Annotated in this window: 51 protein-coding genes (2 of these 51 only partly in view); 35 read left to right on the top strand and 16 right to left on the bottom strand. The window is 66.0% G+C overall.

All coding sequences use genetic code 11. The annotated features are described in order from the left end of the window. The 6 genes from betB to trxC all read left to right on the top strand — a co-directional run. Window positions 1-50, top strand: partial view of a betaine-aldehyde dehydrogenase gene (betB, locus tag CHB99_RS07645; protein ID WP_042121333.1) — the end only. Its footprint begins 1,423 nt before the window's first position; only the last 50 of its 1,473 coding nucleotides appear in the window; the start codon falls outside the window, past its left edge; it ends in the stop codon at window positions 48-50. Window positions 51-133: 83 nt separating this feature from the next. Then, the gene (gene betA / locus CHB99_RS07640) at window positions 134-1,834 is read left to right on the top strand and encodes a choline dehydrogenase (protein WP_042121331.1); all 1,701 of its coding nucleotides are present in this window, start codon (window positions 134-136) and stop codon (window positions 1,832-1,834) included. Window positions 1,835-2,144: 310 nt separating this feature from the next. Then, window positions 2,145-3,887 (top strand): potassium/proton antiporter, encoded by a 1,743-nt coding sequence (locus tag CHB99_RS07635; protein WP_042121330.1) that lies wholly within the window; start codon window positions 2,145-2,147, stop codon window positions 3,885-3,887. Window positions 3,888-3,940: 53 nt separating this feature from the next. Further along, window positions 3,941-7,255 carry a mechanosensitive channel MscK gene (gene mscK / locus CHB99_RS07630; protein ID WP_042121328.1) on the top strand — a complete coding sequence of 1,105 codons (3,315 nt, stop codon included), beginning with the start codon at window positions 3,941-3,943 and terminating at the stop codon, window positions 7,253-7,255. Next, window positions 7,252-8,712, top strand: coding sequence for a protein adenylyltransferase SelO (selO, locus tag CHB99_RS07625; protein ID WP_089266460.1), 1,461 nt, complete (start codon window positions 7,252-7,254; stop codon window positions 8,710-8,712). The genes mscK and selO overlap by 4 nt, the downstream gene beginning before the upstream one ends. A 247-nt stretch (window positions 8,713-8,959) precedes the next feature. Then, on the top strand, window positions 8,960-9,394 hold the full coding sequence (gene trxC, locus CHB99_RS07620; protein ID WP_042121280.1) for a thioredoxin TrxC: 435 nt from the start codon (window positions 8,960-8,962) through the stop codon (window positions 9,392-9,394). Here the strand turns inward: trxC and CHB99_RS07615 are convergent. Further along, complete coding sequence (locus CHB99_RS07615; RefSeq protein WP_042121278.1) at window positions 9,391-10,164, bottom strand: ParA family protein; 774 nt, start codon at window positions 10,162-10,164, stop codon at window positions 9,391-9,393. The two genes, trxC and CHB99_RS07615, sit on opposite strands and share 4 nt — an antisense overlap. A 285-nt stretch (window positions 10,165-10,449) precedes the next feature. Between CHB99_RS07615 and CHB99_RS07610 the strand changes: the two genes are divergently transcribed. Genes CHB99_RS07610 through CHB99_RS07505 form a run of 22 tightly spaced genes read left to right on the top strand, consistent with a single transcriptional unit; the run spans window position 10,450 to window position 29,523 of the window. Then, window positions 10,450-11,193 carry a beta-ketoacyl synthase chain length factor gene (locus CHB99_RS07610; protein ID WP_042121275.1) on the top strand — a complete coding sequence of 248 codons (744 nt, stop codon included), beginning with the start codon at window positions 10,450-10,452 and terminating at the stop codon, window positions 11,191-11,193. Beyond that, window positions 11,169-11,981: a lysophospholipid acyltransferase family protein gene (locus CHB99_RS07605; protein WP_042121273.1), complete on the top strand. Its 813-nt coding sequence runs from the start codon at window positions 11,169-11,171 to the stop codon at window positions 11,979-11,981. Before CHB99_RS07610 ends, CHB99_RS07605 begins: the two co-directional genes overlap by 25 nt. Further along, window positions 11,956-12,222, top strand: coding sequence for a phosphopantetheine-binding protein (locus CHB99_RS07600; protein ID WP_042121270.1), 267 nt, complete (start codon window positions 11,956-11,958; stop codon window positions 12,220-12,222). Before CHB99_RS07605 ends, CHB99_RS07600 begins: the two co-directional genes overlap by 26 nt. A 9-nt stretch (window positions 12,223-12,231) precedes the next feature. Further along, window positions 12,232-12,486 (top strand): acyl carrier protein, encoded by a 255-nt coding sequence (locus CHB99_RS07595; RefSeq protein WP_042121268.1) that lies wholly within the window; start codon window positions 12,232-12,234, stop codon window positions 12,484-12,486. After that, window positions 12,483-13,028 (top strand): COG4648 family protein, encoded by a 546-nt coding sequence (locus tag CHB99_RS07590; protein ID WP_042121266.1) that lies wholly within the window; start codon window positions 12,483-12,485, stop codon window positions 13,026-13,028. Before CHB99_RS07595 ends, CHB99_RS07590 begins: the two co-directional genes overlap by 4 nt. Further along, entirely contained in the window at window positions 13,025-14,695 is a 1,671-nt protein-coding gene (locus CHB99_RS07585) for an acyl-CoA synthetase family protein (RefSeq protein ID WP_042121264.1), read from the top strand. The genes CHB99_RS07590 and CHB99_RS07585 overlap by 4 nt, the downstream gene beginning before the upstream one ends. After that, window positions 14,692-15,426, top strand: coding sequence for a glycosyltransferase family 2 protein (locus tag CHB99_RS07580; RefSeq protein ID WP_042121262.1), 735 nt, complete (start codon window positions 14,692-14,694; stop codon window positions 15,424-15,426). Before CHB99_RS07585 ends, CHB99_RS07580 begins: the two co-directional genes overlap by 4 nt. Beyond that, window positions 15,423-16,361 carry a lysophospholipid acyltransferase family protein gene (locus CHB99_RS07575; protein ID WP_042121259.1) on the top strand — a complete coding sequence of 313 codons (939 nt, stop codon included), beginning with the start codon at window positions 15,423-15,425 and terminating at the stop codon, window positions 16,359-16,361. The genes CHB99_RS07580 and CHB99_RS07575 overlap by 4 nt, the downstream gene beginning before the upstream one ends. Further along, complete coding sequence (locus tag CHB99_RS07570; RefSeq protein ID WP_042121257.1) at window positions 16,342-17,886, top strand: HAL/PAL/TAL family ammonia-lyase; 1,545 nt, start codon at window positions 16,342-16,344, stop codon at window positions 17,884-17,886. The genes CHB99_RS07575 and CHB99_RS07570 overlap by 20 nt, the downstream gene beginning before the upstream one ends. Next, entirely contained in the window at window positions 17,879-18,304 is a 426-nt protein-coding gene (locus tag CHB99_RS07565; RefSeq protein ID WP_042121255.1) for an acyl-CoA thioesterase, read from the top strand. The genes CHB99_RS07570 and CHB99_RS07565 overlap by 8 nt, the downstream gene beginning before the upstream one ends. 11 nt (window positions 18,305-18,315) lie before the next feature. Continuing rightward, window positions 18,316-18,906: an outer membrane lipoprotein carrier protein LolA gene (locus tag CHB99_RS07560; protein WP_042121253.1), complete on the top strand. Its 591-nt coding sequence runs from the start codon at window positions 18,316-18,318 to the stop codon at window positions 18,904-18,906. Continuing rightward, window positions 18,896-21,388 carry an MMPL family transporter gene (locus CHB99_RS07555; protein WP_042121250.1) on the top strand — a complete coding sequence of 831 codons (2,493 nt, stop codon included), beginning with the start codon at window positions 18,896-18,898 and terminating at the stop codon, window positions 21,386-21,388. The genes CHB99_RS07560 and CHB99_RS07555 overlap by 11 nt, the downstream gene beginning before the upstream one ends. Further along, window positions 21,385-22,545, top strand: coding sequence for a cation:proton antiporter (locus tag CHB99_RS07550; protein ID WP_042121249.1), 1,161 nt, complete (start codon window positions 21,385-21,387; stop codon window positions 22,543-22,545). Before CHB99_RS07555 ends, CHB99_RS07550 begins: the two co-directional genes overlap by 4 nt. Beyond that, entirely contained in the window at window positions 22,532-23,779 is a 1,248-nt protein-coding gene (locus CHB99_RS07545) for an NAD(P)/FAD-dependent oxidoreductase (protein WP_042121247.1), read from the top strand. The genes CHB99_RS07550 and CHB99_RS07545 overlap by 14 nt, the downstream gene beginning before the upstream one ends. Continuing rightward, window positions 23,776-24,507 (top strand): class I SAM-dependent methyltransferase, encoded by a 732-nt coding sequence (locus CHB99_RS07540; RefSeq protein ID WP_042121245.1) that lies wholly within the window; start codon window positions 23,776-23,778, stop codon window positions 24,505-24,507. Before CHB99_RS07545 ends, CHB99_RS07540 begins: the two co-directional genes overlap by 4 nt. Beyond that, complete coding sequence (locus CHB99_RS07535; protein WP_042121244.1) at window positions 24,504-24,989, top strand: hypothetical protein; 486 nt, start codon at window positions 24,504-24,506, stop codon at window positions 24,987-24,989. Before CHB99_RS07540 ends, CHB99_RS07535 begins: the two co-directional genes overlap by 4 nt. After that, the gene (locus CHB99_RS07530; protein ID WP_042121242.1) at window positions 24,986-26,185 is read left to right on the top strand and encodes a beta-ketoacyl-[acyl-carrier-protein] synthase family protein; all 1,200 of its coding nucleotides are present in this window, start codon (window positions 24,986-24,988) and stop codon (window positions 26,183-26,185) included. The genes CHB99_RS07535 and CHB99_RS07530 overlap by 4 nt, the downstream gene beginning before the upstream one ends. Beyond that, window positions 26,182-26,649 (top strand): hotdog family protein, encoded by a 468-nt coding sequence (locus CHB99_RS07525; RefSeq protein ID WP_042121240.1) that lies wholly within the window; start codon window positions 26,182-26,184, stop codon window positions 26,647-26,649. Before CHB99_RS07530 ends, CHB99_RS07525 begins: the two co-directional genes overlap by 4 nt. After that, on the top strand, window positions 26,646-27,374 hold the full coding sequence (gene fabG, locus CHB99_RS07520) for a 3-oxoacyl-ACP reductase FabG (RefSeq protein WP_042121238.1): 729 nt from the start codon (window positions 26,646-26,648) through the stop codon (window positions 27,372-27,374). Before CHB99_RS07525 ends, fabG begins: the two co-directional genes overlap by 4 nt. Then, window positions 27,374-28,600 carry a beta-ketoacyl-ACP synthase gene (locus CHB99_RS07515; RefSeq protein ID WP_042121236.1) on the top strand — a complete coding sequence of 409 codons (1,227 nt, stop codon included), beginning with the start codon at window positions 27,374-27,376 and terminating at the stop codon, window positions 28,598-28,600. The genes fabG and CHB99_RS07515 overlap by 1 nt, the downstream gene beginning before the upstream one ends. A 20-nt stretch (window positions 28,601-28,620) precedes the next feature. Beyond that, window positions 28,621-29,061 carry a hypothetical protein gene (locus CHB99_RS07510; RefSeq protein ID WP_042121234.1) on the top strand — a complete coding sequence of 147 codons (441 nt, stop codon included), beginning with the start codon at window positions 28,621-28,623 and terminating at the stop codon, window positions 29,059-29,061. A gap of 15 nt (window positions 29,062-29,076) precedes the next feature. Further along, window positions 29,077-29,523, top strand: coding sequence for a hypothetical protein (locus CHB99_RS07505; RefSeq protein ID WP_042121233.1), 447 nt, complete (start codon window positions 29,077-29,079; stop codon window positions 29,521-29,523). A 1-nt stretch (window position 29,524) separates the two neighbouring features. Here CHB99_RS07505 and CHB99_RS07500 read toward each other — a convergent pair whose 3' ends face one another. Beyond that, window positions 29,525-30,412 (bottom strand): LysR family transcriptional regulator, encoded by an 888-nt coding sequence (locus CHB99_RS07500; RefSeq protein ID WP_042121231.1) that lies wholly within the window; start codon window positions 30,410-30,412, stop codon window positions 29,525-29,527. A gap of 167 nt (window positions 30,413-30,579) precedes the next feature. Here CHB99_RS07500 and CHB99_RS07495 point away from each other — a divergent pair, with 167 nt between their 5' ends. Beyond that, complete coding sequence (locus CHB99_RS07495; RefSeq protein WP_428977838.1) at window positions 30,580-31,797, top strand: MFS transporter; 1,218 nt, start codon at window positions 30,580-30,582, stop codon at window positions 31,795-31,797. 432 nt (window positions 31,798-32,229) lie between these two features. Next, entirely contained in the window at window positions 32,230-32,529 is a 300-nt protein-coding gene (locus tag CHB99_RS07490; protein ID WP_042121227.1) for a DUF3077 domain-containing protein, read from the top strand. A 71-nt stretch (window positions 32,530-32,600) separates the two neighbouring features. Here the strand turns inward: CHB99_RS07490 and CHB99_RS07485 are convergent, their stop codons facing one another. Continuing rightward, a complete protein-coding gene (locus CHB99_RS07485) occupies window positions 32,601-32,954 on the bottom strand; it encodes a YgiW/YdeI family stress tolerance OB fold protein (protein WP_042121226.1) in 354 nt (117 codons plus the stop codon). A gap of 163 nt (window positions 32,955-33,117) precedes the next feature. Here CHB99_RS07485 and CHB99_RS07480 point away from each other — a divergent pair, with 163 nt between their 5' ends. Then, entirely contained in the window at window positions 33,118-33,963 is an 846-nt protein-coding gene (locus CHB99_RS07480) for a hypothetical protein (protein WP_052419365.1), read from the top strand. 104 nt (window positions 33,964-34,067) lie between these two features. Further along, on the top strand, window positions 34,068-34,943 hold the full coding sequence (locus CHB99_RS07475) for a hypothetical protein (RefSeq protein WP_052419364.1): 876 nt from the start codon (window positions 34,068-34,070) through the stop codon (window positions 34,941-34,943). A 43-nt stretch (window positions 34,944-34,986) separates the two neighbouring features. On the opposite strand, the gene hemE is transcribed toward CHB99_RS07475, so the two are convergent. The 10 genes from hemE to pilM all read right to left on the bottom strand — a co-directional run bounded on the left by hemE (window position 34,987) and on the right by pilM (window position 49,540). Next, window positions 34,987-36,051, bottom strand: coding sequence for a uroporphyrinogen decarboxylase (gene hemE, locus CHB99_RS07470; RefSeq protein WP_042121224.1), 1,065 nt, complete (start codon window positions 36,049-36,051; stop codon window positions 34,987-34,989). A gap of 129 nt (window positions 36,052-36,180) precedes the next feature. Then, entirely contained in the window at window positions 36,181-37,599 is a 1,419-nt protein-coding gene (locus CHB99_RS07465; protein WP_042121222.1) for an FAD-dependent oxidoreductase, read from the bottom strand. A 108-nt stretch (window positions 37,600-37,707) separates the two neighbouring features. Then, a complete protein-coding gene (gene gltB / locus CHB99_RS07460) occupies window positions 37,708-42,153 on the bottom strand; it encodes a glutamate synthase large subunit (RefSeq protein ID WP_042121220.1) in 4,446 nt (1,481 codons plus the stop codon). 371 nt (window positions 42,154-42,524) lie between these two features. Further along, window positions 42,525-44,174: an SPOR domain-containing protein gene (locus tag CHB99_RS07450; RefSeq protein WP_042121219.1), complete on the bottom strand. Its 1,650-nt coding sequence runs from the start codon at window positions 44,172-44,174 to the stop codon at window positions 42,525-42,527. Between the two features lie 16 nt (window positions 44,175-44,190). Then, window positions 44,191-45,288, bottom strand: coding sequence for a 3-dehydroquinate synthase (gene aroB / locus CHB99_RS07445; RefSeq protein WP_042121218.1), 1,098 nt, complete (start codon window positions 45,286-45,288; stop codon window positions 44,191-44,193). 100 nt (window positions 45,289-45,388) lie between these two features. Beyond that, complete coding sequence (gene aroK, locus CHB99_RS07440; RefSeq protein ID WP_042121217.1) at window positions 45,389-45,907, bottom strand: shikimate kinase AroK; 519 nt, start codon at window positions 45,905-45,907, stop codon at window positions 45,389-45,391. A gap of 4 nt (window positions 45,908-45,911) precedes the next feature. Beyond that, on the bottom strand, window positions 45,912-47,171 hold the full coding sequence (locus CHB99_RS07435) for a type IV pilus secretin PilQ (RefSeq protein WP_089266466.1): 1,260 nt from the start codon (window positions 47,169-47,171) through the stop codon (window positions 45,912-45,914). 31 nt (window positions 47,172-47,202) lie between these two features. Then, window positions 47,203-48,096, bottom strand: coding sequence for a type 4a pilus biogenesis protein PilO (pilO, locus tag CHB99_RS07430; RefSeq protein WP_042121214.1), 894 nt, complete (start codon window positions 48,094-48,096; stop codon window positions 47,203-47,205). Further along, window positions 48,093-48,545 carry a PilN domain-containing protein gene (locus tag CHB99_RS07425; protein WP_167335835.1) on the bottom strand — a complete coding sequence of 151 codons (453 nt, stop codon included), beginning with the start codon at window positions 48,543-48,545 and terminating at the stop codon, window positions 48,093-48,095. The genes pilO and CHB99_RS07425 overlap by 4 nt, the downstream gene beginning before the upstream one ends. Window positions 48,546-48,631: 86 nt before the next feature. Next, window positions 48,632-49,540 (bottom strand): type IV pilus biogenesis protein PilM, encoded by a 909-nt coding sequence (gene pilM, locus CHB99_RS07420; protein ID WP_042121212.1) that lies wholly within the window; start codon window positions 49,538-49,540, stop codon window positions 48,632-48,634. Window positions 49,541-49,730: 190 nt separating this feature from the next. Here pilM and CHB99_RS07415 point away from each other — a divergent pair, with 190 nt between their 5' ends. Then, window positions 49,731-52,160 (top strand): penicillin-binding protein 1A, encoded by a 2,430-nt coding sequence (locus CHB99_RS07415; RefSeq protein WP_377696938.1) that lies wholly within the window; start codon window positions 49,731-49,733, stop codon window positions 52,158-52,160. A gap of 183 nt (window positions 52,161-52,343) precedes the next feature. On the opposite strand, the gene CHB99_RS07410 is transcribed toward CHB99_RS07415, so the two are convergent. The 3 genes from CHB99_RS07410 to rpmE all read right to left on the bottom strand — a co-directional run bounded on the left by CHB99_RS07410 (window position 52,344) and on the right by rpmE (window position 54,820). After that, a complete protein-coding gene (locus tag CHB99_RS07410; RefSeq protein ID WP_042121210.1) occupies window positions 52,344-53,612 on the bottom strand; it encodes a malic enzyme-like NAD(P)-binding protein in 1,269 nt (422 codons plus the stop codon). 180 nt (window positions 53,613-53,792) lie between these two features. Continuing rightward, window positions 53,793-54,596: a thermonuclease family protein gene (locus tag CHB99_RS07405; protein ID WP_439646585.1), complete on the bottom strand. Its 804-nt coding sequence runs from the start codon at window positions 54,594-54,596 to the stop codon at window positions 53,793-53,795. A gap of 8 nt (window positions 54,597-54,604) precedes the next feature. After that, complete coding sequence (gene rpmE, locus CHB99_RS07400) at window positions 54,605-54,820, bottom strand: 50S ribosomal protein L31 (protein WP_042121208.1); 216 nt, start codon at window positions 54,818-54,820, stop codon at window positions 54,605-54,607. Window positions 54,821-54,989: 169 nt separating this feature from the next. Here rpmE and CHB99_RS07395 point away from each other — a divergent pair, with 169 nt between their 5' ends. Further along, window positions 54,990-57,209, top strand: a complete 2,220-nt coding sequence (locus tag CHB99_RS07395; protein WP_042121207.1) for a primosomal protein N' — start codon at window positions 54,990-54,992, stop codon at window positions 57,207-57,209. 104 nt (window positions 57,210-57,313) lie between these two features. Further along, on the top strand, window positions 57,314-57,671 hold the start of the coding sequence (gene argS / locus CHB99_RS07390) for an arginine--tRNA ligase (protein ID WP_042121206.1). It continues 1,379 nt past the right edge of the window; 358 of the gene's 1,737 nt are visible here — the first part of the coding sequence; the start codon lies at window positions 57,314-57,316; its stop codon lies off the right edge, out of view.

Here is a 57,671-nt window from a genome sequence, read left to right as displayed (position 1 = left end):
GCATCAAGTCGGTCCAGGTCGAGCTGGGCAACTACAACTCGGTGTTCTAAGCGCCCCTTTGTAGCCGCGCCCGGTCCCGCCGACCGGGCGCCTCCCCGCTCTCCCACCTGCTTGCTCAAAGAGGGAACAGAACATGTCCTCCCATATTTTCGACTACATCATCGTCGGTGCCGGCTCGGCCGGTAACACCCTGGCCACGCGCCTGACCGAAGACGAAGGCGTCACCGTCCTGCTGCTGGAAGCCGGCGGCCCGGACTACCGCGCCGACTTCCGCACGCAGATGCCGGCCGCGCTGGCCTTCCCGCTGCAGGGCCGCCGCTACAACTGGGCCTACGAGACCGATCCGGAGCCGTACATGGACGGCCGCCGCATGGAATGCGGTCGCGGCAAGGGCCTGGGCGGCTCCTCGCTGATCAACGGCATGTGCTACATCCGCGGCAACGCCATGGACTTCGACGGCTGGGCGCAGCTGCCAGGTCTGGAAGACTGGACCTACCTGGACTGCCTGCCGTATTTCCGCAAGGCGGAAACCCGTGACATCGGCCCCAACGACTACCACGGCGGCGAAGGCCCGGTCAGCGTGGCCACGCCCAAGGCCGGCAACAACCCGCTGTTCCACGCCATGGTCGAAGCCGGCGTGCAGGCCGGTTACCCGCGCACCGAAGACCTCAACGGCTACCAGCAGGAAGGCTTCGGCCCGATGGACCGCAGCGTGACCAAGAACGGCCGCCGTTCCAGCACCGCCCGCGGCTACCTGGACACCGCCAAGAAGCGTCCGACCCTGACCATCGTCACCCACGCCCTGAGCGACCGCGTGCTGTTCGAAGGCAAGCGCGCCGTCGGCGTGACCTACCTGGTCGGTTCCAGCGAAGAGCGCGTGGAAGCCCGCGCGCGCAAGGAAGTCATCGTCTGCAGCGGCGCCATCGCTTCGCCGCAACTGCTGCAACGCTCCGGCGTCGGCTCGCGCGAGCTGATGGACAGCCTGGGCATCCCGCTGGTCCACGAACTGCCGGGCGTCGGCGAGAACCTGCAGGATCACCTGGAGCTGTACCTGCAGTACGCCTGCACCCAGCCGGTGTCGCTGTATCCGTCGCTGCTGTGGTGGAACCAGCCGGCCATCGGTGCCGAATGGCTGTTCAACGGCACCGGCATCGGCGCCAGCAACCAGTTCGAAGCCGGCGGATTCATCCGGACCCGTCCGGAGTTCGAATGGCCGAACATCCAGTACCACTTCCTGCCGGTGGCGATTAACTACAACGGCTCCAACGGCGTGAAGGAACACGGCTTCCAGGCGCACATGGGGTCGATGCGTTCGCCGAGCCGCGGCCGGATCAAGCTGAAGTCCCGCGATCCACGCCAGCACCCGAGCATCCTGTTCAACTACATGGCCACCGAGCAGGACTGGCAGGAATTCCGCGACGGCATCCGCCTGACCCGCGAAATCATGGCCCAGCCGGCGCTGGACGCCTACCGCGGCCGCGAGATCAGCCCGGGCGAGCACGTGCAGACCGACGAGGAGCTGGACAAGTTCATCCGCGAGCACGCCGAGACCGCGTTCCACCCGTCCTGCTCGTGCAAGATGGGCGAGGACGACATGGCGGTGGTCGATGGCCAGGGCCGTGTGCATGGCATGCAAGGCCTGCGGGTGGTGGATGCGTCGATCATGCCGATCATCATCACCGGCAACCTGAACGCCACCACGATCATGATCGCCGAGAAAATCGCCGACAAGATCCGCAACCGCAAGCCGCTGGCGCGCAGCACTGCCAAGTACTACGTGGCCAATGGTGCGCCAGTGAAAGGCAAGGCGATGCGGGAAGTGAAGCAGGCCTGACCGCCTCTCCTGTAGGGGCTGGCTTGCCCTTGTAGGAGCTGCTTGCCTGCGAAGGACCTGTAGGAGCTGGCTTGCCTGCGAAGGACCGCACAGCGGTCCCCTATAGCGGCGAGGTCCGGGACCGCTACGCGGTCCTTCGCGGGCAAGCCTCGCTCCTACAAGGCTAACGCCCGCCGCGCGTCCTGAAAGGCCTTTTCTACATCTGCGGAAACGCTTTACAGCCCGCCAATTCATCAGGTTAGAATCGGTTGGCACGCGACCTGCTTATCAGTCAGGTCCTCTTTCCCGCGATGTCCCCGGAGTACTGCCTTTGGATGCGAGCACCATCAACAGCCTGTTCCTCATCGGCGCATTGCTGGTGGGGGCAAGTATCCTGGTCAGCTCGCTCTCTTCGCGCCTGGGCATCCCGATTCTCGTCATCATCCTCGCGGTCGGCATGGTCGCCGGGGTCGATGGCGGCGGCATCATCTTCAACAACTATCCGGTCGCCTACCTGGTCGGCAACCTCGCCCTCGCCGTGATCCTCCTCGACGGCGGCCTGCGCACGCGGGTCGCGAGCTTCCGCGTGGCGCTGTGGCCGGCCTTGTCGCTGGCCACGGTGGGCGTGCTGATCACCACCGGCCTCACCGGCATGGCCGCGGCCTGGCTGTTCGACCTCAACCTGATGCAGGGCCTGCTGATCGGCGCCATCGTCGGCTCCACCGACGCCGCCGCGGTGTTCTCCCTGCTCGGCGGCAAGGGCCTCAACGAGCGGGTCACCGCCAGCCTGGAAATCGAATCCGGCAGCAACGACCCGATGGCCGTGTTCCTCACCGTGACCCTGATCGACATGATCGCCAGCGGCCAGACCGGCCTGCACTGGAGCCTGCTGCTGCACCTGGTCCAGGAGTTCGGCATCGGCGGCGTGCTGGGCCTGGGTGGCGGCTGGCTGATGCTGCAACTGGTCAACCGCATCAACCTGGCCGGCGGCCTCTACCCGATCCTGGTGATCGCCGGCGGTCTGGTGATCTTCGCCCTGACCAACGCCCTGCACGGCAGCGGCTTCCTCGCCGTCTACCTGTTCGGCCTGGTCCTCGGCAACCGCCCGATCCGCAGCCGCCACGGTATCCTGCACATGCTCGACGGCATGGCCTGGCTGGCGCAGATCGGCATGTTCCTGGTCCTCGGCCTGCTGGTCACGCCCCACGACCTGCTGCCGATCGCCCTGCCGGCTCTGGCCCTGGCGCTGTGGATGATCCTGGTGGCGCGACCGCTGTCGGTGGTCGCCGGCCTGCTGCCGTTCAAGGCCTTCCACGGCCGCGAGAAAGCCTTCATTTCCTGGGTCGGCCTGCGCGGCGCGGTGCCGATCATTCTCGCCGTGTTCCCGCTGATGGCCGGCCTGCCCCAGGCCCAGCTGTACTTCAACCTGGCGTTCTTCATCGTCCTGGTCTCGCTGCTGGTGCAGGGCACCAGCCTGCCGTGGGTCGCGCGCCTGCTGAAAGTCACCGTACCGCCGGACCCGGCGCCGATCTCCCGTTCGGCCCTGGAAGTCCACATCACCAGCGAGTGGGAGCTGTTCGTCTACCGCCTCGGCGCGGAAAAGTGGTGCATCGGCGCCGCCCTGCGCGAACTGAAGATGCCCGAAGGCACCCGCATCGCCGCGCTGTTCCGCGGCCAGCAACTGCTCCATCCGTCGGGAAGTACCACCCTGGAAGTGGGTGACCTGCTCTGCGTGATCGGCCACGAACACAACCTGCCGGCCCTCGGCAAACTGTTCAGCCAGGCGCCGCAGCGCGGCCTGGATCTGCGCTTCTTCGGTGACTTCGTCCTCGAAGGCGATGCCGAGCTGGGCGCGGTCGCGGCGCTCTACGGCCTGCAACTGGACGGTCAGGATCCGCACATGCCGCTGGCCCGCTTCATCCAGCAGAAAGTCGGTGGCGCACCGGTGGTCGGCGACCAGATCGAGTGGAACAACACGACATGGACTGTTGCACTTATGGACGGGAACAAGATCCAGAAAGTGGGGATCAGATTCCCCGAAGGCAGCCGCCCAGGCCCCGGTCTGTTCCTGTAAAAGCGGCTCCTTTACACTGCCTCTTCCAGTTCGACTGTACGAATTTTCTGCCTATGTCCCTGCGCACGCTTGTCGGCGCAGCCCTGATCGGGCTGTGCCTGTCCCTGTCCACCGCCTTCGCCGCGGATCCGCCCACCACCGAGAGCGTCCAGCAGAGTCTCGACAAGATCGCCGAGCGCAAGCTGCCGGAGGCCGATCAGAAGGCCCTGCAGCAGGTACTCGAACAGACCCTGGCGTTTCTGGCCAACAAGGCTGACTACGAAAAACGCCTGACCGCGCTCAAGCAGCAGTTGCTCGACGCGCCCAAGCAGACCACCGAGAGCCAGCGCGAACTGGCGCGCCTGCTGGCCAGCAAGCAGACGCCGACGCCACAGCGCTACGCGGCGATGAGCGTGCCGCAGCTGGAGCAACTGCTGTCCGAACGGACCAATGAACAGGGCGAGCTGCAGAAGGCCCTGTCCGAAGCCAACAGCCTGACCATCAACGCGCAGACCCGGCCCGAACGGGCCCAGGCCGAGATCAGCAACAACCAGACCCGCAGCCAGCAGATCAACAGCATCCTCAAGGCCGGCAAGGACGGCGGCAAACCGCTGTCCACCGACCAGCGCAACCAACTCAACGCCGAACTGGCCTCGCTCAATGCCCTGACCCTGCTGCGCCGCCAGGAACTGGCCGGCAACAGCCTGCTGCAGGACCTCGGCAACGCCCAGCACGACCTGCTGATCGAGCGCGTCGCGCGCATGGAACAGGAAATCCAGGACCTGCAGACGCTGATCAACGAAAAGCGCCTGGCGCAGTCGCAGCAGACCGTCACCCAGCAGTCCATCGAAGCGCAGAAGGCCGGCGGCAGCACCGTCCTGGCCACCGAGAGCGCGGCCAACCTGAAGCTCTCCGACTACCTGCTGCGCAGCACCGACCGCCTCAACGAAGTGACCCAGCAGAACCTCAAGGCCAAGCAGCAACTGGACAGCCTGAGCCAGGCCGACCAGGCGCTGGACGAGCAGATCAACGTGCTCAAGGGCAGCCTGCTGCTGTCGAAGATCCTCTACAAGCAGAAGCAGGCCTTGCCGCACCTCAAGCTGGACCGCGACCTGGCCGACCAGATCGCCGATATCCGCCTGTACCAGTTCGAGGTCAACCAGCAGCGCGAGCTGATCGCCAGCCCCAGCCAGTACGTCGACAAGCTGCTGGAGAACCAGCCCGCCGAGCAGATCACCCCGGCGCTGCGCAAGGCCCTGCTGGACGTGGCGATCACCCGCTCCGACCTGCTGGAACGCCTGAACCGCGAGCTGAGCGCCCTGCTCAACGAATCCATCACCCTGCAACTGAACCAGAAACAACTGCTGAGCACCGCGCAGAACCTGCGCGCGACCCTCGACGAGCAGATGTTCTGGATCCCCAGCAACAAGCCGCTGGACCTGGAGTGGCTGCGCTACATCCCCGACCGCCTGCCAAAGCAGGTGGTGAGCCTGCCCTGGGGCGCGGGCGTCAGCGAGCTGGCCGACGGTCTGCTGGAGCGGCCGCTGCTGTTCCTGCCGCTGCTGCTGTTGATCGGTGCCCTGCTGTGGCGACGCAAGTACCTGTACGCGCGACTGAGCAAGGTGCACAGCGACATCGGCCACTTCAAGCGTGACAGCCAGTGGCACACGCCGCAGGCGATCCTGATCAACATCCTCCTGGCCCTGCCGCTGAGCCTGTTCCTCGCCTTGTGCGGCTACGCCCTGGAGATCGACGCCCGTGGCCAGAACGCCAACCTCGGCGCCGCGCTCTGGCAGGTCTCCCAGGCCTGGCTGGTGTTCTACACCGCCTACCGGATCCTCGCCCCGGGCGGCGTGGCCGAACTGCACTTCCGTTGGGAAAAGCCCCAGGTCGAGTTCCTGCGCCGCTGGATCCGTCGCCTCGGCGCGGTGGTCATGGCCCTGGTCGGCGTGGTCGCGGTGGCCGAACACCAGCCGTCGGCACTGGCCGAGGACGTGCTGGGCATCGGCGTGGTCCTGACCTGCTACGCCCTGATGGCCTGGCTGCTCAGCCGCCTGCTGCTGAGCAGCCCGACCCACCGCAACACCTCGCTGTTCCGCAAGGCCGTGGGCGTGGCCTTCACCGCCCTGCCCATCGCCCTGTTCGTCGCGGTGTGCTTCGGCTACTACTACACCGCGCTGAAACTCAGCGACCGGCTGATCTACACCCTCTACCTGCTGATGTTCTGGCTGGTGATCGAGGCCACCTTCGTCCGCGGCCTGGCCGTGGCGGCGCGGCGCCTGGCCTACCAGCGCGCCCTGACCAAGCGCCAGCAGGCCAAGGAAGGCCTGGACGGCGAAGTGCCGGTGGAAGAACCGAACCTGGACATCGAGCAGGTCAACCAGCAGTCCCTGCGCCTGATCCGCCTGGCCCTGCTCGGCGCGTTCATCAGCGGCCTGTACTTCGTCTGGGCCGACCTGATCACGGTGTTCGCCTACCTGAACAACTTCACCCTCTACGAGTACACCAGCGGCGCCGGCGCCACCGCCAGCATGGTGCCGATCAGCCTCGGCGACCTGCTCGGCGCCCTGGTCATCGTCGGCATCACCCTGGCCCTGGCGCGCAACCTGCCCGGTCTGCTGGAGGTGCTGGTGCTGTCCAAGCTCGACCTGGCCCAGGGCAGCGCCTACGCCACCACCACCCTGCTCTCCTATGTCATCGTCGGCGTCGGCTTCGTCTCGACCCTGTCGACCCTCGGCGTCAGCTGGGACAAGCTGCAGTGGCTGGTGGCCGCGCTGTCGGTCGGCCTCGGTTTCGGCATGCAGGAGATCTTCGCCAACTTCATCTCCGGCATCATGATCCTGTTCGAGCGTCCGGTGCGGATCGGCGACACCATCACCATCGGCAACCTGTCCGGCACGGTGAGCAAGATCCGCATCCGCGCCACCACCATCACCGACTTCGACCGCAAGGACATCATCGTCCCGAACAAGACCTTCATCACCGGCCAGCTGATCAACTGGTCGCTGACCGACACGGTCACCCGGGTCACCCTCAAGCTCGGCATCGACTACGGCTCGGACCTCGACCTGGTGCGCGACCTGCTGCTCAAGGGCGCCCGGGAGAACCCGCGGGTGCTGAAGGATCCGGAACCGATCGTGTACTTCCTCAACTTCGGCGAAAGCTCGCTGGACCACGAACTGCGCATGCACGTGCGTGACCTCGGCGACCGCAACCCGACCCTCGACGAACTGAACCGCTACATCAACCGCGAGTTCAAGGCGCACAACATCAAAATTTCCGTGCGCCAGGTGGAGGTGTTCATCATGGACACCCAGGGCAACAAGAAGCAGTTGATTCCCATGGGCGACACGCTCAAACCCGATGGCACGCCAGGAGCCCCCGCGTGAAAGCCCTCGATGAACTGACCTTCGACAACCGCTTCGCCCGCCTGGGCGATGCCTTCTCCACCGAGGTACTGCCGGAGCCGATCGACGCTCCGCAACTGGTGGTGGCCAGCGCGGAAGCCATGGCCCTGCTCGACCTGGAGCCCACCGAGGCGTATTCGCCGGTGTTCGCCGAGCTGTTTTCCGGGCACAAGCTGTGGTCCGAGGCCGAGCCGCGGGCCATGGTCTACTCCGGGCATCAGTTCGGCTCCTACAACCCGCGCCTGGGGGATGGTCGCGGCCTGTTGCTGGGCGAAGTGCGCAACGACGCCGGCGAATCCTGGGACCTGCACCTGAAAGGCGCGGGGCAGACGCCCTACTCGCGCATGGGCGATGGCCGCGCGGTGCTGCGCTCGTCGATCCGTGAGTTCCTCGCCTCCGAGGCCCTGCAGGCCCTGGGCATTCCCAGCAGCCGGGCGCTGTGCGTGATCGGTTCCAGCACCCCGGTGTGGCGCGAAACCCGCGAGACCGCGGCCATGCTCCTGCGCCTGGCGCCGAGCCATATTCGCTTCGGTCATTTCGAATATTTCTACTACACCCGCCAGCCGGAGCAGCAGCGCATCCTCGTCGACCATGTGCTCGACCAGCACTACCCCGAGTGCCGCGCGGCGGACGAGCCGTACCTGGCGATGTTCCGCACCATCGTCGAACGCAATGCCGAACTGATCGGCAAATGGCAGGCCTATGGTTTCTGCCATGGGGTGATGAACACCGACAACATGTCGATCCTCGGCATCACCTTCGACTTCGGGCCCTATGCCTTCCTCGACGACTTCGACGCCGGGTTCATCTGCAACCACTCCGACGACCAGGGGCGCTACAGCTACAGCAACCAGGTGCCGATCGCCCACTGGAACCTCAGCGCCCTGGCCCAGGCGCTGACGCCGTTCATCAGCGTCGAAGCGCTGCAGGAAGCGCTGGCGATGTTCCTGCCGTTGTACGAAGCGCACTACCTCGACCTGATGCGCCGCCGCCTCGGCCTGACCACCGCTGAAGAGGGCGACAAGGTGTTGATCCAGCGCCTGCTCAGCCTGATGCAGCCGGGGGCGGTGGATTACAGCCTGTTCTTCCGCAAGCTCGGCGAGCAGCCGGTGGAGCAGGCCTTGCGGGTGGTGCGCGACGACTTCGTCGAGTTGAACGGCTTCGACCAGTGGAGCGCGGACTACCTGGAGCGGGTACGGCGCGAGCCGGGCAATGCCGACGGGCGGCGTGAGCGGATGCATGCGGTGAACCCGCTGTACGTGCTGCGCAACTACCTGGCGCAGCGGGCCATCGAGGCGGCGCAGGGCGGTGATTTCTCCGAGGTGCGGCGCCTGCATGAAGTGCTGCGCCGGCCGTTCGGCGAGCAGCCGGGGATGGAGGCCTATGCCGAGCGACCGCCGGAGTGGGGCAAGCATCTGGAGATCAGCTGTTCCTCATAGCCACACCAGCGCCGCCTCCCCGTAACCGCCGCCGCTGCCCCGTAGGAGCGTGGCTTGCCCGCGAAGGACCGCATGGCGGTCCCGATGTCGGCTTGCTCCTTTATCGGGCCGCGGCATCTGGGACCGCTATGCGGTCCTTCGCGGGCAAGCCACGCTCCTACGGCGGCGGACGAAGGCGCCATAGCCATTGAAAACCCCGGGAAACACCGCCACATACCCAGCAACGACTTGCCTTCCGGAATCGTCCATGACCGACCCACTGCTGATCCCCTGCCCCCACTGCAACGGCCTCAATCGCATCCCCGCCGACCGCCTCGGCGATACGCCCAAGTGCGGCCGCTGCAAGAGCCCCGTGCTGCTGGCCCAACCCTTCGAACTGAAACAGGCCGACTACGCCAGCCAGATCAAGGGCGACCTGCCGCTGCTGATCGATGTCTGGGCCGACTGGTGCGGGCCGTGCAAGTCCTTCGCGCCGGTCTTCGAACAGGCCGCGCGGCAACTGGCCGGGCGTTGCCGGCTGGCGAAACTGGACAGTGAAGCCAACCGCGAACTGGCTGGCCAATTGGGCATCCGCTCGATCCCCAGCCTGATCCTGTTCCGGAACGGCCGGGAAGTCTCGCGCCAGAGCGGTGCATTTCCACTCCAGCAATTGCTGGAGTGGCTGCGCTCCCAGGGAATCTAGGCGTTTTCTTCGAGGAACGAATGCAGTTCGACGAACTGCTGGGTCAGCTTGTGCCGCGGTTCCAGGTGAATCAGCGGCAGGCTGGCTTCATGCGACTCACGCATCTTCACCGAACTGTTGAGGTACACCGGCAGCACCGGTAGCCCCTCGGCCAGCAACTCATCGAGCATCTGCTGCGGCAGGCTGGCGCGAGGCTGGAACTGGTTGACCACGATGCCCTCGACCTTGAGGTCTTCGTTGTGGTCGTCCTTCAACTCCTCGATCTCGGAAAGCAGGCCATACAGCGCCTGGCGCGAGAAGCTGTCGCAATCGAAGGGGATCAACACGCGATCAGCGGCGATCAATGCGGAAACCGCATAGAAGTTCAGCGCTGGCGGCGTATCCAGGTAGATCCGGTCGTATTCCTCGTCCAGCTCGTCGAGCAGTTTGCGCAGCTTGTTGATCTTGTGCTTGGCCTCGAGCTTGGGCTGCAGGTCGGCCAGCTCCGGCGTGGCGGTCACCACATGCAGGTTGTCGAACGGGGTCTCGTAGATATCCACCTTGTTCTTCTTGGCGAACGGCCCCGAGGACAGGGTCTGCTTGAAGAAGTCGGCGATGCCCATGGGAATGTCCTCGCCGGTCAGGCCGGTGAGGTACTGGGTGGAGTTGGCCTGTGCATCGAGGTCGATGAGCAGGGTCCGATAGCCTTCACTGGCACTCACCGCCGCGAGATTGCAGGCGATGCTGGACTTGCCGACGCCGCCTTTCTGATTGAACACCACGCGCCGCATGGAAAGACCTCCGTGTTTCAAAGAATGACCGAGTATGTGTTCAGCCCAAGGGATTGACCAGCACAGAAAGGCTCAAGAGATCGCAAAAACGACCGACAACACGTCTGAGCCGCCTGTCGGGAAAGTGCGGCCGGATGCAATACGCGAAGCCCGCAGTGGTCTCTGTTGAGTCACCGACTTCGCAATCAATGGCAATACATTGTTTGCTACAGGCCCCTTGCACCGGGATAATGCCCGGCACTCGGCGATTTCGCCCGCAGGCCGTTGCTCCGAGTCCCCCTCGGCATGGAAGTCCCTCAGGGCGAGATACACACCGTGATCACATTCAATATCAGTCAGTGGCGCGCCTGGTCGCCCGGCCTCCAGACGACTGCGCACTGGCGCCAGTGGAGTCGCGGCGAGTGTGCGATCGACAGCGCCGACGCGGCGCCGGACGTATCGTTCCTGCCCGCCATGCAGCGCCGCCGCCTCAGCCGCCTGGCGCGCATGGCGTTCGCCGTGGGCTGGCCGCTGGCCGAGGGTCTGGAACGCCTGCCGCTGGTGTTCGTCTCGCGTCACGGCGAAACCCCGCGCACCTTCGAGATCCTCAGCGACCTCAGCCACGACCAGCCACTGTCGCCGACCCAGTTCAGCCTGTCCGTGCACAACGCGGTGATCGGCCTGTGGTCGATCCTGCGCGGCGAAACCAGCGAGATGACCGCCATCGCCGCCGAGGGCGACGGCTTCGAACAGGGCGTGCTGGAAGCCGCCGGCCTGCTGCACGACGGCGCCCCGGCGGTGCTGCTGATCGTCGCCGAGGAACAGCCGCCCGCCGTCTATCGCCCGTGGATCAGCGATGTACCCTGCGACTATGCCCTTGGCCTGCTGCTGACCCCCGGCGAGGAGTGGAGCCTGTCCCTGGAGGGCGAGCCCGCCGCCGTCGCCGTCGAACCCCATGCCCTGAGCTGGCTGCGCAGCCTGCTCGACGAGCGCACGACCTGCACCCATACCCTCAAGGACCGTACATGGAACTGGCAACGCAAGGCCTGAACCGGCCGCGCGACGCCTGGCTCTGGCGTCTGCTGGCCACCGCGCTGAGCTTTCTGCTGTTCGGCCTGGGCGGCCTGTGCCTGCGCCTGCTGGTCTTTCCCCTGCTGGCCTGCCTGCCCGGCGACCGCCAGCGCCAGCGCGAACGGGCGCGACACACCATCAGTTGGCTGTTCTGGCGCTTCATCCGCTTCATGGCCGCCTGCGGCGTGCTCACCTACGACGTCCAGGGCGCCGAGCGCCTGGGCCGCCCGGGGCAGATGATCATCGCCAACCACCCTTCGCTGATCGACGTGGTGTTCCTCATCGGCCTGGTGCGCAAGAGCAACTGCGTGGTCAAGCAGAGCCTGTTCAGCAATCCGTTCACCCGCGGCCCGGTGAGCTCGGCGCAGTACATCGGCAACGACGGCAGCATGGACATGCTCGACCGCGCCGTCGCCTCGCTGCAGGACGGCCAGACCCTGGTGATCTTTCCCGAAGGCACGCGCACCGAACCCGGCCAGGCGCCGTCCTTCCATCGCGGCGCGGCGGCCATCGCCCTGCGCGGCGCGCGGGTGATCACCCCGGTGACCATCAAGGTCGACCCCACCACCCTGACCAAGTGCGAACCCTGGTACCGCATCCCGGACCGCCGCGTGCACTTCAGCCTGCGCGTCGGCGCCGACATCGATCCACAGGCCTTCGCCAGCCAGGGCCCGGCCCCGCGCGCGTCGCGCCAACTCAACGACCATTTGCACCAGTACTTCATCAAGGAGCTCGCAGAAGATGAGCAACCCCCAACTGAACCATGACATCAAGGACCTGATCATCGAGGCCCTGGGCCTGGAAGACATCAGCGCGGACGACATCGGCGACGAGCAGACCCTGTTCGGCGAAGGCCTGGGCCTGGACTCGGTGGACGCCCTCGAACTCGGCCTGGCGATCCAGAAGCGCTACGGCATCAAGATCGACGCCGACGCCAAGGACACCCGCTCCCACTTCACCAACGTGGCCAGCCTGGCTGCGTTCGTTACCGCCAAACAGGCCGCCTGAGACCGCACCATGCAAACCCGCGAAGACATCTTCAACACCCTGCGCGACGCGCTGGTGGAACTGTTCGAACTGGACGCCGAGCGCGTCACCCTCGACGCCAACCTCTACGAGGACCTGGAGATCGACAGCATCGACGCGGTCGACCTGATCGATCACATCAAGCGCCAGACCGGCAAGAAGATCGCCGCCGAGGAATTCAAGGCCGTGCGTACCGTCAACGATGTGGTCGAAGCGGTGTACCGCCTGGTCGCCCCGGCGGCATGAAACGCCTGATCGGGCTCGGGCTGGTCCTGGCCGGCCTGCTGTACCCGTTCGCGGTGCACTTCGGCATGGCGCACTTCGCGCCCTGGCAGTTCGGCCTGCTGCTCGGCGGGCTGTGGCTGGCGCGCGCCATGACCCAGCCGCACAACCCCGGCGGACGCTGGATGGCCCTGGTGGCGATCCTCTTCTGCGCCCTGCTGGCGCTGTTCGACGACCCGGCGCTGCTGCGCTGGTACCCGGTGCTGATCAGCGCCTTCATGCTGGCCCTGTTCGGTTCCAGCCTGAAGTTCGGCATGCCCATGGCCGAGCGCCTGGCGCGCCTGAGCGACCCAGAACTGCCCGACCGAGCGGTGCGCTACACGCGGCGGGTGACCGAGGTGTGGAGCGCCTTCTTCCTAGCCAACGGCCTGGTCGCCGCGGCGCTGACCCTGTGGGCGCCGCTGGCCTGGTGGACCCTTTACAACGGCCTGATCGCCTACGGGCTGATGGGCCTGCTGTTCGCCATCGAATGGCTGGTACGACAACGCGTGCGAGGACGCTCATGAAATGGATCAACCTTGAGCAGTTGCTGTGGCCGACCGCGGCGCCGCGCCAGGTCAGCCACGCCCCGGCGCTGAGCCATGCGCAGCTCAGCGAGCAGGCCCTGTGCCTGGCCGCCGGCCTGCAACAACGCGGCGTGCGGCGCCTGGCGATCTACCTGGAAGACGCCGCCGAGCTGGCGGTGGCCCTGCTTGGCGCCTGGCGCGCCGGGGTCGAGGTGCTGCTGCCCGCCGACCTGCAGGCGCAGACCCGCCAGCGCTGGGACAGCGAAGTCGACCTGTGGCTGAGCGAGCAGGACCAGCGTCCCCACGCGCTGTTCGCCGAGCCGCTGGCCGCCGCCGACCTGGACCTCGACGCCTGCCGCCTGAGCCTGTGCACGTCCGGTTCCACCGGCCAGCCCAAGCGCATCGACAAATGCCTGCGCCAACTGGCCAACGAAGTGAACAACCTCGAAGCGCTGTGGGGTGCCGGACTGGGCGAGGCCTGCATCATCGGCAGCGTGTCCACCCAGCATATCTACGGCCTGCTGTTCCGCGTGCTGTGGCCGCTGTGCGCCGGGCGCAGCTTCGTCCGCCGCCAGTTGCCGTTCCCCGAGGACCTGCAGCGGGCCAGCCGTGAACACCCGGCCTTCGCCTGGGTCGCCAGCCCGGCGCTGCTCAAGCGCATGGGCGACAACCTCGACTGGCCGGCCCTGCGCGCGGTCAGCCGGGTGTTTTCCTCCGGCGGCGAATTGCCCGCCGACGCCGCCCAGACCCTGCACCAGCGCCTCGGCCAGTGGCCGACGGAAATCCTCGGCAGCTCGGAAACCGGAGGTATCGCCTGGCGCCAGGGCGACAGCCTGTGGCAGCCGTTCGCCGGCATCCGCCTGAGTCAGAACGATGACGGCGCGCTGTGCATCGAGTCGCCCTACCTGCCCGCCGGGCAGGTCGAGCAGAGCGCCGATGCGGTGAGCTTCGACGCCAATGGCCATTTCCGCCTGCTCGGGCGCCTCGACCGCATCGTCAAGCTGGAAGAAAAGCGCATCGCCCTGCCCATGCTGGAACAGGCGCTGCTCCAGCACCCGTGGGTCGAGGACGCGCGCCTGGGCGTCATCCACGGCGGCCGCGCCGCCCTCGGCGCCCTCCTGCAGCTCAACGCCAGAGGCCTGCATGCCCTGCGCAACCAGGGCCGTCGCGCGGTCACCGAAGCCCTGCGCGCGCACCTCGTTCCGCATTGCGAGGCCCTGGCCCTGCCGCGCCGCTGGCGCCTGCTGCGGCAACTGCCGTACACCGCCCAGGGCAAGCTGCCGCAGTCGCTGGTGGAGACCCTGCTGACGGCGCCACGGCCGACCGGACCGGACGTACTGGGTGAAGAACACCACGGCGACGAACTGCACCTGACCCTGGCCATCTCCGGCGACCTCGCCTATTTCAACGGCCACTTCCCGCAGACCCCGGTGCTGCCCGGTGTGGTCCAGGTGGATTGGGCCATCGCCCTCGGCCAGGCCCTGCTCGACCAGCCACGCCGCTTCGCCGGCATGGAAGTGCTGAAATTCCAGCAACTGGTGCGCCCTGGCGACCAGTTGCTGCTGACCCTGCGTTTCGACGTCGAGCGCGGCAAGCTGTACTTCGCCTACACCTGCGACGGCAAGCCGTGCTCCAGCGGCCGCATCCTCCTGGAGGCCGGCCAGTGAACAAGCCCTGCGCGGTGATTCCCGTGTACAACCACGAGCTCGCGGTGCCGGCGGTGGTCGCCGACCTGCGCGCCGCCGGCCTGCCCTGCGTGCTGGTGGACGACGCCAGCAGCCCGGCCTGCGCCGCGGTGCTGCGCCAGCTGGCGAGCGAGCCGAACACCTTCCTCGTGCAACTGCCGGCCAACCAGGGCAAGGGCGGCGCGGTCATGGCCGGCCTGCGCGAAGCGGCGCGCCTGGGCTTCAGTCATGCCCTGCAGGTGGATGCCGACGGCCAGCACGACCTGGCCGACGTCAGCCGTTTCCTCGACCAGTCCCGGGCCCATCCCGAGTCGCTGATCTGCGGTTATCCCCAGTACGACGCCAGCGTACCCAAGGGCCGCCTGTACGCGCGCTACCTGACCCACGTGTGGGTGTGGATCAACAGCCTGTCGCTGAAGATTCCCGACTCCATGTGCGGCTTCCGCGTCTACCCGCTGCCGCCGGTACTGGCCTTGATCGACAAGGTCGAACTGGGCCGGCGCATGGACTTCGACCCCGAAGTGCTGGTGCGCCTGGCCTGGCGCAACCAGCCGATGCAATGGCTGCCGACGAAAGTGCATTACCCGCAGGACGGCCTCTCGCACTTCCGCCTGTTCCACGACAACGCGCTGATCTCGAAGATGCACACCAAGCTGTTCTTCGGCATGTTGCTGCGCGCACCGGTGATCCTCTGGCGGCGGTGGACGGCATGAGCAGCCAGCAACGCCACTGGGCGGACCACGAGGAACGCGGCAGCTTCCTGCTGATGAAGCTCACCGCGTTGGGCGTGCGCCTGCTCGGCCGACGCCTGCTGAGCCCGGTGCTGTACGGCATCGTCCTGTACTTCTTCCTCTTCGGCCGCCGCGCCCGCCATGCCGCCTGGGCCTACCAGCGCCACCTCGCCGAGTGGAGCGGCCAGCCCGAACTGCGCCCCACCACCCGGCGGGTGTTCGGCCAGTTCATGGCCTTCGCCGACGCCCTGCTGGACAAGCTCGACGTGTGGAACGGCAAGCTCGGCCTGGAGCAGATCGAGATCGTCGACCCCGGCCAGTTGCACAGCCAGTTGCGCGCCGAACGCGGGCAGATGCTGGTGGGCGCGCATCTGGGCAACCTGGAGGTCTGCCGCGCCCTGGCCGAAATGGGCCAGCAGGTGACCATGAACGTGCTGGTCCACACCCGCCATGCCGAGCGTTTCAACCGCCTGCTGGGCGAGGCCGGGGCAACCCACCTGCGCCTGATCCAGGTCAGCGAGCTGGACCCGGCGACCATGCTGCAACTGAGCCAGCGCCTGGAGCGCGGCGAATGGCTGGCGATCGCCGGCGACCGCGTGCCGCTGCATGGCGCGCGCACCGTGACGGTGGACTTCCTCGGCCGGCCGGCCGCCTTCCCGCAAGGCCCCTGGCTGCTCGCCGGGCTGCTCAAGTGCCCGGTCAACCTGCTGTTCTGCCTCAAGCGCCAGGGCCGCTATCAGGTCACCCTCGAACCCTTCGCCGAGGCCGTGCAATGGCGCCGCAGCCAGCGCGACCAGGTGATCGCCGAGCACGCCGCGCGCTATGCCGAACGGCTCGGCCACTACTGCCTGCAGGCCCCGCGGCAGTGGTTCAATTTCTACCCTTTCTGGAAGAACGATGACGATGCATCCGCGTGAGCCCGTAACCTTCGGCGAGTCGCCGCTTTCGATCGAAGACATCCAGGCCCTGGCCCAGCGCCAGGCCGAATCGCGCCTGCAGGACGACGCCGAGTACCGCGCGCGCATCGCCCGCGGCGCGCAGTTCCTCGACACCCTGCTGGACAAGGAAGGGGTGATCTACGGCGTGACCACCGGCTACGGCGATTCCTGCGTGGTGGCGGTGCCGCTGGAGCATGTCGAGGCGCTGCCGAAACACCTGTTCACCTTCCACGGCTGCGGCCTGGGCCGGGTGTTCGACGAACCCTCCACCCGCGCACTGCTGGCCGCGCGGCTGCAGTCGCTGTGCCACGGCGTGTCCGGGGTACGCGTGGAACTGCTGGAGCGCCTGCAGGCCTTCATCGCCCACGACATCCTGCCGGTGGTCCCGGAAGAAGGCTCGGTGGGCGCCAGCGGCGACCTGACGCCGCTGTCCTACGTGGCCGCGACCCTCTCCGGCGAGCGCGAAGTGCTGTACCGCGGCGAGCGCCGCCTGTCCGCCGACGTGCACCGTGAGCTGGGCTGGCAGCCACTGGTCCTGCGCCCCAAGGAAGCCCTGGCGCTGATGAACGGCACCGCCGTGATGACCGGCCTGGCCTGCCTGGCCTGGACCCGCGCCGACTACCTGCTCAAGCTCGCCACGCGGATCACCGCGCTCAACGTGGTGGCCCTGCAGGGCAATCCGGAACACTTCGACGAGCGCCTGTTCGCCGCCAAGCCGCACCCGGGGCAGACCCAGGTGGCCGCCTGGCTGCGCCAGGACCTCGCCATCGACGCCCCGACCGCGCCGCTGCACCGCCTGCAGGACCGCTACTCGCTGCGCTGCGCGCCGCATGTGCTGGGCGTGCTGGCCGACAGCCTGGGCTGGCTGCGTGGCTTCATCGAGACCGAGCTGAACAGCGCCAACGACAACCCGATCATCGACGGCGACGCCGAGCGCGTCCTGCATGGCGGGCACTTCTACGGCGGGCATATCGCCTTCGCCATGGACAGCCTGAAGAACCTCGTCGCCAACGTCGCAGACCTGCTCGACCGGCAACTCGCCCTGCTGGTGGACGTGCGCTACAACCACGGCCTGCCGAGCAACCTGTCCGGCGCCCCGGCCGACCGCGCGATGATCAACCACGGCTTCAAGGCCGTGCAGATCGGCGCCAGCGCCTGGACCGCCGAAGCCCTGAAGAACACCATGCCGGCCAGCGTGTTCTCGCGCTCCACCGAATGCCACAACCAGGACAAGGTGAGCATGGGCACCATCGCCGCCCGTGACGCCCTGCGCGTGCTGGAACTGACCGAACAGGTCGCCGCCGCGACCCTGCTGGCGGCCAACCAGGGTGTCTGGCTGCGCGCGCGCGAGGCCGATGCCCGCCCGCTGCCGCCGGCGCTGGACGCGATGCACCGCGCCCTGCTCGACGACTTCGCCCCGGTGATCGAGGACCGCGCCCTGGAAAGCGACCTGCGCCGCTGCCTGCAACGTATCGTTGCGCAGCACTGGAGGCTCCATGCGTAGTCAGGGCGTGCTGCATGTCGATACCGAAGTGCTGGTGCCGTTCTTCGATGTCGACAGCATGCTGGTGGTCTGGCACGGCCACTACGTCAAATACCTGGAAGTGGCGCGCTGCGCGCTGCTCGACCACCTCGACCACAACTACCTGCAGATGCAGGCGTCCGGTTATGCGTGGCCGGTGATCGACCTGCAACTGCGCTACATGCGCGGCGCCACCTTCGGCCAGCGTCTGAAGGTGCGCGCCAGCCTGGTGGAGTGGGAGAACCGCCTGAAGATCCACTACCTGATCAGCGACGCCGCCACCGGCGAGCGCATGACCCGCGCCAGCTCCGTGCAGGTCGCGGTGCATATCGCCAGCGGCGAGATGCAACTGGCGTCGCCGCAGGTGATGCTCGACGCCGTCGCCAGAGCGCTGCCATGAGGAGCGCTGCCATGAAGCGCCTGCTGCTCGGCCTTGGCCTGCTGCTCACCTGCGGCCTGGCCCAGGCGTTCGGCCTCGACGACCTGCGCAAGCAACTGAGCGCGCCCGAGGTGATCAAGGGCCCGTTCGTCCAGGAGAAACACCTGCGCGCCCTGCCCCAGCCGCTGGTCAGCAACGGCCAGTTCGTCCTCGCCCGCGACCACGGCCTGCTGTGGCTGCTGCAGACCCCGCTGAAGCAGGACTACCGCCTCAACGGCCAGGGCATCTCGCGCCGTGACGCCAGCGGCTGGCAGACGTTGCCGACGCGCACCGCCGGCAGCGAGCAGAACAAGCTGTTCTTCGCTGTGCTGCAAGGCGACAGCAGCGGCCTGGAGCGCGACTTCGAGCTGGCCCTGGAGGGCGACGCCAAGGCCTGGAAACTCGACCTGACCCCGCGTTCGCTGGTGCTCAAGCAGATCTTCACGCGCATCGAGATCCACGGCGGCCAGTTCGTCGAGCGCATCGAACTGCTGGAAACCCAGGGTGACAGCACCGTGCTGCGCATGCCGTCCAGCGTCAGCGCCAGCCTGAACGACGCGGAGCGCCACGACCTTGTCGATTGAGCGCCTGCTGCCGCGCCTGTTCCTCGTGTTGCTGCTCGCGGTCCTGGCCCTGGCCGGCTGGCAGTGGCAGCGCGGGCCGACGCTGTCCGCCGACCTGATGACCCTGGTCCCCGGGGCGACCCAGGACCCACTGGTCAAGCGCGCCGAACAGCGCATGCAGGAACCGCTCAACCGCGAGATGCTGGTGCTGGTCGGCCACGCCGAGCGCGACCAGGCCATCGACCTGGCCCGTGAACTGGCCACGCAATGGCAGGCCAGCGGCCTGTTCGAGAAGGTCCAGTGGAGCCTGCAGACCGACCTGCAGGCCCTGCGCGAGCAATTGCTGCAGGGCCGCCTGGCCATGCTCTCGCGGGCTGACCGCGCAACGCTCGCCGACTCGCCGGACACCTTCGTCCAGCAACGCCTGCAAAGCCTGTTCGACCCCTTCGCCGGCTTCAGCCTGGTGTCCAGCCAGGACGACTGGCTGGGGCTCACCGGCCGCATCCAGAACAGCCAGCCACGCCCGGCCAACATCGAGCTGGACACCGCCAGCGGCGCCCTGCTGGCGAAAGCCGACGACCGCTACTGGGTGCTGCTGCGCGCCCGCACCGAGGGCAATGCCTTCGACATGAAACTGCCGCTGCGGGTCGCCGACCTGCTGGACAGCAGCCGCACCCTCGCCGGGCAGCGCGACGCCCGCCTGCTCGCCGCCAGCGGCCTGCTCTACGCCGCCAACGGCCAGCGCCAGGCCAGCCATGAAATGACCTGGATCGGCGGCGGCGCGACGCTGGGCATCCTGGCGATCCTGCTCCTGGCCTTCCGCCGCCTGCGCGTGCTGCTGGCCTTCATCCCGGTGCTGATCGGCATGCTGTTCGGCGCCACCGCGTGCATCGCCCTGTTCGGCCAGATGCACGTCATGACCCTGGTCCTCGGCTCCAGCCTGATCGGCGTGGCCGTGGATTACCCGCTGCACTTCCTATCGAAAAGCTGGAGCCTGCGCCCGTGGAACACCTGGCAGGCGGTGCGCAGGACCCTGCCCGGCCTGAGCCTGAGCCTGGCCACCAGTTGCATCGGCTACCTGGCCCTGGGCTTCACGCCCTTCCCGGCCCTGACCCAGATCGCCGCGTTCTCCGCCGCCGGGCTGGTGGGCGCCTACCTGAGTTCGGTGTGCCTGCTGCCGGCGCTGCTGAAGCACATCGACCTGCAACCGGCGCAGTGGCCGCTGCGGATCGCCGAAACCCTGGTGAGCCTGCGCCTGCGCTTGCTGGAGCGTCTGCCGGCGGTGGTCCTGCCGGGCCTGCTGGTGCTGTTCTGCGTCGGTGGCCTGTGGCACCTGCAGAACCGCAACGACGTGCGCCAGTGGGTCGCCAGCCCGCCGCAACTGCAGGAAGAGGCCATGGCCGTGGCGCGGATCACCGGCTACCAGCCCACCAGCCAGTTCTACCTGGTGCGCGCCGCCGACCAGAGCCAGTTGCTCGACCGCCTGCGCAGCCTGGGCGAGCGTCTCGACCGGCAGGTCGCGGCGGGCCACCTGAAGGGCTACATGGCCCTCGATCAGTTGCTCGCCAGCCCCGCCGAACAGGAAAAGACCCGCGCCGCGCTCGGCAGCCTGCCCGCCCACTGGCAACCACTGCTGGCCGGGGGTATACCGCAAGCTGCGCTGGAGGCTGAACTGGCGCAACTACAGGCGCTGCCGACGCTGGATATCGACCAGGTCCTCGCCGGCCCCCTCGGCGAGGCCTTCCGCCCCCTGTGGCTGGGCTGCCTGCGCGCTCTTGTAGGAGCTGGCTTGCCTGCGAAGGACCGCGACGCGGTCCCGGTTCCTGATCTACAGCCAGGCCAATGGTCTCTACCCGGCTTCGAACCTGGAACCGGGACCGCTTCGCGGTCCTTCGCAGGCAAGCCAGCTCCTACAAATCAATTGGTTACCTGTGCCTCTGATGAACAGGGCGTCGCCGCCATCGTCAGCCTGCAGGGCCTGAACGATCCGGCTGCCCTGCGTCAACAGGCCGAGGGCCTGGACGGTGTACAACTGGTCGACCGCCTCGGCGAGCTGAACCAGTTGTTCGCCGCCACCCAGGTCAGCGCGGCGGAACTCAAGCTGCTGTCCTGCGTGCTGATCGTCGCCCTGCTGATCGTGCCCTTCGGCTTCGGCGGTGCGCTGCGCATCGTCGCCCTGCCACTGTTGGCGGCGCTGTGCAGCCTGGCCAGCCTGGGCTGGCTGGGGCAGCCGCTGACCCTGTTCAGCCTGTTCGGCCTGCTGCTGGTGACGGCGATCAGCGTCGACTACGCGATCCTCATGCACGAGCAGATCGGCGGCGCCGCGGTGAGCCTGCTCGGCACCCTGCTGGCGGCCGTCACCACCTGGCTGTCGTTCGGCCTGCTGGCGGTGTCGAGCACACCGGCGGTGAGCAATTTCGGTCTGGCCGTCAGTCTCGGCCTGGTCTTCAGTTTCATCCTGGCCCCATGGGCCGCGCCGCGCCACAGGGAGAAGTCGGCTTGAGCATCGTGCTGTTCTGGGCCCTGGCCCTGTCGCTGTTCCTGATCGCCGGGGAAATCGGCCGGCGCCTGGGCCTGATCAGCATCGTCAGCCACCTGCTGCTGGCGACCCTCGGCCTGCCCCTGCTGATGCTGCTGTGGGTCGGGCCGCACTGGCAACTGACCGGCGCCGAGCTGATCGCGCCCGCCTGGCTGAAGACCCTGTACGGCCTGAGCTTCGCCCTGCTGCTGGGGCATATCCTCTCCGACGTGGTCGAGCTCAAGGTCGACCGCCAGAGCCTGAAGATCGCCCTGCCCAGCTTCCTCGTGCCCTTCGTCTGCGGCCTGGCCTGCGGCGCCCTGCTGCTGCCGGAACAACCGTGGCTGACCGCGCTGGCCCTCGGCCTGGTGTTCGCCATCACCGCGGTGCCGGTGCTCTACCTGTACCTGCGCAATATCGACTACCCGCCCGCCGCCACGCGCCGGCTGATGCAGGTGGCGATCGGCATCGACCTGGTCTGCTGGCTGCTGTTCGGCCTGGGCCAGGGCAGCCTCGACCCGCTGAGCCTGGCCTGGCCGCTGCTGGCCGCCTGCGCGCCGCTGCCCCTGTACCTGCTGGGCCTGCGCAGACCCTGGGTGTTCGGCCTGAGCTTTCTCGCCCTGCTGTTCGTCGCCGAGCACTACAAGCTCAACGCGCTGATCTTCGGCATCGCCTACCTGGCCTGCCTGGCCTGGCTCAAGGTACCGCTGCGCCTGCCGATATCGGCGCAGTGGATCAAGCACCTGCAGAACGGCGTGGCCATCCCGCTGATCCTGACCTTCGGCATCATCCAGATCGACTTCCAGCACCTGCTGCGGCACCTCGACCTGCTGCAACTGGGCGCCCTGGTCGTGCTGCCGATCGCCAGCAAGATGCTCGGCAACTGGCTGGGCCTGAAGTGGGCCGAGCCGTCGTTCCCCGGCGCCAGCCGCTGGCGCGAGAACCTGTTGCTGAACATTCGCGGCCTGAGCGAGATCGTCTTCCTCAATCTGCTCCTGCAACAGCAGTTGATCAGCCCGGCGCTGTATTTCGCCCTGATGCTGATGAGCCTGGTCGCCACCTTGATGCCCGCGCTGGCCGGGCTGCACCGGATTCCGCTCAACACCCTTACCACGGCAAGGAGGCCTCATGCCGAACACTGAATTGCAACAACGGCAGGTACTGGTCATCGGCGCCGGCCCGTCCGGCGCCATCGCCGCGGCGCTGCTCAAGCGCCAGGGTCACGATGTGCTGATCATCGAACGCCAGCGCTTCCCGCGCTTCTCCATCGGCGAAAGCCTGCTGTCGCACTGCATCGACTTCGTCGAGGAAGCCGGCATGCTCGACGCCCTGCTGGCAGCCGGTTTCCAGCTGAAGAACGGCGCCGCCTTCGCCTGGGGCGATGAGTACAGCGCCTTCGATTTCGGCGATACCTTCAGCAAGGGCCGGCCGACCACCTTCCAGGTCCAGCGCGCGCGCTTCGACCAATTGCTGGCCGACCAGGCTGCCCTGCAGGGTGTGGAGATCCGCTACGAAGAGGAAATCGTCGCCGCCGATTTCGAGCGCGAGCGACCCCAGGTGCGGGTGCGCCGCCTGGATGGCAGCGAGTACCGCGTCGAAGCACAGTTCGTGCTGGATGCCAGCGGCTACGGCCGCGTGCTGCCACGCCTGCTCGACCTGGAAGCACCGTCGAGCTTCCCGGTGCGCCAGGCCGTGTTCACCCATATCGAGGACCGCATCGACCACCCGGACTTCGACCGCGACAAGATCCTCATCACCACCCACCCGGAACACCGCGACATCTGGTTCTGGACCATCCCCTTCAGCGATGGCCGCTGCTCCCTCGGCGTGGTCGCCGCCGCCGGGCACTACGACAACGCCCCGGACGACCTGGATGCCTGCCTGAAGGGCTTCGTCGCGCAGACCCCAAGCCTGTCGAAGGTGCTGAAGAACGCCGTCTGGGATACCCCGGCGCGGACCATCGGCGGCTACTCGGCCAACGTCAAGACCCTGCACGGCCCGGGCTTCGCCCTGCTCGGCAACGCCGCGGAATTCCTCGACCCGGTGTTCTCCTCCGGCGTCACCATCGCCATGCGTTCGGCGAGCATGGCGGCGGGCGTCCTGCACCGGCAGTTGCAGGGTGAGGCGGTGGACTGGGAAAGCGAGTTCGCCACCCCGCTCAAGCGCGGCGTCGACACCTTCCGCTGCTATGTCGAGGGTTGGTACAACGGCAGCTTCCAGGACGTCATCTACCACCCCGGCAGCTCGCCGGAAATCCGCGCCATGATCAGCTCGATCCTCGCCGGCTACGCCTGGGACGAGCGCAACCCCTTCGTCAGCGAACCCAAACGGCGCCTGCGCATGCTCGCCGAGATCTGCGCGAGGGAGGAGGCATGAGCGAACAGCGCTTCTTCAGCGACACCTACGTCGAGGAAACCCGCTTCGGTTTCTGGTTCCTGCGCAGCCACACCTGGCAGCACCATGTGCTGCGGGTGGCGATCAACGACCTGCGCCGCCTGTTCGACGAAGAGCCGCCGCAGGCACCCGTGCTGCTCGATGTCGGCTGCGGCCAGGGACGCTCGTTCCGCCACCTGCACCAGGTGTTCAAGCCGGGCCGCCTGCTCGGCACCGACGCCGACCCGCACAGCCTGGCGTGCAGCGGCGCCGAAGCGGTGAACCAGAGCCTCAAGGTCGAGCTCAAGGGCAGCGACTGCGCCAACCTGCAATTTGCCGATGCCAGCGTCGACCTGCTGTTCTGTCACCAGACCTTCCACCACCTGGTGGAACAGGAAAAGGCCCTGGCCGAATTCTGGCGCGTGCTCAAACCTGGCGGTTACCTGCTGTTCGCCGAGTCCACCGAGGCCTATATCGACACCTGGGTGATCCGCTGGCTGTTCCGTCACCCGATGCATGTGCAGAAGAGCGCCGAGGGTTACCTGCAGATGCTGCGTGACCAGGGCTTCGAATTCGGCGAGCGCAATGTCTCCTACCCCTACCTGTGGTGGAGCCGCTCGAAGGACTTCGGCCTGCTCGAACGCTTCGGCCTGCGCCAGCCGCCACCGCCGGGGCAGCGCGAGGAAACCCTGGTCAACGTGGTCGCGCGCAAGCCCGTGGACGCCGCATGAAGCACCTGCTGTCGCTGTTCGTCTGCCTGCTGCTCGCGGCCTGCGCCAGCAGCCCGCCATTGCCCGCGCAGGTACCAGCGCTGGCCCTGCCGATGACCCTGCATGTGCAGCGCGAACAGGCCGGGCAACGCCAGGACTGGCTGCTGGTGATCCAGCGCGAAGACCAGCGCCTGCGCTGGTCGCTGCTCGACCTGCTGGGCATCCCCCAGGCCCGCCAGTTGCTCGGCGACGGCACCTGGCAGGCCGACGGCCTGTTGCCGCCCAACCCGGCGGCCCGCGAACTGTTCGCCGCCCTGCTCTTCGCCCTGACCCCGGCCGAGCGCCTGACGGCGCTTTATCCCGCGGCGCGACAGCAGGATAATCGGCGCTGGCTCGGCGAGCGCTGGCAGGTCACCTACCGCCAGGCCGACGACTTCACCTTGAATCTGCAGCAAGGCCTGCGTTATCAAGTCACTCCCCTGCCCGGCGAGAGTCCACCATGACCGCTTACCTCAACGCCCTGGGTCTGGTCTGCGCCCTGGGGCGTGACCCGGCCGAAGTCGCCCGTCGCCTGTTCGCCGGCGACAGTTCCGGCATGCGCGCCGAAGCGGGCTGGGTACCCGGGAAGCAGGTGATCGTTGGCGCGGTGCCAGGCGCATTGCCGCCCCTGCCAAGCGCGGTCGAGGACCAACGGAGCCGCAACAACCAGTTGCTGTACGCGGCCTGCGCGCAGATCGAAGCGCCGCTGCGCGAAGCCATCGCCCGCTTCGGCGCGCGGCGCATCGGCGTAGTCCTCGGCACCAGCACCTCGGGGATCGAGGAAGCCAGCCAGGGCATCGCTCACTACCTGCGCGAAGGCCAGCTGCCGCCGAGCTACGACTACGCGCAACAGGAACTCGGCGCGCCGGCGGCCTTCCTCGCCCGCTGGCTGGGCCTCGGCGGCCCGGCCTACGTGATCTCTACCGCCTGCACCTCCGGCGCCCGCGCCCTGATCAGCGCCCGCCGCCTGCTCGACCTGAACCTCTGCGACGCGGTCATCTGCGGCGGCGTCGACAGCCTGTGCAAGCTGACCCTCAATGGCTTCACCGCCCTGGAGGCAGTCAGCACCGCGCGCTGCAATCCGTTCTCGGTCAATCGCGACGGGATCAATATCGGCGAGGCCGCCGCGGTGTTCCTGATGACCCGCCAGGCCAATGCCGAAGGCCGCGGCGTGGCCCTGCTCGGCGCCGGCGCCAGCTCCGACGCCCACCATATTTCCGCCCCGGACCCGACGGGCGCCGGCGCCCTGCGCGCCATGGCCGATGCCCTGGCCCATGCCGGCCTCACGCCGGAACAGATCGACTACCTGAACCTCCACGGCACCGCCACCCGGCACAACGACGCCATGGAGAGCATCGCCGTGAACCGTCTGTTCGGCCCCGGCCTGGCCTGTTCCTCGACCAAGCCCATGACCGGTCACACCCTCGGCGCCGCCGGCGCCCTGGAAGCCGCGTTCTGCTGGCTGGCCCTGACCCGGGACACGTCCGACGGCCTGCTGCCGCCGCACCTCTGGGACGGCCAGGCCGACCCGCAACTGGCCACGCTCGACCTGATCGAGCCCGGCCGCCGCCTGCCCGCCAACGGCGCGCGGCACCTGATGAGCAACTCGTTCGCCTTCGGTGGCAACAACGTCAGCCTGATTCTCGGAGACACCCCATGATTGCCTGGCCACTGGCCGAACTCCTGCCCCATGCCGGCGACATGATCCTCATCGACGGGATCGAGTCGTTCGACGAGGAGCAGATCCACACCCACCTCACCGTGCGCCCCGGTGGCCTGTTCAACCGGCCCGACGGCAGCCTGCCGGCCTGGGTCGGCATCGAGCTGATGGCGCAGACCGTGGCCGCCTATGCCGGCTGCCGCGCGCGCCAGCAGGGCAAGCCGGTGGAGCTGGGTTTCCTGCTCGGCACGCGCAAGTTCGAATGCGATGTCGAGTATTTTCCCGCCGGTGCGCACCTGCGCCTGCATGCCCTGCGCTCGCTGGAAGACGACAACGGCATGGGCGTGTTCGAGTGCCACCTGTACGGACCGGGGCTGCACGCCACGGCCCGCCTGAATGTTTTCCGCCCGCCGCAGGCCGCCGCGTACCTGGCCGAAGCGGGCGACGAGGAGTCCCCACAATGACCGACACCATCCTGGTCACCGGTTCCAGCCGTGGCATCGGCCGCGCCATCGCCCTGCGCCTGGCCCGTGCCGGCTTCGACCTGGTGCTGCACTGCCGCAGCGGCCGCGCCGAGGCCGAGGCCGTCGCCGACGAAGTCCGTGCCCTCGGCCAGCAGGCCCGGGTCCTGCAGTTCGACGTGGCCGACCGCGCCGCCTGCGCGGCGATCCTCAACGACGACGTGGACACCCACGGCGCCTACTACGGCGTAGTGTGCAACGCCGGCCTGACCCGCGACGGCGCCTTCCCGGCGCTGACCGAGGAAGACTGGGACCAGGTCCTGCGCACCAACCTCGACGGTTTCTACAACGTCCTGCACCCGGTGATGATGCCGATGATCCGCCGCCGCGCGCCGGGGCGCATCGTCTGCATCACCTCGGTGTCGGGGCTGATCGGCAACCGCGGCCAGGTCAACTACAGCGCCTCCAAGGCCGGCGTGATCGGCGCGGCCAAGGCCCTGGCGATCGAACTGGGCAAGCGCAGGATCACGGTCAACTGCGTGGCCCCGGGGCTGATCGACACCGCCATGCTCGACGAGCACGTGCCGGTGGAAGAGCTGCTGAAAATGATCCCGGCGCAGCGCATGGGCACGCCCGAGGAAGTCGCCGGCGCGGTGAACTTCCTCATGTCCGCCGAGGCCGCCTATATCACCCGCCAGGTCCTGGCCGTCAACGGAGGTCTGTGCTGATGAAGCGTGTGGTCGTCACCGGCATGGCCGGCATCACTTCCCTGGGCAGCGACTGGGCGACCATCGCCGGCAATTTCGCCGCCAACCGCAGCGGCATCCGGCGCATGGACGAATGGGACCGTTTCGAAGAACTGAACACCCGCCTGGCCGGCCCGGTGGATGACTTCGCCGTGCCGTCCAGTTGGACCCGCAAGCAGTTGCGCAGCATGGGCCGGGTCTCGCGGCTCGCGGTGGCCGCGGCGCAGAATGCCCTGCTCGATGCCGGCCTGCTCGACGACCCGTCGATCCGCGACGGGCGGATGGGCGTGGCCTGCGGCTCGTCCACCGGCAGCACCGACGAGATCAAGGCGTTCGGCAACATGCTGCTCAACTCGGTGGCCGAAGGCCTCAACGCCAACTCCTACGTGCGCATGATGCCGCACACCACCGCGGCCAATATCAGCATCTTCTTCGGCCTCACCGGACGCCTGATCCCCACCTCCAGCGCCTGCACCAGCGGCAGCCAGGGCATCGGCTACGCCTATGAGGCGATCAAGTTCGGCCGCCTGCCGCTGATGCTCGCCGGCGGCGCCGAGGAGCTGTGCCCGACCGAGGCCATGGTGTTCGACGCGCTGTACGCCACCAGCCTGAAGAACGACGCCCCGCACAGCACCCCGAGCCCCTACGACACCGGCCGCGACGGCCTGGTGATCGGCGAGGGTGCCGGCATGCTGGTCCTCGAAGAACTCGAACACGCCCTGGCCCGCGGCGCGCACATCTACGCCGAGATCGTCGGCTTCGGCAGCAACGCCGACGGCCAGCACACCACCCGCCCCGAGCAGGCGACCATGCGCCGGGCGATGGAGCTGGCCCTGGAGGATGCCGACCTGGCGCCGGAGGCCATCGGCTACGTCAACGGTCACGGCACCGCCACCGAACAGGGCGATATCGCCGAGACCCTGGCCACCAGCAGCCTGTTCGGGCCGCGGATGCCGATCAGTTCACAGAAAAGCTTCCTCGGTCACACCCTCGGCGCTTGCGGCGCGCTGGAGGCCTGGTTCAGCATCGAAATGATGAACAGCGACCGCTACGTGCACACCCTCAACCTGGTGAACATCGACCCGCGCTGCGGCGAGCTGGACTACCTTTGCGGGGAGTTGCGCGGCATGAGCAACCAGTACGTCATGAGCAACAACTTCGCCTTCGGCGGCGTCAACACCTCGTTGATCTTCCGCCGCTGGTCCTGAAACGAACGGGAGAGAAAGGAATGTCTTCGATGATTCGCATGGCCCTGCTGGGCCTGGCGCTGGCCTTCGCGGCGGGCTGTACCTCGAAGCCGGTGATGGCGCCCAAGGAACTGCTGGTGGTCGGCCATTCGTACAGCAACGACGATATCCAGCGCGCCATCCTCCAGGCCGTGGCCGAGCGCGGCTGGACCGCGCGCAATGTGGTGCCGGGCCTGGTCCAGGCCGACATCACCGTGCGCAACACCTTCTACGCCGCGGTGGATATCCGCTACAGCCTGAGCAACTTCCGCATCGACTACCGCGACAGCCGGGGCCTGGACTACAACAACGGCAAGATCCATCGCAACTACAACCGCTGGGTGTACAACCTCGACAAAAGCATCATGCGCGAACTGCAGCGCATCGAGACCAATCGCATGGTGCAGCGCGCCGTCAACGAACAACGCTCGAACAATCACTGATCAAGGAATGAAACCATGCGTCTGAAGACCTGGACCGCCACCGCCGCCCTCATGCTCTGCGCCCTGCCCGGCCTCAGCCAGGCCCGCGATACCGCGCTGTACCTGCCGTTCGAGAAGGTCGTGCAGCAGATGTACAACGAGGGCAAGCTCGACAAGTCGCTCAAGTTCTACCTGGCCGGTGTGCAGCCCAAGGGCAAGGTCAGCGTGGTGACCCCGGGCGTGTCGACCAACAAGAAGACCAACGCCTTCAACAAGAGCGACGAGGAAGCATGCGAGTGGGCCCTGCAAGGCGCGCTGCTGACCCTTCAGGAGGCGGCGAAGCGGGTGAACGCCAACGCCGTGACCAATATCGTCAGCTACTACAAGAAGAACGAACGCAAGGACGCCACCACCTATGAATGCCACGCCGGCGCATTCATCGGCGGTGTCGCGCTCAAGGGCGACCTGTCCCGCGTCGACTGATTCAGGCCTTGCGGGTCAGCAGCTCGACGAAGGCATCCGCCATCGCCGAGCCCTGCTCCCGCCGCTGTACCAGCCACACCGCGGTGTCGGCGTCGGCATCCAGCAGCGTGCGATAGACCACACCGTCGATACGCATGCGCTGGAACGACGCCGGCAGCACCGACACCCCCAAGCCCGCCGAAACCAGCCCGATGATGGTCATCACCTCCGCCGCCTCCTGGGCGAAATGCGGGGTGAACCCGGCTTGCCGCGCCAGGCTCAGCAACTGCGCATGCAGGCCGCTGCCATAGCTGCGCGGGAAGAACACGAAGGGCTCGTTGGCCAGTGCCGCCAGGTGCAGGTCCTGTTCCGTTCCCCGTGCCAGCGGGTGATCGGCATTCAGCACGGCCACCAGCGGCTCGCGAAACAGCTCGGTGGCGACCAGGCTGTCCGGCAGCGGCAACGGCCGCATCAGGCCGACCTCGATGCGTTCGTCGAGCAGCGCTTCGGCGACGTCACGGCTGCTCATTTCCTTGAGATTCAGGTGCACGGCGGGAAACCGCTGGCGGAAGCTGTAGATCGCCTTGGGAATGCTTGAGTTGAACGGCGCCGACGAAGTGAAGCCGATCTTCATCTCGCCCAGTTCGCCCAACTGCGCGCGACGCGCCACGTCGGCGGCCTTGTCCACCTGCGCCAGCACCTGGCGGGCTTCTTCGAGAAACAGCCGGCCCGCCTCGCTCAGCTCCACTCGTCGGTTGGTGCGCTCGAACAGGCGGGCGCCCAGCTCCTGCTCCAGGGCCTGAATCTGCTGGCTCAGGGGTGGCTGGGAAATCCCCAGGGCCTGCGCGGCCCGGCCGAAATGCAGCTCTTCGGCGACGGCGATGAAATACCGCAGGTGGCGTAACTCCATAAGCGCTCCAATAAGTCGCCAAACGTCTTAAACAGGTCGAACAATATATTGGAAATGATCATTAGCCAGCTATATGATTTTTTCAGTTGCTCCCGAGGCCGCACCCCGCCGAGGTTCCCGTGAAAACTGCTGTAGCGCCCCACGTTCATGATCTTCCCCCGCAAGCGGTGGCCGACGTTGCCGCCAACCTGAAAGAAACCTGGATCGAAAAAGGCACCCCGGCGTTCATGCGCACGGTGCTGGCGCTGTTCTGTGGCGGTTTTGCCACCTTCGCCCTGCTCTACTGCGTGCAGCCGATGATGCCGCTGCTGTCCCGCGACTTTGCCATCAACGCGGCGCAGAGCAGCCTGGTGCTGTCGGTGTCCACCGGGCTGCTGGCCTTCGGGCTGTTGATCACCGGGCCGATTTCCGACCGCATCGGGCGCAAGCCGGTGATGGTCTTCGCCCTGTTCTGCGCGGCCCTGAGCACCCTCGCCAGCGCCTTGATGCCGACCTGGGAAGGGGTGCTGGCGATGCGCGCGCTGGTGGGCCTGTCGCTGAGCGGGCTGGCGGCGGTGGCGATGACCTACCTGAGCGAGGAGATCCATCCGCAGCACATCGGCCTGGCCATGGGGCTGTATATCGGTGGCAACGCCATTGGCGGGATGAGCGGGCGGCTGATCACCGGGGTACTGATCGACTTCGTCAGCTGGCACACGGCGATGCTGGTGATCGGTGGCCTGGCCCTGCTGGCGGCGGCGCTGTTCTGGAAGGTGCTGCCGGAGTCGCGCAACTTCCGTGCGCGCTCGATGAACCCGCGCAGCCTGCTCGACGGTTTTCTCCTGCACTTTCGCGATGCCGGTTTGCCGTGGCTGTTTCTCGAAGCCTTCCTGCTGATGGGCGCCTTCGTCACCTTGTTCAACTACATCGGCTATCGCTTGCTGGCCGAGCCGTATCACATGAGCCAGGCGTTGGTGGGGTTGCTGTCGATCGTCTACCTGTCGGGCATCTACAGCTCGGCGCAGATCGGCGCACTGGCTGACCGGCTGGGTCGGCGTCGGGTGTTCTGGGGCACCATCGTGCTGATGTTCGGCGGCATGCTGCTGACCCTGTTCACCGCGTTGCCGCTGGTGATCGTCGGCATGCTGGTGTTCACCTTCGGCTTCTTCGGCGCGCACTCGGTGGCCAGCAGCTGGATCGGCCGCCGCGCGTTCAAGGCCAAGGGGCAGGCGTCGTCGTTGTACCTGTTCAGTTACTACGCCGGGTCGAGCGTGGCGGGGACGGCAGGCGGGGTGTTCTGGCATTACGGCGGGTGGAACGGCATTGGCCTGTTCATCGGCAGCTTGCTAGTGGTGGCGCTGGGGGTGGCGGTGTATCTGAGCAAGTTGCCGCCGAAGACGGCGTAGTTGTCGGGGACCGCTTTGCGGTCCTTCGCGGTGGTTCGTCACACGACAAGCCACGCTCCTACGGTGGATTGCGCGGTCCCTGTAGGAGCGTGGCTTGCCCGCGAAGGCCTGCGCAGCAGGCCCATTCCAGACACCCGCAAACACAAAGTTTGTGGAACCCAAAAATCCTAGGACGTACCCTACGCAATCTGTCGGTCCTGGCTTCCTTGCCCATGGAAACCACTCCTTCTAGGCTTTTGCGGTCGCCAAATGGTTGGCGACCGGGGTGTGGAAACCTTGGCTTCATCGAGTTAGGTCCGTCTATGGCGGCTGTGCGCGGGAGACCTTCGGGTCTGCCGGGTTCCTACTCGCTCGGTTTTCCACCCCGCGTACAGCTGCCACCCTTTCGTGTGGAAACGAAAGGCTGGAGGCCCGAACCGAGTAGACACGCCAATGAAGAAAATCGTCCCCGATCCACCCCTTTCACCCACCTGCAGCCGAGCCTTCGGCGAATGTCCCACCCATCCGCCGTTGTTCTCCGTCAACGCCGACATCGACCCGCACAGTGCGCTGGTGCACACCTCGATGTTCCTGCGTTGCGCCTACGAATCGGCCCAGCAATCCCTCAGCCCGGACTCGGACACCAACTGCTTTCCCTGGCTGACCATGCATGCCGTGGAAGCCGCGAAAGGCCTGGTGGATGCGTTGCTGGAGGGGTTGGAGCAGGAAGGCTGGAAACAGCCAATGAGCTAAATCGCACTGCGGTCGGCGTGGGAACGGATGAGTCCGCTCCCACGCCGACCGCAGTGTCTTGAGGCTTGCTGTCAGTTCACGATCTCGACCAGATCCACATCCACTTCCCGCGACATCAGGTGCTTCTCCACCTCGCCGGTCAGCTTGACCCTGGTCTTGTCATTGAACGCCACCGGCGGCAGATCCTCGTTGTCGATCTCCACGGTGATGGTCCCGGTGTTGTCCTTGAACTCGTACTTGTCGTCGTTGTTGATCTTCTTGATCACGTAGCCGGTGAGCACCACCGGGGTATCGTCGGCGGCGTCATTGGCCGCGGCCACGGTGGTCACCGCTTGCGCGCCCGGGCCGGTATAGCCGGTGCCGGCGGCCAGGGCGGCGGTGCTGAACAGCGGGGCGAGAACGAGGGCGAGGTAACGAATTTTCATGGTGCTGATCCTGTATGGGTTTTGATGGGATCAGATTACCCGGGGAGGCTGAATTCAAACTTAACCCGCGGTCCTACCTGTTATTTCTGCCAGTTGTGCCAGCCATGGCGCACATGGCCTGATGATCTCCCGGGCCATGCCCTCCTCGAAAATGAGGAAAACCATGCTCCCCACTCTCCTTCGCTACCTGTTATTGCTGCTCGCCACCCTGCCTGGCCTGCAATCCGATCCCGCGATCAGCGCCGAAGACCCGGGACGCAGCGTAGTCCACCGTCTGCAGCAACGCTTCGACGACACCCGCGCCCAATGCGAGGACAGCAGCGCCGCGTACAACTGCAGCGGCGTGATCATTCGCGCCATTCGCGACCCGTCCAATCCCACCTTCTGGAACCCCAGCCCGGAGAACGTCGCACGCAAGGGCGTGTCGTTCTCCTTTATCCGCGCCGATGTCGGCAACGAGCGGCTGGCCGGTGATGCGGGCCTGATCATGCGGGAACTGCACGCGCCGACCGAGCAACCCCTTGTCGTTCGCTGTGCATTCCCGGCGAACGCCGGAACCGACAGCCGGATCGAAAGCTGCGGTACCGAGCAGTTCCCACTGCCCTGTCACCTGAGCGGCATCACCGATATCCCTACCTGGCAAGCCCACTTCGCCCAATACACCGGGACCGGCTCCTGCTACTTCGAACCGGATGCCCAGTGGTTCCATTTCAGCATCGAGGCGCGGCGACACTTCCCACATCCTGGGCTGCGGGCTTTCTGGAACGAAATCATCATCGAGCCCTGGCCCCAGGACATTCCCGAGCGACTGCCGATCGAGGCCCTGTATTACTCCGGCGACGCAGTGGACAAGGCCCGGCAGATGCAGGACAGCTTCATCCGTGCCACCGGCAAGTTCATTCCCGTGGTCAGGGTCGAACTGACCCGGGATCCGGTCTTCTACTACTCGCCGAAGGACCAGGCCGTGCAGCCGCCTCGAATGACCGGGTCGCAGGGCACTGGCGACTGAAAGATGACGACCGCGCTACCTGATACTTCTGTCAGCTGTGCTTGCCAAGAACCGAGTGGTTTGATGGTTTCCCAACCCATTTCGAAGCAGCGCGAGAAAAAGCCATGTCCACCGTGTTCACATCCACCCGTCATGGTCTGGCCCTGGTCGCCATTTGGCTGGGCCTGCAAGCTTCACCGGCCTTCAGTGTCGAGGACCCGGGACGCAGCGTAGTCCACCGCCTGCAGCAACGCTTCGACGACACCCGGGCGGCTTGCCCGGATGGCAGTGCCGCCATCAACTGCAATGGGGTGTTGGTTCGCGGCATCAGCGAGCCGTCCGATCCGGCCTTCTGGAATCCGAACCCACGAGATGTCGCGCGCAAGGGCGTGTCCTTTTCCTATATCCGTGCCGACGTCGGCAATACTGTCCTCGCCAACAACGTGGGCCTGATCATGCGCGAACTGGGCGCCTCCACCGAGCAGCCGCTCACGGTCCGCTGCGTGTTCCCGTCCGATGCCGCCACCAGTAGCCGCATCGAGAGCTGCGGTACCGAGGAGTTTCCACTACCTTGCCATCTCAGCGGCGTCGTCGATATCCCCACATGGCAGGCCCACTACGCCGAGTACGGCCGCAGTAAGGCTTGCTACTTCGAGCCGACGACACAGTGGTTCCAGTTCAGCATTGAGGTACGCGAGCACTTTCCGCCTCCCAGCAGCGGACGCAGCATGTACAACGAAGTAGTGATCGCTCCCTGGCCCCAGGACGTCCCCACGCAATTGCCCCTCGAAGCGCTGTTTTATACGTACGACACCGAATACCTCGAACAAGCCCGGCAGATGCAGGAGAACTTCATCCGGGCCACCGGCAAGTTCATTCCAATCGTCAGGCTCGAGCTGAAGCAAAACCCGGTCTTCTACTACTCGCCAAAGGACCAGGCCGTGCAGCCACCCATGCCGACGACCACCCACGACGGGCAGGTCGCCGCCCAGCCAAAATGAAAATGCCGCCCGAAAGGGCGGCATTCCTCAATCAAGCCGAGGCTCAGGCGTGGTACTGCGCCGACAGCTCATGCACCGCGTTGATGAACGCACCGGCATGCTCCGGATCGACTTCCGGGGTGATGCCGTGGCCGAGGTTGAACACATGGCCAGTGCCATGGCCGTAGCTGGCGAGGATGCGCGCGACTTCGGCGCGGATGGCCTCGGGCTTGGCGTAGAGCACGGTCGGGTCCATGTTGCCCTGCAGGGCGACCTTGTCACCCACGCGGCGGCGGGCGTCGCCGATCTCGCAGGTCCAGTCCAGACCCAGTGCATCGGCACCGGCTTCGGCGATGCTTTCCAGCCACAGGCCGCCGTTCTTGGTGAAGAGGATCACCGGCACCTTGCGCCCGTCGTGTTCGCGGATCAGGCCGCTGACGATCTTGCGCATGTAGGCCAGGGAGAACTCCTGGTAAGCCGCCGCCGACAGGTTGCCGCCCCAGGTGTCGAAGATCTGCACCGCCTGCGCGCCGGCCTGGATCTGGCCGTTGAGGTAGGACGTGACCGACTGCGCCAGCTTGTCCAGCAGCAGGTGCATGGCCTGCGGGTTGTCGTAGAGCATGGCCTTGGTCTTGCGGAAGTCCTTCGACGAGCCGCCTTCGACCATGTAGGTGGCCAGGGTCCACGGGCTGCCGGAGAAACCGATCAGCGGCACGCGGCCGTTCAGTTCGCGGCGGATGGTGCTGACCGCGTCCATGACGTAGCCGAGGTCTTTTTGCGGATCTGGGATCGGCAGGGCCTCGATGTCGGCCAGGGTGCTCACCACTTTCTTGAAACGCGGGCCTTCGCCGGTCTCGAAGTACAGGCCCTGGCCCATGGCGTCGGGAATGGTGAGGATGTCGGAGAAGAGGATCGCGGCGTCCAGCGGGTAGCGGTCCAGCGGCTGCAGGGTCACTTCGCAGGCGAACTGCGGGTTCATGCACAGGCTCATGAAATCACCGGCCTTGGCGCGGCTGGCGCGGTATTCCGGCAGGTAGCGGCCGGCCTGGCGCATCATCCACACCGGGGTGACGTCTACGGGTTGCTTGAGCAGGGCGCGCAGGAAACGATCGTTCTTCAAGGCAGTCATGTCGGCATCCGGAAAAAAAGTGCGGGCATTTTCTCAGACGGACAAAGAAAAGGCACGGTGGTTACCGTGCCTTTTGTCTATCAGGATGCCCTGGGTCAATAGTTTTTGTTGTAGTGCCCGGGCGGCAAATCAGACGCCCAGGTAATCGAGGATCCCTTCAGCGGCGTTGCGGCCTTCGTAGATCGCCGTCACCACCAGGTCGGAACCGCGGACCATGTCGCCACCGGCGAAGATCTTCGGGTTGCTGGTCTGGTGCTTGAACTTGCCTTGCTCCGGCGCGACGACACGGCCCTGGCTGTCGGTCTGGATGTCGAACTGCTCGAACCACGGCGCCGGGCTCGGACGGAAACCGAAGGCGATGACCACGGCGTCGGCCGGGATGATCTCTTCGGAACCCGGGATCGGCTCGGGGCTGCGACGGCCACGGGCATCCGGCTCGCCGAGACGGGTCTCGACCACCTTGACGCCTTCGACCTTGTCTTCGCCGACGATGGCGATCGGCTGGCGGTTGTAGAGGAACTTCACGCCCTCTTCCTTGGCGTTCTTCACCTCTTTGCGCGAGCCGGGCATGTTCGCCTCGTCACGACGGTAGGCGCAGGTCACGGCCTTGGCGCCCTGACGAATGGAGGTGCGGTTGCAGTCCATCGCGGTGTCGCCGCCGCCGAGGACCACGACCTTCTTGCCCTTCATGTCGACGAAGTCTTCCGGCGACTTCTCGAAGCCCAGGTTGCGGTTGACGTTGGCCACCAGGAAGTCCAGCGCGTCATGCACACCCGGCAGGTCTTCACCCGGGAAGCCGCCCTTCATGTAGGTGTAGGTGCCCATGCCCATGAAGACAGCATCGTATTCGGCGAGCAGTTGTTCCATGGTCACGTCCTTGCCCACCTCGGTGTTCAGGCGGAACTCGATGCCCATGCCGCTGAAGACTTCGCGGCGATTGCTCAGTACGGTCTTCTCCAGCTTGAACTCGGGGATGCCGAAGGTCAGCAGGCCACCGATTTCCGGGTTCCGGTCGAACACCACCGGGGTCACGCCGCCGCGCACCAGGATGTCGGCGCAGCCCAGGCCGGCGGGACCGGCGCCGATGATGGCGACGCGCTTGCCGGTCGGCTTGACCTTGGACATGTCCGGACGCCAGCCCATGGCGAAGGCGGTGTCGGTGATGTACTTCTCCACCGAACCGATGGTCACCGCGCCGAAGCCGTCGTTCAGGGTGCAGGCACCCTCGCACAGACGGTCCTGCGGGCAGACGCGGCCACAGACTTCAGGCAGGGTGTTGGTCTGGTGCGACAGTTCCGCGGCGGCGAGGATATTGCCTTCGGAGACCAGCTTCAGCCAGTTGGGGATGAAGTTGTGCACCGGGCACTTCCACTCGCAGTACGGGTTGCCGCAACCCAGGCAGCGGTGCGCCTGTTCGGACGACTGCTGGGGTTTGAAGGGTTCGTAGATTTCCACGAACTCCTTCTTGCGCTGGCGCAGCAGCTTCTTCTTCGGATCCTTGCGCCCGACTTCGATGAACTGGAAGTCATTACTCAGACGTTCAGCCATTTTTCAAAACCTCTTTACCGCAGTTGCGAGCTTCACGCTGCAAGCTGCCAGACGATCACGTTTAGCCGGCGAGCCTCGCGCAGGGCGAGGTCGCCGCTTGCAACTGCGTTATTGCGGGTTGGCCCGGGTGCTGGACAACAGGTTCTTCAGGCTCGCCGCCTTCGGCTTGACCAGCCAGAAGCGACGCACGTAGTCGTCCAGGTTTTCCCAGAGCTCACGGCCCCATTCACTACCGGTCTCTTCGACGTACTCGGTCAGCACGCGGTGCAGATGGCTGCGGTAAGCCTCCATCGCCTCGCCGGTGATCCGCTGGATTTCCACCAGTTCATGGTTCAGCTTGTCGACGAAGCTGTTGTCCATGTCCAGCACGTAGGCGAAACCGCCCGTCATGCCGGAGCCGAAGTTGTAGCCGGTCTTGCCCAGAACGCAGACAAAACCACCGGTCATGTATTCGCAGCAGTGATCGCCAGTGCCTTCGACGATGGCGTGGGCACCGGAGTTGCGCACCGCGAAACGCTCGCCCGCGGTGCCGGCGGCGAACAGCTTGCCGCCAGTGGCACCGTACAGGCAGGTGTTGCCGACAATGGCGCTGTCCTGGGTGGCGAACGGGCTGCCGGCAGGTGGCACGATGGTCAGCTTGCCACCGGTCATGCCCTTGCCGACGTAGTCGTTGGCGTCGCCTTCCAGGTGCATGTGCAGGCCACCGGCGTTCCACACGCCGAAGCTCTGGCCCGCGGTGCCCTTGAAGCGGAAGGTGATCGGCGCCTTGGCCATGCCCTGGTTGCCGTGCAGACGGGCGATCTCGCCGGAAATCCGCGCGCCGATGGAACGGTCGCAGTTGCAGATATCCAGTTCGAACTCGCCGCCGCTCAGATCGCGGATGGCCGGCAGGGCCATCTGCACCATCTTCTCGGCCAGCACGCCCTTGTCGAATGGCGGGTTGCGGTCGACCTCGCAGAACTGCGGCTTGTCGGCCGGCACGTGCGAGCTGCCCAGCAGCGGGCTGAGGTCGAGGTGTTTCTGCTTCTCGGTTTCACCCGGGAGCATTTCCAGCAGGTCGGTCCGCCCGATCAGCTCGCCGAGGCTGCGCACGCCCAGCCTGGCCAGCCATTCACGGGTTTCCTCGGCGACGTAGGTGAAGAAGTTCACCACCATGTCGACGGTACCGATGTAGTGGTCCTTGCGCAGCTTGTCGTTCTGGGTGGCTACGCCGGTGGCGCAGTTGTTCAGGTGGCAGATGCGCAGGTACTTGCAGCCCAGGGCGATCATCGGCGCGGTGCCGAAGCCGAAGCTTTCGGCGCCGAGGATGGCCGCCTTGATCACGTCGAGGCCGGTCTTCAGGCCGCCGTCGGTCTGCACCCGGACCTTGCCGCGCAGGTCGTTGCCGCGCAGGGTCTGGTGGGTCTCGGCCAGGCCCAGTTCCCACGGGGCGCCGGCGTACTTGATCGAGGTCAGCGGCGAAGCGCCGGTACCGCCGTCATAACCGGAGATGGTGATGAGGTCGGCATAGGCCTTGGCCACACCGGCGGCGATGGTGCCGACACCGGCTTCCGCCACCAGCTTGACCGAGACCAGCGCCTGCGGGTTGACCTGCTTGAGGTCGAAGATCAGCTGCGACAGGTCTTCGATCGAGTAGATGTCGTGGTGCGGCGGTGGCGAGATCAGGGTCACGCCCGGTACCGCGTAACGCAGCTTGGCGATCAGGCCGTTGACCTTGCCGCCTGGCAGCTGGCCGCCCTCGCCCGGCTTGGCGCCCTGGGCCACCTTGATCTGCAGCACTTCGGCGTTGACCAGGTATTCCGGGGTGACGCCGAAGCGGCCGGTGGCGACCTGCTTGATCTTCGAGCTGCGGATGGTGCCGTAGCGCGACGGATCTTCACCGCCCTCACCGGAGTTGGAGCGCGCGCCCAGGCGGTTCATCGCCTCGGCCAGTGCTTCGTGGGCCTCCGGTGACAGCGCGCCGAGGGAGATACCGGCGGAGTCGAAGCGCTGCAGGATGGCTTGCAGCGGTTCGATTTCGCTGAGGTCCAGGGCCTGGTCGGCGGTCTTGACCTTGAGCAGGTCGCGGATCATCGACACTGGACGGTTGTCCACCAGCGCGGTGTATTCCTTGAATTTCTCGTAGTCGCCCTGCTGCACGGCGGCTTGCAGGGTGTTGACCACGTCCGGGTTGTAGGCGTGGTATTCGCCACCGTGGACGAACTTCAGCAGGCCACCCTGCTGGATCGGCTTGCGCGCGCTCCAGGCTTCGGCGGCGAGCAGCTTCTGCTCGCTCTCGATGTCGACGAAGCGCGCGCCTTTCAGGCGGCTCGGGACGCCACGGAAGCTCAGGTTGACCACTTCCTCGGACAGGCCGACCGCTTCGAACAGCTGCGCGCCGCGGTACGAGCCGATGGTGGAGATGCCCATCTTCGACAGGATCTTCAGCAGGCCCTTGGAGATGCCCTTGCGGTAGTACTTGAAGACTTCGTCCAGATCGCCCAGCACTTCGCCGGTGCGGATCAGGTCGGCCAGCACTTCGTAGGCCAGGTACGGGTACACCGCCGAGGCGCCGAAGCCGAGCAGCACGGCGAAGTGATGCGGGTCACGGGCAGTCGCGGTTTCGACGAGGATGTTGCTGTCGCAACGCAGGCCTTTTTCGGTCAGGCGGTGGTGTACCGCGCCGACGGCCAGCGAAGCGTGGACCGGCAGCTTGCCCGGGGCAATATGACGGTCGCTCAGCACCAGCAGGGTCTTGCCCGCGCGCACGGCTTCTTCGGCCTGGTCGGCGACGCTGCGCACGGCAGCTTCCAGACCCAGGCTTTCTTCATAGTTGAGGTCGATGACATGACGCTCGAAGCCTGGACGGTCGAGGTTCATCAACGAACGCCACTTGGCCGGCGAGATCACCGGCGAGCTGAGGATCACCCGCGAGGCGTGCTCCGGGGACTCCTGGAAGATGTTGCGCTCGGCACCGAGGCAGATCTCCAGCGACATGACGATGGCTTCGCGCAGCGGATCGATCGGCGGGTTGGTCACCTGGGCGAACTGCTGGCGGAAGTAGTCGTAGGTCGAACGCACGCGCTGCGAGAGGATCGCCATCGGCGTGTCGTCGCCCATCGAGCCGACCGCTTCCTGGCCTTGCTCGCCGAGCGGACGCAGGACCTGGTCACGCTCTTCGAAGGTGACCTGGAACATCTTCATGTATTGCTTGAGCTGGTCGGCGTCGTAGCTGGCCACGCCCTGGTCGTCGCTCAGGTCGGCCTGGATGCGCAGGGCATTCTGGCGCAGCCAGCGCTTGTACGGGTGACGCGACTTCAGGCGGTCGTCGATCGCGTTGGTATCGAGGATCTGGCCAGTCTCGGTGTCGACGGCGAAGATCTGGCCCGGGCCCACGCGGCCCTTGGCGATGACGTCTTCCGGCTTGTAGTTCCACACGCCGATTTCAGAGGCCAGGGTGATGTAGCCGTTCTTGGTGGTGACCCAGCGCGCCGGGCGCAGGCCGTTGCGGTCGAGCAGGCAGACCGCGTGACGACCTTCGGTCATCACCACGCCAGCCGGGCCGTCCCACGCCTCCATGTGCATGGAGTTGTATTCGTAGAAGGAGCGCAGGTCGGCGTCCATGGTCTCGACGTTCTGCCAGGCCGGCGGAATGATCATCCGCACGCCACGGAACAGGTCGATGCCGCCGGTGACCATCAGTTCGAGCATGTTGTCCATCGAGGACGAGTCGGAACCCACGCGGTTGACCAGCGGGCCGAGCTCTTCCAGGTCCGGGATCAGTTCGTTGGCGAACTTGGTGCGACGAGCCTGGGCCCAGTTGCGGTTACCGGTGATGGTGTTGATCTCGCCGTTGTGGGCGAGGAAGCGGAACGGCTGCGCCAGCGGCCATTTCGGCAGGGTGTTGGTGGAGAAGCGCTGGTGGAACACGCAGATCGCGGTCTGCAGGCGCTCGTCCCCCAGGTCCGGATAGAAGGCGGCGAGGTCCGCCGGCATCATCAGGCCTTTATAGATGATGGTCTTGTGCGAAAAGCTGCAGATGTAGTGGTCGCTGTCTTCGGCGTTGGCCACCGAGGAACGGCGACGGGAACTGAACAGCTTGATGGCGAATTCCTGATCGCTCAGGCCTTCGCCGCCGATGAACACCTGCTCGATCTGCGGCAGACGCTCCAGGGCCAGGCGGCCGAGGACGCTGGTGTCGATCGGCACCTTGCGCCAGCCCACCAGTTGCAGGCCAGCGGCGAGGATCTCGCGGTTCATGTTTTCGCGCGCGGCTTCGGCCTTGGCGCTGTCCTGGTTGAAGAACACCATGCCCACGGCGTATTGCTTCGGCAGTTCGGTGCTGAAGGTTTCCTTGGCGATGGCGCGCAGGAACGCATCAGGCTTCTGCATCAGCAGACCGCAACCGTCACCGGTCTTGCCGTCGGCGTTGATGCCGCCGCGGTGGGTCATGCAGGTCAGGGCTTCGATAGCCGTTGTCAAAAGGTGGTGGCTGGGCTCGCCCGTCATGTGGGCGATCAGACCGAATCCACAGTTGTCCTTGAACTCTTCGGGATGGTACAGACCTGTTTTCATAGACACTTTCTCACCAGGTTCGCCTCTCAAGTAGGCAAATCTCTTTTAATTCAACCACTTACCATCCACGCCGAACGAACGCCAGCTTTGCGGGGGCAATACGGGTGCCATTGTTGCACAGCGACAGGGAAGCCCACAAATTTGATGACGAATCATCGAAAATCTATGTCGCATTTTTGAATGTTTTTAAGCGAGTGTCGTGGTAACGACTTGGCTTGAGTCTGAAGCGTTTCAGCCATGACTGCAAGACGGGCTTGTGGCCGGCAGTCTGGGACAGAAAAGCCTGCCGCGCATTTGCACAGCAGGCTGCCTGTGAATTCAGAGGTTGATCAGGTGGCGGGGGTAGGATGCCACCTGGATCAGGCTATTTATCAGCGCGTCGCAGCGAGCTCTTGTTGGACGCTTGCGACAGTGCGAGGCCAAGGTTTACCAGCCTGGACCTTGGCTGGCAAGGCCTTGATGGCATTCAGTGCAGCATCGCGACTGGAGAAACTGCCGTAGGTGATGACATACAGCGGCTTGCCCTGGAGGTTTTTCTTGAAGTAGCGATAGTCGCCACCCTGAGCCTTCACGTAGGCCTGGGCCGTGGCCTCGGAGCTGGTGCCGAGGATCTGCACCACGTAATTGCCCGGTGCCTGCGCGGCATACCAGCCACCACCCGAGGTTCCGCCGGCAGGAGCGGCAGCCGGTTTGGCGGCCGGTTTTTCCACTGGCTTGGCTACCGGAGCGACCGGCTTGGCGACAGCCACTTCCGCCGGCTTCGGCGCAGGTGCAACCGGCTTGCTGGCGACAGGTGCGGCAGGTTGATGAACCGGTGCAACCGGCTGTGCGGAGGCCAGGGTCTGCGCCGGCTGGATCGGCTGCGCCGGAGTCGGTGCAGGACCGGCCGTGGCGCCTTCCGGCGGCGCGGTGGTGGTCACGGTGGGAGGCTGCAGCGCGGTATTGCCGGCCGGACCGCCTTCCTCACCCTCGTTCATGCCCGCGGCTTCCGCCAGCGGACCGCGCATCACCGGCTGGGACTGCCCCACCAGTGGCAGCGGCATCGGCTGCGACGAGCCGGCGAATTCGATAGCCGGACCGCCATTGTTCGACTGCGCGTTGCCCGGCTGGCCCTGGCCCAGCGGCAATTGCGCCTGCTCGGCGGGTGCGCCGGTCTTCGGCTGGTCGCCCTTCTTCGGCATCAGCACGGCGGCACCGACGGCGACAATCACCACGGCGGACAGCGCCAGCACATGTTTCTTCGGCATAGAGAACCCCACTGATGGTCGCTTCACCGTCGAGCGGCTGGCGATCATGGCTTCGATCAAGGTATCGCGGGCGACCTGGTTGATGTTCCCGGGCCAGCCTTCGGAGTTTTGCTGGATGTCGGCGATCTGCTCGGCGGTGAACACTTCGATGCCGCGTCCCGCGCCTTCCAGACGCTGCTCCAGGTATTCCCGGGTCTCGTCTTCGCTGTAGGGCTGCAGTTCGATGACGTGGAAGCGCTCTTCCTCGATCTCCAGCCCGTCCAGGCTGGTGATCAGCGATGGCTCGCCGAACAGGAACACGTGCGGGCGACCTTCAGCGGTGCCCGCCGCCAGTTCCAGCAACGCTTGGAGCGCCGATTCGCCCAGTTGTTCCGCATCGTCGACCAGCAGATAGACTTCCTGGCCGGTCAGACCGAGCTGGACCACCTGCGACAGGATTGCCGGGACTTCGGCCTTGGCCACGTTCAGCGACTGCGCCGCCTGGGCCAGCACACCGGCGGCATCGCTGGCGCCACGGGCGGAAATCACCACGCTCTGCACCGACTGCTTGTTGGTGCTGGCCACCAGCGCCTGGCGCAGCAGGGTCTTGCCGCTGCCCTGCGGCCCCGTCACCACCAGCAGCAGCTGGCTGTAGCGGGCGAGGTGATGCAGTTGCCCCAGCACCGGCTTGCGCTGGGCGGGGAAGAACTTGAACCCCGGCACGCGCGCGGCGAAGGGGTCGTGATTCAACTGGTAGTGGCCGAGAAAGGCCTCGTCGGCATGCAAACTAGTCATCGGGCTCTCATCGACCTCAAAGCTGAGCCACGATCGCGCGGTAATCCGCCGCCAGCGTGGCCTGAAGAATCTCTTGCGGGTAGTCATCGGTGACCACCGCCTCGCCCAGCTTGCTCAGCAGGACCAGACGCAGACGACCATCGAGTACTTTCTTGTCCACCGCCATGTGTTGCATGAACTGCGCCGGCGTCATGTCCTGCGGCGGAACCACCGGCAGGCCGGCGCGCTGCAGCAGGCGAATGCCGCGGTCACGGTCCTGCTGGCTGATCCAGCCCAGGCGCATGGACATTTCCAGGGCCATCACCGTCCCCGCGGCCACTGCTTCGCCATGCAACCACACACCATAGCCCATCTGGGTTTCGATGGCGTGGCCGAAGGTATGGCCGAGGTTCAGCGTGGCACGTACCCCGGACTCACGCTCATCGGCGCCCACTACCGCGGCCTTGGCTGCGCAGGAGCGACGGATGGCTTCGGTCAGGGCCACGGAATCGAGCCCGCGCAGGGCATCGACATTGGCCTCAAGCCAGCCGAGGAAGGGTTCGTCGCAGATCAGGCCGTACTTGATCACCTCGGCCAGGCCAGCGGACAGCTCGCGCGGCGGCAGGGTGCGCAGGCTGGCGGTATCGATCAGCACCGCGTTGGGCTGATAGAAGGCACCGACCATGTTCTTGCCCAGCGGGTGGTTGATCCCGGTCTTGCCGCCGACGGAGGAGTCGACCTGGGACAGCAGGGTGGTCGGCACCTGGATGAAGTCGACCCCACGCTGGTAGCAGGCGGCGGCGAAGCCGGCCATGTCGCCGATGACGCCGCCACCGAGGGCGACCACGGTGGTGCGACGGTCGTGCCGTGCGGTAAGCAGGGCATCGAAGATCAGTTGCAGGGTTTCCCAGTTCTTGTGGGCCTCGCCATCCGGCAGCACCACCGGCAACACCGAGTACGCACCGAGGGTCTTGCTCAGGCGCTCCAGATACAGGGGCGCGACGGTCTCGTTGGAAACGATGGCGACCTGCCGGCCGGCAATATGCGGCGCCAGCAGTTCAGCTTGTTCCAGCAGCCCTTCACCGATGTAGATCGGGTAGCTGCGTTCGCCCAGGTCGACCTTAAGTGTCTGCATGTATCCCCACATAGAACGAAGACGCGGGCTTCGAATCCTGGCCCGCGTGATAACAAAGTGCCCTGTCACGGCATGACTGGTCGCCGAGGATAGTCATGCGTCAGCGGGGCGGCAACTTCTGCAAGCGCTCGAGGATATCCAGCACCACCATGCGTGGCGGCCGTTCGTCGGTTTCCACGATCAGGTCGGCGATCTCCCGGTACAGCGGGTCGCGCAGCGCCAGGAGGTTGCGCAGGGTTTCCTCGGGATTGGCGGTACGCAGCAAGGGACGATTGCGGTCCCGGGCAGTACGCCCGACCTGCTGTTCGACCGAGGCATGCAGGTAGATGACCCGGCCGCCCTCGTGCAGCGCCCTGCGGTTGGCGTCGCGCATTACCGCGCCGCCACCGGTGGCCAGGACCACGCCGTCTGCGGCGCACAGCTCGGCGATCATCGCCTGCTCGCGGTCGCGGAAGCCCGGCTCGCCTTCCTTGTCGAAGATCCACGGGATATTCGCGCCGGTGCGCAGTTCAATTTCCTTATCGGAATCCTTGAAAGGCAGGCGCAGCTCTTTGGCAAGCAGGCGGCCGATGGTGCTTTTGCCAGCACCCATCGGCCCAACAAGTATCAAATTTCGCACAGAATCAATGACTCACAGCAATCGCCTGGTCACTCATGATACGCGGAGTCAGGAAGACCAGCAGCTCGGATTTTTTCTCTTGGATGGTGGAGCGACGAAACAGCCGTCCAACATACGGCACATCGCCGAAAAATGGCACCTTGTCCTGCACATTACTTTTGCTGGTGGAGTAAACACCGCCGATGACGATGGTCTGGCCATCGCCCACGCGAACCCGGGCGTTGACCTCGTTCTTGCGGATCGGCGGCACCGTTCCCTGGATATTCAGATAGTCCGGCTCATCCTTGGTCACCTTGACCTGCATGCTCACCTCACCGCCCGGCATGATCTGCGGCGTGACCTCCAGCGACAGGGAGGCTTCGCGAAAGGTGATGGATGTGGCGCCGTTGGCACCCGATTCCTGGTACGGCACCTCGGAGCCCTTGAGGATTCGTGCGGTTTCCTTGTCGGCGGTGAGCACCTTGGGTTGGGAGATGATTTCGCCGTTGCCGGACTTCTCCATCGCGCTGAGCTCCAGGTCGAGCAGGCCGCTGTCACCGATCAGGCCGAAGCCGATACCCGACGCCGGGCGATCCAGGCCCAGGTCGACGAAGGTCGGCGACTCCACACCCAGGCCCCGGGCGCTCAACCGGCCACCGCCCAGGGAGCCGCCCCAGCGCACACCCAGACCACGTTCATAATCGACATTGGCCTCGACGATCCGCGCCTCTATCAGCACCTGCCGTGCAGGCACGTCCAACTGTCTCAGGAGCCGGCGCAACGTGTCGAGGCGTTGCGGGTTCTGGCTGGTGACGAGGGTATTGGTGCGTTCATCGACGCTGATCGCACCCCAGGGCTCTTCGTCCGGGTTGGCGTCCAGCAGCGGCTGGAGCAATGCGGCGAGGTCAGCGGCCCTGGCGTGATTGACCTGGAGCAGCGCCTGCTCCCGGAAAAACGACAGCGGCCTGGCGGCATCCGCCAGCTCCGCCAACGGCGCCACCAGCAGGACATTGCCGTCCATGCTTTTGCCCAGGCCCTTGCTGCGCAGCACGGTGTCCAGCGCCTGCTCCCACGGCACTTCCTGCAGACGCAGGGTGACATTGCCGCGAACTTCGTCGCTGACCACCAGGTTGACCCCGACGAAGTCGGCCAGTACCTGCAGCACGGCCCTGACCTCGACATCCTGAAAATTCAGCGACAACGGCTTGCCAGCGTTCCCGCCTGGCAACGCAACGGCGACGACCGACGGTAAAAGCAGCACCAGACACAACACCAGCATGAACATCCTGTTCATTCATCCCTCCTTTAATACCCAGTCATTCCCTGGCCGGCGACAGCAGGGTCAATACCCGCGGGATGCCCGCCGCCCCGTCCGTGGCACCCACAAGTTCCATCCGCTCTTCACCGATCGCACTCACCCGCCCAGGCCCCAGCGGGTCGCCCTCGCGCAACAGGTGGACCTTGTCACCCCAGCGAACCAGCGCCACCTGCCCCTTTCGGTCACGCAGATACCCCACCATTCGCGCCTGCTCCAACGATAAGCTCGCGCCGCCCGTGACCAGGGACTCGACAGGCTCGAACGGATTGCGTGGCCGCGCTGACACCGGTGCCGCCTGGTCCGCCAGCGCCTGCACGTCCAGGGCGCGATAGGCATGAAGCTGCAATTGCAGGCGCAAGGCCCCGGGCGACAGCTCGTCCGCCACCGCCAACTGCAGCTCATGCAGGGTGACCAGCATGTCCAGACCCGCGAGCTCCGCGAGGAAGCGTTTCAATGACGGGTATTCACCCAGCACCTGCACCCGCAGCGGAAGCCGGACATGATGCGGCCCCACCTCGGGTTCCAGGACCTCGACCTGTTCGAACGACAACCCCATTCCCGAGCGGGCAAGGCTCTGCAACAGGCTCGCCAGACCATCAGCGTCGAACAGTTCGCGTCGCCGGCGCTCAAGGTCGTCCTGCAACTCGCGGTTCTTCGTCTCGTGGGCCGCCAGCCGCTCCACTTGCGCCGACCCGGTCTGCCATTGCTGCTGCGATTGTTCGTTGCGAGCCCGCTCCCGAACGACTTCCACATACCACTCGCGCCCCCAGATCCCATGACCCGTCACCGGAAAAGCCAGCAGACACACCGCCAGCAGCAACGACTTCGCCAGCCACGACCAGCGCAGCAGCGCCGACCAGTCCACGGCGTCATCAATCAGCGAGAGGTTCATGGCGCCGTCCCGGTACGCCGACCGGCGAGCAGGCGAAAGCGTTCTCCGGCGGATGACGAGGTCAGCGCCTGCAGATCGGCCGTGCCCAACCCGGGCGACATGCGCAGATGGCGCAGCAGTTGCGCGACATCGGCACCGGCACGGGCCAGCCCGGTGAGGCGCAGTTCGCCCTCCGCCCACGTCAGTTCCTCCAGGCGAACACCCGCCGGCACGATCGCCATCAGGGTCGACAGCAGCTCGCTCCCCGAGGTGCGCTGCTCCTGCAGCTCGCGCAACGCGTCCAGCTGCACCTGCAGGTCCTCGCCCCGCTCCCGCAGCACGGCGACCTGCCCAAGACCTTCGGCCAGCCCGGTAATGCGCGTCTCCAGCGCCTGATTATCGGTACGCCAGCGCTCCAGGTGCTGACTGAGCAGCGTGGCGAGCACCAGCGCCAGCAACAGGCCCGACACCAGACAGCCCAGCAACGATGCCTGCCAACGCCGCACCGCCCGCAAACGCTGCCACTCGCGCCAGGGTAGAAGATTGACCTCGCCCATCAGCAGAATCCCCGTAGCGCCAGGCCGCAGGCGACCCCGAGCAGCGGTGAGGCCTGCTCCAGACCGGTGCGCTCACCACTTGGCGGCAACACGCTCGCCAGTGGATCGCAGACCCGGGTCGAGATCCCCAGCCACTGCTGCAGCTGTCCGGCCAGTCCATCCTGGCGGGCATGGGTTCCCGCCAGCCAGAGCTGGTCCGGCATCGTTCCGGGCTCGCGCAGCAGGCACAGGTCGACGAAATCCAGCAAAGACTCCGCATAGGGCTGGGCGGGCACCCTGTGATCGCTGAAAAGCACCGAGCCATCCGCACGAAAACCATGGAAGACCCACGCATCCGCCTCCAGCAGCACCACGGCGGACGCGCCCGATGCCTGGCGGCCCAGCACGCGCTGCCAGGCGTGACTGTCGACATCGACGATACGGGCGTGCAGGCCGGCCAGTCCCATCACGGTTTCCAGGCTGTCCAGCCACTCCTGGCGACAGGCGGTGAAGGCCACGTCGAGAGTGCCGGACGCTCCGGGTATCACCCGATAGTCCAGAGCGGCCTCCTGCACCGCGAAAGGAATGAGCGACTCGACTTCGTCACGCAGCCGCTCGTCGATTTCATCCTCGTCCAGCCCCGGAGGCATCCTCAATGAACGCTGGATCACCGCCGTAGCCGGCACAGCCAATGCCACCTCGCGGACGCTGGCCCCGCTGCGTTCGAGGGCCCTGACCAGAGCCTCGGCCACCGCCGCGTGCGCCACCACCCGCCCGTCGTCCAGGGCACCCGGCGGCAAGGGCTCGATGGCCCAGCCACGCAGACCCGGCCCCTGCGGGCGGCGCTCCAGTTGCAGCAACCTGACCGTACCGAAGGCGATTTCCACCCCCAGCAGTGAACCGGCATTACCGCCTGTGCGTCCAAACATCCTGTTTCCTCGTCCTGTCCTGAAAAGAGGCCGCACGCCGCCGTCCTGGCGAAGGCGGCAATGGCCGACCTTGACACCGGGGTGCAAATCACGCGGGAAAGTGAAAATTGCTTATAATGCCGAGCGCTTTTTCCGGCCCGTCAGGCCCTGCACCCAACTCAAAACTCCAACTGGACACCCCAACGCCTTGATACGCCTGCTGAAGTTCTTCTGGTGGTCTTTCGTCGCAGTCATTAGCGCAGCCGTCCTCGGTCTGAGCGGCGCGTTTCTGTATCTTAGTCCCAGCCTGCCTTCGGTCGAGGCGCTGCGAAGCATCCAGTTGCAGATACCACTGAGGGTCTACAGCAGTGACGGCAAGCTGATCGCCGAGTTCGGCGAAATGCGGCGGTCTCCAATCCGTTTTGCGGATATTCCCCCACACTTCATTCAGGCTTTGCTGTCAGCCGAGGACGACAATTTCCTCAATCACTACGGCGTCGACCCCAGCAGCCTGATGCGCGCCGCCACACAACTGCTCAAGTCCGGGCATATCCAGACCGGCGGCAGCACCATCACCATGCAGGTGGCGAAGAACTTCTTCCTGAGCAGCGAACGCAGCTTCTCGCGCAAGACCAACGAGATCCTCCTGGCCCTGCAGATCGAGCGCGAACTGACCAAGGACGAGATCCTCGAGCTCTACGTCAACAAGATCTACCTGGGTAACCGCGCCTACGGCATCGAAGCGGCGGCGCAGGTGTACTACGGCAAGTCGATCCGCGACATCAGCCTGGCGCAGATGGCGATGATCGCCGGCCTGCCCAAGGCACCGTCGCGCTTCAACCCGCTGGCCAACCCGGCCCGCGCCAAGGAGCGTCGCGACTGGATCCTCGGGCGCATGTACAAGCTGGGCAAGATCGACGAGGCCAGCTACCAGGCCGCCCTCGCCGAGCCGCTGAATGCCAGCTATCACGTCCCGACACCGGAAGTGAACGCGCCGTACATCGCCGAAATGGCCCGCGCCGAAATGGTCGGCCGCTACGGCAGCGACGCCTACACCGAAGGCTTCCGCGTGACCACGACGGTTCCGAGCAACCTGCAGGAAATCGCCAACGACGCGGTACTCGACGGCCTCACCAGCTATGACCAGCGCCACGGTTACCGCGGTCCCGAGTCTCGCCTGCCGGGCAAGACCCGCGCCGCCTGGCAGCAGGAACTGAACAAGCAGCGCAACATGGGCGGCCTGGAGCCGGTCATCGTGACCCAGGTCGACAAGAGCGGCCTGCGCGTGCTGACCCGCTCCGGCGAGGAAGCGACCGTGGCCTGGGACACCATGAAATGGGCCCGGCCATTCCTCAACACCAACAGCCAGGGCCGCGCCCCGCTGCAACCGGCTGACGTCGCGCAGGTCGGCGACCTGATTCGCGTGCGCCACACCGCCGATGGCCACCTGACCTTCAGCCAGGTGCCGGGTGCGCAAAGCGCGCTGGTGACCCTGGATCCGAACAGCGGCGCCATCCGCGCCTTGGTCGGCGGCTTCTCCTTCGAGCAGAGCAACTACAACCGCGCCATGCAGGCCAAGCGCCAGCCGGGTTCGAGCTTCAAGCCGTTCGTCTACAGCGCCGCGCTGGATAACGGCTATACCGCTGCCAGCCTGGTCAACGATGCACCGATCGTGTTCGTCGACGAGTACCTGGACAAGGTCTGGCGGCCGAAGAACGACACCAACACCTTCCTCGGCCCGATCCGCATGCGCGAGGCGCTGTACAAGTCGCGCAACCTGGTGTCGATCCGCCTGCTGCAGAGCATGGGCGTGGACAGCACCATCGACTACATCGCCAAATTCGGCTTCAACAAGCAGGATCTGCCGCGCAACCTGTCCCTGGCCCTCGGCACCGCGACCCTGACGCCGATGGAAATCGCCACCGGCTGGAGCACCTTCGCCAACGGCGGCTACAAGATCAGCCCGTACCTGATCGAGCGCATCGAGAGCCGCAACGGCGAAACCCTGTTCAGCGCCAATCCGGCGCGGGTGCCAACGGGCCACGAGGCCGAAGCCGGCATCGCCGCGCCGCAAGCCCAGCCGATCGTCACCGATACCCAGCCGGCAGCTTCCGGCTTGCCGCAGGCGCCGCTGAGCGCCGAACGGATCATCGATGCCCGTACCAGCTACATCCTCACCAGCATGCTCGAGGACGTGATCAAGCGCGGTACCGGGCGCCGCGCCATGGCCCTGGGTCGCAACGACCTGGCAGGCAAGACCGGTACCACCAACGAGTCCAAGGACGCCTGGTTCTCCGGCTACAACGCCGACTACGTGACCACCGTGTGGACCGGCTTCGACCAGCCGGAAACCCTTGGGCGCCGCGAATACGGCGGCACCGTGGCGCTGCCGATCTGGATGAATTTCATGGGCCCGGCGCTCAAGGACAAGCCAGAGCATCGACTGCCCGAGCCGGAAGGCATCCTCAGCCTGCGTATCGACCCGGTGAGTGGCCGCGCGGCAACGCCGAGCACGCCGAATGCCTATTTCGAGCTGTTCAAGGCCGAGGACACGCCGCCGTCGGTGAATGAACTGGGCAACGGCGGCGCGCCGGGCAGCCCGCTGCCGGCGGACGAAGCGGCGCCGATGGATCTGTTCTGATTCAGGGAACCGGGGCCGCTTTGCGGCCCTTCGCAGTGGTTCGTCACACGACAAGCCAGCTCCTACAGAATGTACGCCTCACCCGTAGGAGCGCGGCTTGTCCGCGAAGGACCGCAAAGCGGTCCCAAAACAAAAAGCCCCGGCTCGCGAGAGCCGGGGCTTTTTGTTTACTGCGTCAGCGGATCAACCGTTGAACACTTCATCCACGCTGTTCAGCGGGTAGTGCTTCGGATACGGCAGGGTCGCTACGCCGGACTCGATGGCCGCCTTGGCCACGGCGTCGGAAACGACGTTGAGCAGGCGTGGGTCCAGTGGTTTCGGAATGATGTAGCCACGACCGAATTCCAGAGCGTCGACCTTGTAGGCTTCGCAGACTTCCTTCGGCACTGGCAGCTTGGCCAGGTCTTTCAGGGCGTTGGCGGCAGCAATCTTCATTTCTTCGTTGATGCGCTTGGCGCGAACGTCCAGGGCACCACGGAAGATGAACGGGAAGCCCAGTACGTTGTTGACCTGGTTCGGGTAGTCGGAACGACCGGTCGCCATGATCACGTCGTCACGGGTCGCGTGCGCCAGTTCCGGGGAGATTTCCGGATCAGGGTTGGAGCAGGCGAACACGATCGGGTTGGCGGCCATGGACTTCAGGCCTTCAGGGCTCAGCAGGTTCGGGCCGGACAGACCGACGAACACGTCAGCGCCATCCAGGGCATCGGCCAGGGTGCGCTTGTCGGTCGCGTGGGCGAACACGGCCTTGTACTGGTTCAGGTCGTCACGGCCAGCGTGGATCACGCCGGTACGGTCGATCATGAAGATGTTTTCGACCTTGGCACCCATGCTCACCAGCAGTTTCATGCAGGAGATGGCCGCGGCGCCGGCGCCCAGGCAGACGATCTTGGCGTCGCCCAGGGTTTTGCCAGCGATTTCCAGGGCGTTGATCATACCGGCGGCGGTAACGATCGCTGTGCCGTGCTGGTCATCGTGGAACACTGGAATGTCGCACTGCTCGATCAGGGCGCGCTCGATCTCGAAGCACTCTGGCGCCTTGATGTCTTCCAGGTTGATGCCACCGAAGGTGATGGAGATGCGCTTGACGGTGTCGATGAAGGCCTGCGGGCTTTCCGAGTCGACTTCGATGTCGAACACGTCGATACCGGCGAAACGCTTGAACAGAACACCCTTGCCTTCCATGACCGGCTTGGACGCCAGTGGGCCGAGGTTACCCAGGCCGAGAATGGCGGTACCGTCGGAGATCACCGCGACCAGGTTGCCCTTGCCGGTGTACTGGTATGCCAGCTCAGGATCGCGACCGATTTCACGCACCGGCTCGGCGACGCCCGGGCTGTATGCCAGCGCCAGGTCACGTGCGGTTGCGGTCGGTTTGGTGAGCTCGACGCTCAATTTCCCCGGACGAGGCTGAGCATGATATTCGAGAGCGGCGGTTTTCAGATCTGACATGGTGGGCATTCCGCTTGTTTACTGTTCTGACGGACCGCCGAGGATACGCAAAGAGCAATGGGCCGACAAGACTGACCGGTCACGAGTGTCAAGGCCTTTAAGCTACGACTTTCAGCCAAGACCCGCGTAGTTCAAGGCTTTCAGTGTGTACAATCGGCACGAAAAAATGTTCACAATTTTTCAGCTTTCGATCTTCTCCAGCATGCTCGCATCGCTCAAAGGCAGCAACCAGCGTTTCCGGCCTGCTGACCCGCCATGGTTGCGGGAACGATCCAGCACCCAGCCGCGCACTTCGACACGACGCCCCTTGAGCGCGGAGATAGAGGAAGCAGACCAGTCGCCTTGCAGTTTCGCCGGCACCTGCAGCACCAGCGCATCGTCGATTTCGATGCGGATGCCTGCGCGATTGCGATGTATAGCCCTGACCTGGCCACGCACCACGGCAAATCCGGAACGCCGCAGATCGCTCGTGGCGAGAACCGCCGGCTTGCGCCAGAGCCCACGGCCGGCCCTGCGCGCGGCCTGCTCGGCCTGACGCTGGCAGGCGACCAGGCGCACGTTCGGCGCCACCGCCACGCGATAGCCGAGACCTTCGCCGAGCAGCCGGGCGGCAAGATTGTCACCAGAGCGGTTGTACAGGTGCGCCAGGGTACGCCCATATTTGTCGCGGGACTCCACGCCCCGGATCAGCCTGACCCGGCCGCCGCTCTCCCGCACCAGTGCCGCCAGGCGCCGACGAGCGGTGTCGGCCAAGGGCTCGGAGCGCCGGCCATTGCGACCGATTTCCGCGGCATTGATGCCGATCAGCCGTACGCTGCGGCCGTCTTTCAGGCGCAGGGTGTCGCCATCGATCACATGACGCACGCTGACCATCTGCCCGCCGACAGGCGCCGGACAGAACGCCAGTGCCGTCGCCTGCCAGATCGCGCCCACAAAAAAGGCGCTCACGAGGAGCGCCTTCTTCAGCAACGTGGATAATCCCACGCGCGGTCTTACTTCTTGGTGCTGAACGCGCCGAAACGGTCTGCGAACTTCTGTACGCGGCCGCCGGTGTCCAGGACTTTCTGCTTGCCGGTGTAGAACGGGTGGCACTCAGAGCAAACGTCGATCGGCAGTGGCTTGGCCAGAGTCGAACGGGTTTCGAATTTGTTGCCGCAGCTGCAGGTGACTGCAACTACTTCGTAAGTCGGATGAATGTCTGCTTTCATGGTGATTTCCTCGACTGCGTGCCGCCACCCAACACCATTGTTGAATACCGCACGTAATTAGGCGGCGAATAATACCAGAGGCGGCCATCAACGCAAGTTGTCGCTCGCACCGACCGTCGTCTGCTAGGCTCGCGGGCATCTGGAATCCTCCCTACAGAGAAAACCCCGCGTGTCCGACGTCATTCTTCGCCTTGCCCTGCCCTCGCCGTTGCGGCGGCTGTTCGACTACAGGGCCACGGCGAGCATGGCCCGCCAGGCACTGACCCCAGGCATGCGCGTGCGCGTGCCGTTCGGGCGTCGCGAAATGATCGGCATCCTCGTGGAAGTGGCGCAAAGCAGCGAAGTCCCGGCGGACAAGCTGAAGCCCGCCATCGCCCTGCTCGACCCCGTCTCGCCATTGCCGCCGGCGCTGTTCCGGCTGTGCCTGTGGACCGCCCAGTATTACCAGCACAGCCTCGGCGACACCCTCAGTTGGGCGCTGCCGGTGCTGCTGCGCCAGGGCGAGCCGGCCGAGGCGCGCCAGGAACGCTTCTGGCAGGTGGCACCGAATGCCCGTTTCGACGACCCGCGCATCGCCCGCGCGCCACGTCAGCGCGAAGCCCTGACGACACTGGCGCAACACCCCCACGGCGTTGCCCATGGATTGCTGGGCAAGCTCGGCCTGAGCAAGGACAGCCTCGACCTGCTGCTGGCCAAGGAACTGGTGCAGGTGGACGTGCGCCGCCACGCGCCGCAGGCCCGCCACGAGCACTGGCTGGCCCAGCCGGAGCTGCCGCTGAACGACGAGCAACGCGCCGCTTTCCATGCCGTGCGCGCCAGCTTCGACGCGTTCCATGCCTTCCTCCTGGCCGGCGTTACCGGCAGCGGCAAGACCGAGGTCTACCTGCAACTGATCCGCGAAACCCTGGAAGCCGGAAAGCAGGCGCTGATCCTCATCCCCGAGATCAACCTCGGGCCGCAGACCCTGGCGCGTTTCGAGCAGCGCTTCAACGCCCGCATCGCCCTGCTGCATTCCGCGGTCAACGACCGCGAACGCCTGGAGGCCTGGCTCGCCGCCCGCGACGGCGAGGCCGACATCATCATCGGCACCCGTTCGGCGCTGTTCACCCCGATGAAGAATCCGGGACTGATCATCATCGATGAGGAACACGACGGCTCCTACAAGCAGCAGGAAGGCCTGCGCTACCACGCCCGCGACCTGGCCCTGGTACGCGCACGCCAGGAGGACATCCCGATCGTGCTGGGCTCGGCAACGCCCTCCCTGGAAAGTCTGCACAACGCCCACACCGGCCGCTACGGCCTGCTGCGCCTCACTCACCGTGCCGGTGCGGCCCAGGCACCGCGCTTCCTGCGCCTGGACGTGAAGAGCCGGCCCCTCGACAGCGGCATCAGCGGCCCGATGCAACAGGCCATCGGCCAGACCCTGGCGGCCGGGCAGCAGGTGCTGGTGTTCCTCAACCGTCGCGGTTTCGCCCCGACGCTGCTCTGCCACGATTGCGGCTGGCTGTCCGAGTGCCCGCGTTGCGATGCGCGGATGACCGTGCACCAGCGCTCCGGCGAGCTGCGCTGTCACCACTGCGGCCATGAAGAACGCATCCCGCGCCAATGCCCGCAGTGCAGTCATGTCGACCTGCGCCCGGTGGGCGCCGGTACCGAGCGGGCCGAGGAGCGCCTGAGCATTCTGTTCCCCGACTACCCGGTATTGCGTGTCGATCGCGACAGCACCTCGCGCAAGGACGCGATGAACCAGCTGTTCAACACCATCCAGCGCGGCCAGCCGTGCATCCTGGTCGGCACGCAGATGCTCGCCAAAGGGCACCACTTTCCGCGGGTCACCCTGGTGGCGATCCTCGATGCCGATGGCGGGCTGTTTTCCGGGGACTTCCGCGCCAGTGAGCGCATGGCGCAACTGATCGTGCAGGTCGCCGGCCGTGCCGGACGCGCCGAGGAGCCGGGCAAGGTGATCATCCAGACCCACCTGGCCGACCACCCGCTGCTGGTGCAACTGACCGAGGAAGGCTATTTCGCCTTCGCCGAGCAGGCCCTGAGCGAGCGCCGTGCCGCCGGCCTGCCGCCGTTCGCCCACCTCGCGCTGTTGCGCGCCGAGGCGCACAAGCCAGGGCAGGCGGAAGGTTTTCTCGATGAAGCCTGCTCAGCCGCCGAACGACTGCTGGCCGAACAGGGTCTGCATGGCATCGAACTGCTCGGTCCGGTCCCCGCGCCGATGGAGCGCCGGGCCGGACGCTTCCGCGCGCAACTGCTGTTGCAGGCCAGCGCGCGAGCGCCCCTGCACCGCCTTGTCAGTGCCTGGCTGCTAGTGTTGGAGGGGCTGCCGAGCGGTCGCCAGGTGCGTTGGTCCGTCGACGTGGATCCCGTGGACCTGTACTGACCCCGGCGGCAAAGGTTGGCAACCCATGCCCGGCAACGGATAATGCCCAGTTTTTCCACCTGCGCCTCGAAGCGCCACCGCGCTTGCGGTCGAAAGAGAATCCCATGAAAGACACCATTCGCCAGCTTATCCAGCAAGCCCTGACCCGACTCACCTCCGACGGTGTGCTGCCTGAAGGGCTGACGCCGGCGATCCAGGTGGAAAACGCCCGGGACAAGACCCACGGCGATTTCGCCAGCAACATCGCCATGATGCTGGCCAAGCCGGCCGGCATGAAGCCGCGCGACCTGGCCGAGAAGCTCATCGCCGCGCTGCCGGCCGATCCGCAGGTAAGCAAGGTCGAGATCGCCGGCCCCGGCTTCCTCAATTTCTTCCAGAACACCCAGGCCCTGGCCTCGCGCCTGGACGCCGCCCTGGCTGACGCCAAACTGGGCGTGCACAAGGCCGGCGCACAGCAGAAAG

Origin of the sequence: Pseudomonas japonica, from assembly GCF_900188455.1 — a bacterium.
GTDB lineage: Bacteria > Pseudomonadota > Gammaproteobacteria > Pseudomonadales > Pseudomonadaceae > Aquipseudomonas > Aquipseudomonas japonica.
This window is presented reverse-complemented; position numbering and strand designations above follow the sequence as displayed.

Coding starts and splice junctions, on each gene's coding strand:
- CHB99_RS07450 (WP_042121219.1), bottom strand. CDS start 44,174: ATGACTAGTTTGCATGCCGACGAGGCCTTTCTCGGCCACTACCAGTTG.
- CHB99_RS07565 (WP_042121255.1), top strand. CDS start 17,879: ATGCGTAGTCAGGGCGTGCTGCATGTCGATACCGAAGTGCTGGTGCCG.
- CHB99_RS07490 (WP_042121227.1), top strand. CDS start 32,230: ATGAAGAAAATCGTCCCCGATCCACCCCTTTCACCCACCTGCAGCCGA.
- CHB99_RS07605 (WP_042121273.1), top strand. CDS start 11,169: ATGGAACTGGCAACGCAAGGCCTGAACCGGCCGCGCGACGCCTGGCTC.
- trxC (WP_042121280.1), top strand. CDS start 8,960: ATGACCGACCCACTGCTGATCCCCTGCCCCCACTGCAACGGCCTCAAT.
- CHB99_RS07590 (WP_042121266.1), top strand. CDS start 12,483: ATGAAACGCCTGATCGGGCTCGGGCTGGTCCTGGCCGGCCTGCTGTAC.
- CHB99_RS07410 (WP_042121210.1), bottom strand. CDS start 53,612: ATGTCAGATCTGAAAACCGCCGCTCTCGAATATCATGCTCAGCCTCGT.
- CHB99_RS07485 (WP_042121226.1), bottom strand. CDS start 32,954: ATGAAAATTCGTTACCTCGCCCTCGTTCTCGCCCCGCTGTTCAGCACC.
- CHB99_RS07515 (WP_042121236.1), top strand. CDS start 27,374: ATGAAGCGTGTGGTCGTCACCGGCATGGCCGGCATCACTTCCCTGGGC.
- rpmE (WP_042121208.1), bottom strand. CDS start 54,820: ATGAAAGCAGACATTCATCCGACTTACGAAGTAGTTGCAGTCACCTGC.
- CHB99_RS07435 (WP_089266466.1), bottom strand. CDS start 47,171: ATGTTCATGCTGGTGTTGTGTCTGGTGCTGCTTTTACCGTCGGTCGTC.
- CHB99_RS07560 (WP_042121253.1), top strand. CDS start 18,316: ATGAAGCGCCTGCTGCTCGGCCTTGGCCTGCTGCTCACCTGCGGCCTG.
- CHB99_RS07500 (WP_042121231.1), bottom strand. CDS start 30,412: ATGGAGTTACGCCACCTGCGGTATTTCATCGCCGTCGCCGAAGAGCTG.
- hemE (WP_042121224.1), bottom strand. CDS start 36,051: ATGACTGCCTTGAAGAACGATCGTTTCCTGCGCGCCCTGCTCAAGCAA.
- CHB99_RS07535 (WP_042121244.1), top strand. CDS start 24,504: ATGAAGCACCTGCTGTCGCTGTTCGTCTGCCTGCTGCTCGCGGCCTGC.
- CHB99_RS07530 (WP_042121242.1), top strand. CDS start 24,986: ATGACCGCTTACCTCAACGCCCTGGGTCTGGTCTGCGCCCTGGGGCGT.
- CHB99_RS07575 (WP_042121259.1), top strand. CDS start 15,423: ATGAGCAGCCAGCAACGCCACTGGGCGGACCACGAGGAACGCGGCAGC.
- betA (WP_042121331.1), top strand. CDS start 134: ATGTCCTCCCATATTTTCGACTACATCATCGTCGGTGCCGGCTCGGCC.
- CHB99_RS07525 (WP_042121240.1), top strand. CDS start 26,182: ATGATTGCCTGGCCACTGGCCGAACTCCTGCCCCATGCCGGCGACATG.
- CHB99_RS07585 (WP_042121264.1), top strand. CDS start 13,025: ATGAAATGGATCAACCTTGAGCAGTTGCTGTGGCCGACCGCGGCGCCG.
- mscK (WP_042121328.1), top strand. CDS start 3,941: ATGTCCCTGCGCACGCTTGTCGGCGCAGCCCTGATCGGGCTGTGCCTG.
- CHB99_RS07595 (WP_042121268.1), top strand. CDS start 12,232: ATGCAAACCCGCGAAGACATCTTCAACACCCTGCGCGACGCGCTGGTG.
- CHB99_RS07545 (WP_042121247.1), top strand. CDS start 22,532: ATGCCGAACACTGAATTGCAACAACGGCAGGTACTGGTCATCGGCGCC.
- CHB99_RS07510 (WP_042121234.1), top strand. CDS start 28,621: ATGTCTTCGATGATTCGCATGGCCCTGCTGGGCCTGGCGCTGGCCTTC.
- CHB99_RS07570 (WP_042121257.1), top strand. CDS start 16,342: ATGACGATGCATCCGCGTGAGCCCGTAACCTTCGGCGAGTCGCCGCTT.
- CHB99_RS07540 (WP_042121245.1), top strand. CDS start 23,776: ATGAGCGAACAGCGCTTCTTCAGCGACACCTACGTCGAGGAAACCCGC.
- fabG (WP_042121238.1), top strand. CDS start 26,646: ATGACCGACACCATCCTGGTCACCGGTTCCAGCCGTGGCATCGGCCGC.
- CHB99_RS07505 (WP_042121233.1), top strand. CDS start 29,077: ATGCGTCTGAAGACCTGGACCGCCACCGCCGCCCTCATGCTCTGCGCC.
- pilO (WP_042121214.1), bottom strand. CDS start 48,096: ATGAACCTCTCGCTGATTGATGACGCCGTGGACTGGTCGGCGCTGCTG.
- aroB (WP_042121218.1), bottom strand. CDS start 45,288: ATGCAGACACTTAAGGTCGACCTGGGCGAACGCAGCTACCCGATCTAC.
- CHB99_RS07465 (WP_042121222.1), bottom strand. CDS start 37,599: ATGGCTGAACGTCTGAGTAATGACTTCCAGTTCATCGAAGTCGGGCGC.
- CHB99_RS07480 (WP_052419365.1), top strand. CDS start 33,118: ATGCTCCCCACTCTCCTTCGCTACCTGTTATTGCTGCTCGCCACCCTG.
- CHB99_RS07615 (WP_042121278.1), bottom strand. CDS start 10,164: ATGCGGCGCGTGGTGTTCAATCAGAAAGGCGGCGTCGGCAAGTCCAGC.
- CHB99_RS07475 (WP_052419364.1), top strand. CDS start 34,068: ATGTCCACCGTGTTCACATCCACCCGTCATGGTCTGGCCCTGGTCGCC.
- gltB (WP_042121220.1), bottom strand. CDS start 42,153: ATGAAAACAGGTCTGTACCATCCCGAAGAGTTCAAGGACAACTGTGGA.
- CHB99_RS07600 (WP_042121270.1), top strand. CDS start 11,956: ATGAGCAACCCCCAACTGAACCATGACATCAAGGACCTGATCATCGAG.
- CHB99_RS07610 (WP_042121275.1), top strand. CDS start 10,450: ATGGAAGTCCCTCAGGGCGAGATACACACCGTGATCACATTCAATATC.
- pilM (WP_042121212.1), bottom strand. CDS start 49,540: ATGTTTGGACGCACAGGCGGTAATGCCGGTTCACTGCTGGGGGTGGAA.